The sequence below is a fragment of the Tenacibaculum aquimarinum genome, assembly GCF_022478115.1.
GTDB classification, from domain to species: Bacteria; Bacteroidota; Bacteroidia; order Flavobacteriales; family Flavobacteriaceae; genus Polaribacter; species Polaribacter aquimarinum_A.
In genome coordinates this window covers 173,015-230,685 of record NZ_JAKGSC010000003.1, presented here as the reverse complement: position 1 = coordinate 230,685, position 57,671 = coordinate 173,015, and the positions used below count along the sequence as shown (strand labels likewise).

Sequence of the window (57,671 nt, the reverse complement as noted above, 5' to 3'; positions counted from 1 at the left end):
TGGTTTTACCGTTTTATTAGTCCATTCTGTTTGGTTAATAAATTCTGTTAATGCTGTTTCTAAAGTTGAATAAACTTGTTTATTTGTACTTTGAACTTGATCTGCATTAACCGTTACCAAGGCATTTAACTCTTGAGAGTTTGCAATTGTAATTGATAAAAAACAAGTTAAAACAAGTACTATATTACGCATCTATTCTGTTTATAATTTCATTAATAATATCTTTCGATACTTCTTTTTTAGATTTTAACTCAAACACTTGTTGGCTAAAATCTGCATCAATAATAGTAATTTTATTTGTATCTCCTGCAAAACCTGCTCCTTTATCTTGTAACGAGTTTAAAACAATTAAATCTAAATTTTTACTTTTTATTTTCTTCTTAGCATTTTCTACTTCGTTATTTGTTTCCAAAGCAAAACCTACTAAAAATTGATTCGTTTTAATTTCTCCTAAAGATTTTAAAATATCTTTTGTTGGCGATAACTCTATAGTTAACGAAGCATCTTTCTTTTTTATTTTTTGAGTTGCTATATTTTTTGGTTTATAATCTGCAACTGCGGCAGATAAAATAGCAATATTTACAGTTTTGTATACATTATGACATGCATTATACATTTCTTCTGCAGATTTCACATCTATTCTTTGAATAAAAGAATGACTTACTTTTTGGCTAGATGGACCAGAAACTAAAAATACTTCTGCTCCTAAATTTGCTGCTGTTTTTGCAACTTCAAATCCCATTTTACCTGAAGAATGGTTTCCAATAAAACGAACTGGATCTATAGCTTCATAAGTTGGACCAGCTGTTATTAATACTTTTTTTCCGCGAAGTGGAAGTTTAGCATGTACATCTTTTTCTATAAAAGAGACAATATCTTCTGGTTCTGCCATTCTTCCTTCTCCAACTAAACCACTAGCTAATTCGCCAGAAGTTGCAGGAATCATAACATTTCCAAAACTTTGTAATTTGTCTAAACTTGTTTTTGTTGATGGATGAATATACATATCCAAATCCATTGCAGGAGCAAAATACACTGGGCATTTTGCAGATAAATAGGTTGCTAACAACAAATTATTACACGTTCCATTTGCCATTTTAGATAATGTATTTGCAGTTGCAGGAGCAACTAAAAACACATCTGCCCAAAGGCCTAAATCTACATGATTATTCCATAATTCATTTTCATCTTCTTTATCATAAAAAGTTGAATGAACTGGGTTTTTAGAAAGTGTGGAAAGTGTAAGTGGTGTTATAAAATCTTTAGACGCAGGTGTCATTATAACTTTGACTTCTGCGCCTGATTTTATAAATAAACGGACTAAGCTAGCCGTTTTATAAGCGGCAATACCAGCTGTAATGCCAAGTAATATTTTTTTACCGCTTAATACAGACATATTATTCTGCGTCTGGTGTTCTGTGGTATACTTTATCATTTAACCATTCTTCAACAGCTAATGCAGTTGGTTTTGGTAAACGCTCGTAAAATTTAGAAACTTCAATTTGTTCTTTGTTTTCAAAAACCTCTTCTAAACTATCGTTGTATGTTGCAAACTCTTCTAGTTTCTCTACTAATTCTTTCTTTAAATCAGAATTAATTTGAGTAGCTCTTTTTGCTATAATTGAAATTGCCTCATAGATGTTATCTGTTGGGGCTTCAATTGCACCTTTATCATACGTTATTGTTGTACTAGCTGCATTTGTGTCTTTATAATCCATAATTAAATTTTTGCAAATTGTTTTTGTTCTTCTTGTAATTCTGCTAACATTTCGTTAGAATCTTTCATAAATTTAGATTCTGGGAAATTTCTTTTTAGCTTTTGATAAGCAGTTATTGCTTCTTTAATACGCTCTTCTTTTCTTCTCTTTGTACTTTTTAAAGCAAAATCATTTGCTGCTTTAAAACGGTAATACAATGCTTCTTCTTTAAACTCTGTTCCTAAATAATCTGATAAAAGATTATCGAAAGCTTGTATAGCTGCCTTATAATTTCTTGTATCATAATCTGCAGTTCTATAATATGTTTTAGCTATTTCAAAAGATTTTTTCTCTAATTTATAGCGTATTTCTTTATAATATTTATTTGCCTCAGCCGTTTTAGAAGAGTTTGGGTTTTCATCTATAAACTTTTGAAAAGCATTTAAAGCTTTATTTGTATCTGTTGGATCTAAACTGAAACGTGGTGCAGCTTTATAATAGGATAATGCAGATAAAAATGCAGCTTCTTCCTTTTTAGAACTTTTAGGATAATTCTGAGTAAACCTGTCAAAATAATAACCAGCTAGACTGTAAATTTTCTCATTAAAATTAGAGTTTGCTACCATAAACTGGATACGTTCCATTTGTGGTTTACCTCGATAGCTTGGTGTTATTTTTTCGAACAAACGTATAGCCTTACCGTACTTTTGGGCTTCATACATTTTTACAGCCATCTTGTACTGATCTTCTGTTGTTCCTTTATTTAATACTTTTTGATATTCGCCACACGAAATTAAAAGTAAACTGAACGCCAATAAATATACTACTTTCTTCATTATTATATCCCAAATAGGTCGGGTGCAAAATTAGTGATTAATTATGGATTATTAAAACGATTTTTCACACAGTAAATTGTGCGGTGCAATAAACCACAAAATCTCTAAAAATTTTCCGAATTTTATACTAAAAGTTTGTTAATTGATAACAACCTATATTTACTAAAGCTGGCAAACAAGCTTAGCCCTGATTGAACGGTTTGTTTGAGCTCTTTTTTGTTTTTCTCAAAAAAAGCGAGTAGTGAAAGCAGGAAACAGCTTCTAATTGTTATTGTTGATCGGTGTTTTGTTGCCCAACAATTTGCTTTACATCATTATCAAATAGATACAAACCTCCTTTATCGTCTCCAATTAGGTTAATTTTATCTAAGATATTTCTTGCTAATGCTTCTTCTTCTATTTGTTCAGAAACGTACCATTGTAAGAAATTATGTGTTGCATAATCGCGTTCTTCTAATGTTATATGTACTAAATCGTTGATAGATTTTGATACAAATACTTCATGATCAAAAAGTGTTTGAAACATGTTTTTAAACGAACCAAATTCTGTTGGTGGCGCTGCTAATTCAGATATTTTTGCGTGTCCACCTCTTTCGTTTACAAACTTTACTAGTTTTAACATGTGCATACGTTCTTCGTCTGAATGTGCGTACATAAACTGCGCAACACCCTCAAAACCTTGTGTTTCTGCCCAACATGCCATTGATAAATATACTTGTGAAGATTCTGCTTCTATAGTGATTTGGCTATTTAATGCCTCTTCTATTTTTTTTGATAACATAATTTTATTTTTAATACTTCAAAGATGCTAAAAAAAGACCACAATATTGCTATTGTGGTCTTTTGTTTCTCTAATTTTTGTTTAGACAAATTATAAATTATCTATAAACTGTGCTAGTTTTTTTTGTGATTCTGAGGAAGCTTTTACCAATGGTAATCTTACTTCGTCTGAACAGATATTTAACTTATGTAATACCGATTTTATTCCTGCTGGATTGTTTTCTTCGAAAATACCATTAATTAAATCCATTAATTTGTAATGAATTTTATAGCCTTCTACGTTATTTCCTGCTAATCCAAAATTAATCATTGTTGAAAATTCTTTTGGTAATGCTTGCCCTATAACAGAAATTACTCCAGAACCTCCTGCTAAAGTTGTTCCTAAAGCTAAATCATCGTCTCCAGAGATTATTAAAAAATCTGCAGGCTTGTTTTTTATTAGCTCGTAATATTGTTGTTGATTGTTACCTGCTTCTTTAACTGCTACAACATTTTTAAAGTCTTTTGCTAAACGTAACGTTGTTGCTGGCTCCATGTTTTTTGCAGTTCTTCCAGGAACATTATATAAAATTATGGGCTTATCTGTTGCTTCTGCAATGGCTTTAAAGTGCTGATAAAAACCTTCTTGGGTTGGTTTGCTATAATAAGGTGCTACTGATAAAATTCCATCTATATTAGACAAGTCTCTTGTTTGTAATTCTTTTACAACATTTGCTGTATTATTACCTCCAACTCCTAAAACTAAAGGTAAACGACCTTTATTTTCGGCAACGATTACAGCAATTATTTCTTGCTTTTCTTCTTCGGTAATTGTTCCGCTTTCTCCTGTTGTACCGTTAATTACAAGATAATTTGTTCCGTTATCTATATTATAATTTACTAATTTTTTAAGTGCTCCAAAATCTACACTTAAATCATTATTAAATGGTGTTACTAACGCAACTCCTGTTCCTATAAACTTTTGCATTCTATCGTTTTTTAAAGTACCGTAAAAATACTTCTTTTTTGGAGACTTTGATTAATAAAAGCTTAGCGATGGTTAAATTTTACAGATTGGTTTTAACTGTTTAATTTTAATCATTCTACAGTTTATCTAAAATTTGTAAGTACTTTTTTAATTCTGATAAAAATTCTGAAGTATTATCTGCTTTAGAATGAATTTCCAACTCAAATAAGTCTGCGTTTACATTTGCAAAACCTACTTTGTATGTTGCTTTAGATTTAGCTGTAGCGTATTCTAAGTATAAATGATTTGCATCAAAAAAACCGATTAATAAATCAAATGGTTTATTTAAAAAAGTATTAAAATCTTCATCAACAACCTTTCCACTTTTTGCAAGGTCTTTTTCTGAAAAATGAATTGTTGATATTTCATTTTGTTTATCAAACTTTCTAAAACTATATATTTTAGTGTTTTTAATTGCTAATGATTTTTCAACAAGGCTTTGTAAATTATATTTTTGAGAAATTTCTTCTGTAGTAATAATTGCTACTGTTTTAACTTTATTAGATTTAGAACCTACTAAGGTTTCTAATTGTAATTTCGCTAATCTCTTTGCAAGAACTGTTTCTTTTTTCTTAAAAAAATTGAACACTTATAGGATATTATTATGTTTAATCGTTTATTTTTCTACTATTTCTAACAACAAAAACTGATTAAGTTGTTTTCCGTAAACTTGAAAATTATCATCAGAAATAACTAATAATGATTTGTTTCCGTTTGCCAATGTTGGTCCAAAAGTAATTCCTTCTATATTATCAATTATTCCGTCAGTTAACTTATTTTCTACATCTGCAAAATTAAATAACAATCTCTTTTTAAGAGGAACAAACTCCGTTTCTTCCAAAGAATCTACATCTAAAGTATTTGTAGTTTCATTTTCTACCGTTGCTTCAAAAATTCTTATAATATTTCCGTGAGCGCCGTAACCACTTTGATACGTTCTTTCAATTATAAAGAAATGATTGTCTTTGTACTCTAAAATAGCCGTTAAACCATTTAAATTAATTTTTGCTTTTGCAGGTTTAGTAATGTGTTCTAATTGATATGCAAATTGTTTTGTGGCTTTCTTAGAGGTTTTATCAAAATAAGTAATTCTAATTGGTGATGATGTTTTATTAAAAGTTGGTTCATCTCCATCAGTTAATAAAGGTGATTCCATTGCAACCCAAAAACCTTTATTATTGCTACTTTTAGAAGAACCTTCAAAAGCTCCATTATGCTTTAACTTTGCAATATCATTAGGTATAAAATAATTTGGAATATTATAATTATGCACTAATTTACCTAAAGTGTCTGTTGTAAATACTGAAGGACTTTCTCCTTTTACAATAGAACCTTCACTAACAAAATTTACTTCTTGAGTTTCTTCATCAACAAAAATTGATTCTAAATCTAAGAAATTATTTTTATAAAAAGTTTCCGTTGAATCATTTAAAGAAACTACATCTACAAAATCAATTGATGAAATTGTGTCTTTATCAAATTTAATTTTTGATTTAACAAATCTTGGATCTCTAGAATCGTCTACAACAAAGTAAAAGTATCCGTTTGCATAATCTACTCCAGATAAGCCTCCTATAATTGTGTTTTTATATTTCAAAGAATCTGCAATTACATATTCATCTAAAAAGTTTAACTGGATTTTAGATTCAGTTTTACAAGAAACAAACTGAAAAACTACAAAAAAGGTAAAGATTATTTTTTTCATCTGCTCCAAATATAGCGTTTTAATTATTATTTGATTTGGCAACAACAGCTTTAACTATAAGGTACTGAGAAACAATATACAATACAATTATTAACACATTAAACAAGTGTTTTGGGCTGTAGAAATTGTTAATTGCTATTAAACTATCTGACGCTATAAATAAAATTGCACCTATTAGTAAACTTAAATTAGCTTTAGATCTTTCTTGTCTATAATTTAACAATGCAAATGCTCCAAAAACAGAAATTACCAATCCGTAAACAATTACAGGAATTAACATTTCACCCAAATTGTTTTTTATAAATTGAAGTACTCCTAAAAATATCATAGCAAATGGAGGAAAACAAATCAATAATTCTTTAACGTTGAATTTAGTTAAAAACTGTTTCGTCATTACTATATACAAACAATGTGCTATTAAAAAAGAACCTAAGCCAAATACAAAGTAATTGGTTTTATCTAGCAAAAAAACATCTCCCCAAAACGAAAAGAATAAAGCAGAAACCAACCAAAAGTTAGGCTTTTTTACTGAAACCAAATAGACAATAACCAACGTTGTCATTAACAATGGTTTAAAAATCATTTCTAAAGTTTTGTCTTGAATTATTACTGCATAGACATCAATAATTGTTACTATTAAAAAAAATAATGATGCAATTATTATTTTGGTTTGTTTGGTCATAGTTTATTTAAAATATACAATGTTATAGCAGATAATAACAATAAAGTTATAATTCCAATAATTCTATTTATAGAATTATATTTCTTATCTAAATACTTCTTATTATTTCTTCTATCAGGATCTAAAATGAGTAGAACAAAAGAACCAATCATTTCAATAAAACCAAAATGTTTTTTTCTCATTTGTGTTTTTACTTTATCATTACAATAAAATCTTGTTCAGAAATAATTTCAACACCTAAATCTTGAGCTTTAGTTAATTTACTTGGCCCCATATTATCTCCAGCAACAATAAAACTTGTTTTTTTAGAGATGGAAGAACTTACTTTTCCGCCATTATCTTCTATAGCTTTCTTGAGTTCGTTTCTACTCATTTGATAAAAAACACCTGAAACAACAATTACTTTTCCTTGTAATTTATCGGTTTGATTTGCTAAATTTTCTGCGGAAACCTCTAATTGAACTCCATAACTTTTTAATCTATCAATTAATTGAATGTTTCCTAAATCTTGAGAAAAATCGATAACACTTTGCGCAATTCTTTCTCCAATTTCATCTACCGAAATTAGCGTTTCTAAATCTGCTGCCATTAAGTTATCAATTGACTTAAAGTGTTTTGCTAATTTCTTAGCAACTGTTTCTCCAACAAATCGAATTCCCAAAGCAAATAATACTTTCTCAAACGGAATTTCAGTTGATTTTTTTATTCCATCAACCATATTCTGCGCAGATTTCTCTGCCATTCTTTCTAATGGAATTACTTGTTCTACTCGTAAATCGTATAAATCTGCGTAATTATGAATTAAACCTTCTTTTCTAAGTAAGTCAACTGTTTCTCCGCCTAAACCATCAATATCCATGGCTTTTCTACTGATAAAATGCTGAATTCTTCCTGTTATTTGTGGAGCACAACCAAACTCATTTGGGCAATAATGTTTTGCATCGCCTTCGGTTCTTACCAATAAAGTATTACATTCTGGACAATTTGTTGCGTATATTGTTGGTTGAGAATCTTCAGGACGTTTAGTTAAATCTACTGCAATTATCTTCGGAATAATTTCGCCGCCTTTTTCAACAAAAACAGTGTCATTTATTCTAATATCTAACTTTTCAATTTGATCTGCATTGTGTAACGAAGCTCGTTTTACAACAGTTCCTGCTAACTGAACTGGTTCTAAGTTTGCTACTGGAGTTATTGCTCCAGTTCGTCCAACTTGATACGTAATTTCATTTAAAACAGTAGAAACTTGCTCCGCTTTAAACTTATATGCAATTGCCCAACGTGGTGCTTTTGCGGTATATCCTAACTCTTCTTGCTGTTGTAAATTATTAACTTTTACTACAACTCCGTCGGTTTCGTATGGTAAATCGTGTCTTTTTGAATCCCAAGAGTTTACAAAATCAAAAACGGCATCAATAGATGTTGCTAGCGTTATTGTTTTTGGTACTTTAAAACCTACTTTTCTAGCATTTTCTAAACTTTCAAAATGTGTTTTATATTTTCTTTCTGAAGTTACTACTTGATACAATAAACAATCTAGCGGACGTTTTGCAACCTCTGAACTGTCTTGTAATTTTAGACTTCCGCTTGCGGTGTTTCTTGGGTTTTTATATTCTTCTTCTCCATTTTCCACACGTTCTTCATTCATTTTATTGAAGCCGTCTAATGGTAAAATAATTTCTCCTCGCATTTCGAAATCAGTTACAAAATCGTTTTTTAAATGCAATGGAATCGATTTTATGGTTCTAATGTTTTTTGATACATCATCTCCTTGAAAACCATCGCCACGAGTTACTGCTTTTACAAATTTGCCGTTTTCAAAAGTTAGGTTAATGGAAGCTCCATCGTATTTTAGCTCACAGGTATATTCAATATCATCTGTTCCTAACATTTTTTGAATACGCTTTTCCCAATCTAACAAATCTTCTTTAGAGTATGAATTGTCTAAAGAATACATTCGGTTTTTATGTGTAACCGTTTCAAAGTTTTTTGTAATTCCACCTCCAACTCTTTGCGTTGGTGAATTTGCATCGAAAAACTGGGGGTTTTCTTCCTCCAACTTCTCTAATTCTTTTAATTTTATATCGAAATCGAAATCGGAAATTGTTGCATTATCCAACACATAATAATTGTAGTTATGTGTTCTTAATTCGTCGCGAAGTACTTCTATTTGTTGTTGAATTGTCATTTAAAATTACTTTCTTACAGTTCCTGAAAAGTGATTTATTTTTGAGTTGATTGGATTTCCAGAAGACCTTCTATAAGAAGCTAGTTGTCCTGTATGCCAAATTGCATCTGCAATTGGACCGTTTATTAAATAATAAAAAGGCACTGTAATTTCACCATCTTTCTCTGTATCAAATTCAGATATATCTTTACTTGCTTTTACACGATTGCTAACAGCTTCTAAATTATATAATGTTTGTGCTCTCATTTCTGTAAAAGACATTTCTTCTCTTGATTTACTTTGTTCAAATTTTGTTTTTGTGTACTTTAACAAGGTATTACTTAAACTGTAAACATGTTCTATAGTTTCTTGTGTAGTTCTTGCTTCTTCTGCCGATTGAAAAGCTAAATCTTTTGCTGTTAAACCTTCTGTAGACCAATAATAACGAAACCCTAAACCGTCTATCATTCTTCCTGCTACAGAACCTGCTGTATAGTTTTCCGTTGATTCTGAAATTTCATAATAGGGTAATTCTTGTGCTTGCATAAGGCTAATTGTTAGTAATAAAATAACAGAAAATATGATTTTCATTCGTGTTTTATTTTTTGATAAAAATACAGAAAAAACAAACAAATTCAACTATTGTTAAAACTATAAGTGAAATGTAATTTCACCTTTTTTCTTAAATTAAAAATAGGCCAACAAAAGCTTAACTTTTAGATTCTAAAAACTAGCAAAAAAGTTTAGCCCTGATTGAAGCGGCATCCTTTTTTGAAGCATGAAAAAAAGATATAGCGGAAAGCAGGAAATAGCTTCTTAAAATAAAAAACCGAAACATTTTTTTGTTTCGGTTTTTCGTCATTGTAGAGAATTAAATATAAGTAATCAAAACTTATTTCTAATAATATGTATATCTTCTTACTTTGGCAATATGTTTTGCAAGACGCATAACTTGATGAGAATATCCGTATTCATTATCGTACCAAACATAAATTACAATAGTATCTCCGTCTGTAATTGTTGCTTTACTATCAAAAATTGAGGGCGCAGTTGTACCAACAATGTCTGAAGAAACCAACTCATTGTCTAAAGAAAATTTAATTTGCTCGACTAAATCTCCTTCTAAAGCATACTTTTTCATAATTGAATTTACTGCTTCTGTTGTTACATTTTGGTGTAATTGCAAGTTTAAAATTGCTAAAGATCCGTTTGGAACTGGAACTCTAATTGCATTTGAGGTTAATTTACCTGCTAATGCTGGCAATGCTTTTGCTACTGCTTTTCCGGCACCTGTTTCTGTAATTACCATATTTAAAGCTGCTGCTCTTCCTCTACGGTATTTTTTATGCATATTATCTACCAAATTTTGGTCGTTTGTATATGCATGTATAGTTTCTAAGTGTCCTTTTTTAATTCCGAAGTTATCTTCTAAGACTTTTAAAACTGGCGTAATAGCATTTGTTGTACAAGATGCTGCTGAGAAAATATCGATATTATCTGGATTGTTTTCTAAGTGATTTACTCCGTGTACAATATTTGGAACTCCTGCTCCTGGCGCAGTTAATAAGACTTTACTTGCTCCTTTTGCTACTAAATGACGGCTTAATGCTTCTTTATCTCTAAAAGCACCTGTGTTGTCTATTACTAAAGCATCGTTAATTCCGTAAGCTGTATAATCGATATCTTCTGGTTTTGCAGCAGAAATCATGTGTACAGTTGTTCCGTTAATTACTAATGCATTGTTTTCTACATCTGTTTGTACAGTTCCTAAGAAATCTCCGTGAACAGAATCTATACTTAAAAGAGAAGCTCTTTTTTCTAATACTGTTTGGTTGATTTCTCCACGCGTTACAACGGCACGTAAACGTAGTTGAGATCCGCGTCCCATTTTACTCATTAACTCACGTGCTAATAAACGACCAATTCTACCAAAACCATATAAAACAACATCTCTAGGTTGTAGTTCTGCAACCTCTGCAATGTTTTTTAATTGATTTTTCACAAAGGCAACTTTGTCTTTACATCCATCTTCATTTAAAAAACATTCATAAGCTAGCTTACCAATATCTAATTTAGAAGCCGGTAATTCTAATTGCTGAATTGCTCTTGCAATATCTAATGCATCTTGAATTGTAATTGACTTTGCTACAAACTCACCTGCGTAGTTTATTAAGTTTAAAACTTCACTAGCTCTTTTATCAATTAATGTGTTACGGAATAAAACCAATTCTATTGATTTGTCGTACCATAAATCGTTTACAATATTGATAAACTCTGTAGTTGCTTTTCTTGTTTCAGCTTGTAAAACAACTTCTTTTTCGTAATTTACTATTGTTGACATAGTTATGTTGTTGAAAATTTTTAAAATTTGATGCAAAAGTATTTCTTTTTTTTAGAATACGAAATCGATTTCGTTATAATTTTTAAGTAAAAATTTACGGCATAAAAAATCCGGTTTTGATACCTCAAAACCGGATCTAAAAAACATAACTAACATGTATTTAAAATCTATATCGTTCTAATTCGCCTTTTGGATTTATTGTTTCTAAATAAAAGTGCTGATTACCTGTGTATTTATCTAAAATAGAAACAGCCTCTGAAGCACTATTAACTTTTATATTATTTATTTTTGTTAAAATATAACCTTTACCAACGTTAAAATAAGTAAAGCCTTTACTATTAGATGCATCTACAATTTTGGCTCCGTAAGAAATTCCTTTTTCCTTTTTCTCTTTTTCCGTTAAGTCTTTTAATTGTACACCAAATCCTTGTGAATAATACGTGTCCTTTTTACTTAATTTAACCTGTTTAATAAGCTCAGTTCCATTTCTATCTATAGTAATTTCAACAAAATCTCCAGGTCTTTTTGCTTTTAACTGTCCAGTAAGCTCAGAAAACTTAGAAATTTTTACATTATTTACTTTAACAATTACATCTCCATCTAAAATACCAGCGCTTTTTGCTCCTCCATCATCAGTTACAGATGCAATTTTAACACCTTCTATATCATTTGCAGAAGAAGATCCGTCAACATTTATTCCTAAAATAGCTTCTTGCACATTTCCGAACTCTAATAAATCATCTATGACTTTACGAGCAATATTTGATGGAACCGCAAAAGAATACCCAATAAAAGAACCCGTTTTAGAAGTAATAGCGGTATTAATACCTATTAACTCTCCTCTAATATTTACCAAAGCTCCTCCACTATTTCCTGGATTAACTGCCGCATCTGTTTGTATAAAAGCATCAATATTTCTATTTCCTTCCAAATCTCTTCCTTTAGCACTTACAATTCCTGCTGTTACAGTTGAGTTTAAGTTATAAGGATTACCAACAGCTAAAACCCATTCACCAATTTTAACATTGTCTGAATTTGCAAAAGGGATATAAGGTAAATCGAAACCAGCTTCAATTTTCAACAAAGCAATATCATTCTTTTCATCTGTAGCAATTAATTCTGCCTTATATTTTTTCTTATTATTTAAGGTAATCTCTAAATCGTTGGCGTTTGCAATTACGTGGTTATTAGAAACAATATAACCATCTGGAGAAATAATTACTCCACTTCCAGTACCAACTTGTGCTCTTGGAACTCCTCCGTAAAATAAATCTGACAGCGAGTTTACTGAAGATTTTGTGTTGGTATTTTTAACATGCACAACCGCGTGCACTGTTTTTTCTGCAGCCTCCGTAAAATCAGTTGGCGCAATTGAGGTATTTATAACTTCTGGATTATAATTTGCATTTACCATTTGCATATTAGGTGTTGTAGCTTGTTCAACCACAACTTGAGGTTTTTCAATTAATAATTTGTAACCTCCTAACGTTACTATTCCTCCAAGAATAGCAGCTCCAATAATTCCGAATACTTTTCTCATTTTTCTTTTTGTTTTTATTTATACTCAAATATACACTTTAAACAAATTCAATAAATCTGTTTAACTTCATTTTAACGGACTTTAACGGCTATTTAACAAGTTTTAAATGCTGCTAAATTTGCTATCTTTGTGGCAATGAATTTAACTTTTTATAAATATCAAGGCACAGGAAATGATTTTGTAATGTTCGACAACAGAACAAATACCTTTCCTAAAAACAACGTAGAAATAATCCATAAATTATCTAATAGAAATTTTGGAATTGGTTCGGACGGCGTTATTCTAATTGAGAATGATGAAAATGCTGATTTTAAAATGGTGTATTTTAATGCTGATGGAAGTGAAACTTTTTGCGGAAATGGAGCAAGATGTGCAGTTGCTTTTGCTAAAAAACTAAACATTATTGAAAAAGAAACTACTTTTTTAGCTGTTGATGGAAAACATTTTGCTAAAATTGAAGACGGTATTGTTTCTTTACAAATGATAAATGTTAGCGAAATACAACTAAATGAAAACTCAGTTTTTATGTATACAGGAACTCAGCATCATGTAGAAATTGTTGATGATTTAAAAGAGTATCCTGTTTTTAAAAACGGAAAAGAAATTAGAAACAGTTATCAAGATCCTGGAAGTAACGTAAACTTTGTACAACAAGTTGACGCTTCCACTTTTAGAGTTAGAACTTATGAAAAAGGTGTAGAAGATGAAACTTTAGCTTGTGGAACTGGAGTTACAGCAGTTGCTATTGCAATGCATAAAACAAATAAAACAAACAGCAACTTAATTTCTTTACCTGTTGAAGGAGGAAATTTAGAGGTTTCATTTACTGAAGAAAAAGGTGTTTATAAAAACGTTTTTTTAAAAGGGCCTGCTCAGTTTGTTTTTAAAGGCGAAATAGAAATATAATGCAAACACTTTTAGGTCAAAAAATAAAATTAAGAGCATTAGAACCAGAAGATCTAGAGTTTCTATATAACACAGAAAACAATGAAGCTTTTTGGGAAATTAGCCATACACAAACTCCTTTTTCTAAATTTTTATTGAAACAATATTTAGAAAATGCTCATTTAGATATTTTTGAAGCCAAACAACTTCGTTTAATAATTGAAGAAAATAACTCCAGCAAACAAATTGGAATGATCGATTTATTCGATTTTAACCCACAACACAAACGCGCAGGAATTGGTGTTTTAATTTCTGAAGAACACCAACATAAGGGTTTTGCTTCTGAAGCTTTACAATTATTAATCAATTATTGTTTTAAACACTTAAATTTACATCAACTTTTTGCCAATATTACAGAAGACAACGCTAAAAGCTTAACGTTGTTTAAAAAACATAATTTTGTGCAAATTGGCATAAAAAAAGACTGGATTTTATCCGAAGGAAATTATAAAAACGAAATCTTATTTCAACTTATCAATGAATCCTTCTAAGAGGGATTAAGTTATAAAATCTCAAGAAAAAATATTTAAATTTTATGAATAAAAAACTTTTATACGGAATTATTGGATTCCTTTTATTTGCAGGAATTATTGGATTCAACTACTATCAAAAGATTTTTGGAAACACTATTAAAGAAGATACAGTTCTTTTTGTGCGTACAAACGAAAGTCTTTTAGACATAAAAGAAAAGCTAACACCTTTTTCTAAAAGTCCACAAACATTTCTTTGGGTATCAGCTAAAAAGAATTTCTCTAAACCAAAACCTGGTAGATATTTACTTAAAGAAGGAATGTCTAATAACGACATCGTAAACATGTTACGCATTGGAAACCAAACTCCAATTAAAATAGCATTCAACAACCAAGATACTGTAGAAAAATTAGCAGGTAGAATTGCAGAGCAACTAGAAACTGACTCTCTTTCTTTACTGAACGCTTTTACAGATAAATCTTTTTTATCAAAAAACAACTTATCTAAAAAAGCAGCAATTCAAATTTATATTCCAAATAGTTATGAGGTTTATTGGAATACTTCAGCAGAAAAGTTTAGAGATAAAATGTTGCGAGAATACAATCGTTTTTGGAATTCTAGCAGGTTAGAAAAAGCAAAAAAACTAGACTTAACAAAAGATCAAGTAATAACATTAGCTTCCATAGTTCAGAAGGAAACTGCTCAAAAAAGTGAGCGCCCTATTGTTGCTGGATTGTATTTAAATAGACTAAAAGATGGTTGGCCGCTTCAAGCAGATCCAACAATTATCTATTGCGTTAAAGAAATTAAAGGGCAAGATTTTGTTGTAAAGAGAGTGCTTACTAAAGATTTGGAATTAAAATCGCCTTATAACACTTACAAAAACACGGGGTTACCTCCAACTCTAATTGCAATGCCAGACGTTTCTGCAATAGATGCCGTTTTAAACCCTGCTAAACACAAATACATGTATATGTGTGCTAGTGTTGATAAAATTGGTTTTCATGAGTTTGCAAAAACATTATCTCAACATAATAGAAATGCCGCAAAATACCAGCGTTGGATAAACAAAAGAGGAATTGATAGATAAAATTAACAAAATTTTATTCGCAATAAATTAACTGCTTTATTAAACACAATTCAATAGAAGTTAGATTAAACATATTCATCAATAAAAAAAGCACAGTGAAATTCCTAATTTGACAAAGTGAAAACACTGTAAATTATTGATTGCTAGTTGTTTAATTATTTTACTTGTATCTTTGCATCGCTAAACAGAAACAATTAGTTATTAGAAATTTAATATTGATTTTAGTTTTTATAGGTTTAACCAACTTTACTACTACTAACCCAAAGGAAAGTAAAACTATAAATAAAGCTACCGTTACAAATACAAATTCGGTAGTAATTCCTCTTTTACAAAAAGACTTTATTGGCTTTAAAGAAGCTTTAGCCTTTAAAGAATCTCAAGGAAAATACAATGCTGTTAATTCTCTAGGATATCTTGGTAAATACCAATTTGGTAAAACCACTTTACAACGTTTTAGAATATACAATACAAAAGCATTTTTAAACACTCCAGAATTACAAGAAAAAGCATTTATTGCACTTTGTAAAGTAAATAAATACATTTTAAGAAAGGACATAAAACGTTCTGTAGGAAAAACCATAAACGGTATTAAAATTACAGAATCTGGAATTTTAGCTGCCGCTCATTTAAGTGGTGCAGGAAATGTAAAAAAATACTTACGTAGTAAAGGCGCAACCAAGTTTTCTGACGCTTACGGAGCAACAATCGAATCTTATTTAAAGAAATTTAAAGGATATGATGTTTCTGTTATTAAAGCAAACAAAAAGGCTACAGTTTAATCTTTCTGAATAATAAAAATTGCTGGGCGTTTATGTAAATCTGGCTTTTGACGTTTCCAATCGTTTATAGAATATGTTTTAATATATTCTGAAGGAAGCGTAATATCGCAAGCAATACACAAGTTAGTTACAGGTGATAAAGCTGCTTTTAAATCTGCCAACATTTTCTCGTTTCTATACGGTGTTTCGATAAAAATTTGAGATTGATTTTTATCTTTAGATAATTTTTCTAAATCTTTAATTGCTCGCTTTCTTTCTGATTTGTCAATTGGCAAATAACCATTAAAAGCAAAACTTTGCCCGTTCATACCAGAGGCCATTATTGCCATTAAAATTGAAGAAGGCCCAACCAAAGGCACAACTTGTATATTATTATCGTGTGCTAACTTTACAATAGATGCTCCAGGATCTGCCACTGCAGGAACTCCTGCTTCAGAAAGTAAACCAACATTAACTCCTTTTTTACAAACATCTAAATAACTATCTGTTTCAAAAGCATCTGCATATTTATCCAAAAGCATTAATTCTAAAGATGCTTGTGATTTTTTTGGAGTGATTTTTTTAATAAACCTACGAGCCGATTTTTCATTTTCTACAATAAAATAATCAATTTGTTCGACAACTTTTTTTACCGATAATGGCATTACTTCTAAAGGTTCTGTATCTCCTAAAGTTGTAGGAATTAAATATAATTTACCGTTCATTATTGTAGTTTTTTAACAATTATAGCACAAGCTTCATCAAGCATTTCATAGACATTTTCAAAACCTAAATCTCCTCCATAATATGGGTCAGGAACATTGGCATCCGAATTGGGATGAATTTCATTAAGAATCATTTTTACTTTTCCGCTATCCGATTGATTTTTAGCTAATGATAAAATATCCTGAAAATTACTATCATCCATCGCATAAATAACATCAAAATTATCAAAATCTTCAACAGAAAACTTTCTGCTTCGCTGGTTTGTAATATCTATTCCATATTTCTTAGCAACATCAATAGAACGAGAATCTGGTAAATTACCAACATGATAACCTGCAGTTCCAGCAGAATCTACAAAAACATTATCTGAGACTTTAGATTGTAAGATTCCTTCCGCCAAAGGCGAACGACAAATATTACCTAAACAAACCATTAGTATTTTCATATAAAAAAGATTAAAAAAAACCTCACATAAAGTGAGGTTGTATATTTTAAAAAGTAAGTTTCTTCCTTAAATCCTCAACGTATTTTCTAAATTGCTTATCCGTTTCGGTAAGATTGTCAACCGTTTTACAAGCGTGCAATACAGTTGCGTGATCTCTTTGCCCTATTTGGTTACCAATACTTGCTAAAGACGTTTTAGTTAATCTTTTAGCAAAAAACATTGCTAATTGACGTGCCTGAACAATATGTCGTTTACGTGTTTTAGATTGTAATGTAGCTACATCCATATCAAAATACTTAGAAACTTCTTTCTGAATAAAGTCTATTGAAACTTCTTTCTTAGTATTCTTAACAAACTTATCTACAATTTGTTTCGCTAACTCAAGTGTAAACTCTTTTCTATTGAATGATGCTTGCGCAATCATAGAAATAATTACACCTTCTAGTTCACGAACGTTAGATTTTATATTCTTAGCAATATATTCAACTATTTCTTCTGGCATTTCTACACCATCTCTAAATAATTTATTTTGAAGAATAGAAATTCTTGTTTCGTAATCTGGCGCTTGTAACTCTGCAGACAATCCCCATTTAAAACGAGAAAGTAAACGCTGCTCAATGTCTTGCATATCTACAGGCGCTTTGTCTGATGTTAAAATTACTTGCTTACCATTTTGGTGTAAATGATTAAATATATGGAAAAACACATCTTGAGTTCCAGTTTTGCCTGATAAGAATTGTACATCATCAATTATTAGAACATCTATCATTTGATAGAAGTGAATAAAGTCGTTACGTGTATTAGACTTTACTGAATCTATAAATTGTTGTGTAAATTTTTCCGAAGAAATATATAAAACTGTCTTATCTGGATATTTATCTTTTATCTCAACACCAATTGCGTGTCCTAAATGTGTTTTTCCTAAACCTACACCTCCGTAAATTAATAAAGGATTAAAAGAAGTTCCTCCCGGTTTATTTGCAACTGCCATTCCTGCAGAACGCGCTAAACGGTTTGAGTCTCCTTCAACAAAATTATTAAAATTATAATTTGGATTTAATTGAGATTCAATTTTTACTTTTTGTAACCCAGGAATTATAAATGGATTTTTTAATTCTCTTTTAGATTCTAAAGGAACCGTAACTTTTTGAGTTTTTAATGGATTACGATTAGAACTTGGTATTTTAACCGTCTGTGGATTATTACTACTATACGTATTTTCCATACGTACATCATAAATCAATTTAGCATCTGCTCCTAACTCTCTAACTAGAGCAACTCTTAATAATTTAATATAGTGTTCTTCTAACCATTCGTAAAAAAATTTACTTGGCACTTGTATTGTTAATGCTTCACCTGCTAATTTTACAGGTTTTATTGGTTCAAACCATGTTTTATATGCTTGCGGCTTTATGTTGTCCTTAATAAAAGACAAGCATTCATTCCAAACTGAGTTAGCAGTTTTAGTCATTATTTAAAATAGTAAAATGTGTTTGTTTAATGTTAGATATAAGCCCCCTTAATATCCCTTTTTTTTGGTTACACAAAAGTGTGAATAAAATTCAGTATAAAAAAATGAATTTGCTATTGATTATTAGTTATTTTTTATGTAAATAGAAACGAATTTTTAAATAAAATATTTTGAAGAATTTTGAACACTCATTTAGAGTACGTTATGCCGAAACAGATCAAATGGGCGTTGTTTATCACGGTAATTATGCCCAGTATTTTGAACTTGGAAGAACTGAATGGCTTCGTTCCTTAAATATTACTTATAAAAAAATGGAAGAAAATGGAATAATGCTTCCGGTAATTTCTTTGGCTTGTAATTTTAAAAAATCCGCACTTTATGATGATGTTCTCACAGTAAAAACTTCGCTAAAAAAAACACCTACAGTTAAGATTGAATTTAATTATGAAATTACAAATCAAAAAAACGAGCTTATTTGTACTGGAAATACTGTTTTAGCATTTATAGACATGCAAAAAAATAGACCTACACGTTGCCCAAATTATATTTTAGAACTCTTATAAGTTTAGTTTATTTTTAATTTTCTGAAATACTGTTTTTGGTTTATCGTTTTCATGATAACCATAACCATTTCCGTAACCATAGCCATAACCATAGCCGTAAGAACTACCAACAGAAAAATCATTTAAAACATAACTAATATTCTTTACTTCTTTATTTGTGTATTTCTCATCAATCATCTTCATCATTCCTTTTTCAGAATAGTTTTGACGAATTACATAAATAACAGCATCAGAATATTTAAACAATTCTAAAGCATCAGAAACCAAACCTACTGGCGGCGTATCTAAAACTACATAATCGTATTTTTCTTTTAAAGCAACCATCATTTCATCTGCCTTATTACTCAACAATAATTCCGATGGATTTGGCGGTATTGGTCCAGATAATATAACGTCTAAATTAGGTACTTGTGTTGTATGCGTAACCTCATCTAAACTTTTTTGATTGATTAAATAATTAACTACTCCAAAATCATTAGACAAACCAAAATCGCCAAAGATTTTCGGTTTTCTTAAGTCCAAACCAACTAAAACCGTCTTTTTACCACTTAAAGCAAAAACAGTTGCCATGTTTATTGAAATCATGGTTTTACCTTCTCCACTAATTGACGAAGTTAACACCAACGTTTTAGAAGAAGAATCTGACTCTGTATTATTTCTAAATAAAAACTGAATATTAGAACGCAAAGCTCTAAAAGATTCTGCAACTGTAGATTTTGGTTTTGTAAACACTGCCAAATCGGTGTCTAACATATTTTTACCAACAACGCCCAAAACCGGAATATCATAATTATTCTGAATTTCTTCTACAGTATGAATTTTATTATCCAAAACTTCTTTCAAAATGATAAAAAACAACGGCAACATAGTTCCTAACATTAATGCCAAAACATAATTAAACTGCGTGTTCGGATATACTGGACCTTGTCCTAAATCTTTAGCTGAATCTATTACTTTTACATCTGAAACATTGGCCGCTATTGCTGTTCCAGCCTCATAACTTTTTTGTTTTAAATAGTTATAATTGGCTTCAGAAATTTCATAATTACGTTGAAACTTAATAAGACCTTGCTCCTTTTTTGGCAATTGACGTAACTTACCACTAAAGGTTTGCAATCTATTTCTGTTAGTCCTTAACTTGCTTTGCATAGAACCACGAACCGTAACAATATTTTCTAACAAGACTCTTCTACTTGTAGCTATCTCTTTTTCCAAACCAATTACTTGCGGATGATTAGCTGTTACGGTACTTCTTAAATTTTCTCTTAACGTAGATTTTTGAATTAAATCTGCTATTTCTGAAGTAATCTTAGCATCAGAAACCTCTACAGAGGCTGGAACTGGTATCGCTTCACTATTATAGGTACTATGTGATTTAATATAGCTTTCTAATTCATTTAAATAAGTAACATTATCATTTACACCTCTAATTTCTCTCTCTAAAGTTGTAGTCTCTTCAAAAATCTTAGAACCTTCAGCAGATAAATCATAAATATTATTTTGCTGTTTGTACTTTCCTAACTCTCTTTCAATATCTTTTAAACTTTTAGACTCGGCAATAAACAAGGTATCTATATATTCTTTTGTTTTTACAGCATATGCAATTTTCTGATTCTGTTTATCTTCAGATAAAACATTAACCGAAGTATTTAAATAATCTGCAAGCCTATTTTTATTTGGCCCAGAAAGCGCTAACCTTATTAAAGAAGATCCTTTAGCAACATCTGTTACATTTACATTTCGATAACCTCCAACAACGCCATTAAAACTTCCGAATTGCACAAAATATTCATCTGAACTTCCACCAGACTTAGAAGGAAGGATTGTAAAATTTAAATGCTCTTTTTCAATTTTATCGCCTAAAGTAAACTCTTCAGAATAATTTCTAGCAGTTGGTGTAAAATAAGAAACAGAGTCTTTTTTATAATTAATTAAAGAAACTCTATTAAAGTTTTCTCCATAATCTACAGAGAGTTCAACTTTATTATTTGCCAACATCTTAACCTTAATTAAAGTGTTGTACAATTGCGGTTTTTCTGTATCTACTTTAATTTTAAAAGGAGTTTTACCGTAAGCATCATCCAATCTATATTCTCCTTGCACTAAATATTGTGTATAAAACTGAAGACGAGAAACTACTTTTTCGTTATGTGTTCTAGAGCGTAAAATTACTTTTATGGTTTCTAGCAAATCACTTGCTCCACCCCAATTAAAGGTTAAACTTGTTCCTGTAGAAAACAACGGGTTAGATTCTTCCTTTATAGAGACAACTGTATCTAAACTATAGCCTCTAATTTTTCTATCATTCTTATACTTTGCAATTGCAAAAGCAATTATAGTTGTTAATAAAAACCATTTCCAATAAGATAGAACCTTAAAAAAATAAGATGTCAAATCTATATTAGAACTTGCTGTTTTTTTTTCAATTGAAAAGTTTGATTTGTTTGCCATTTTATAAACCTCTTACCAATAATATAGTTGATGTTACCAATGTAAATACAGAAAGTATTGTTGTTAAAGACGACAAACCTGTTGTTCCTGTTCCCCAAGCTTTTTGCTTTAAAGGCAACACATTAATTATATCGTTTGGTTTTATGTAAAAAATTTCTGAATTAAAAGCGTCTACATTTGTTAAATCAATAGAAAACTTTTCTACATCATTCTTTAAGTAACCTCTATAAATCTCAATCTGTTTTCTATTTCCGGTTACAGAAATATCGCCTGCATTAGAAATTGCATCTATAATACTAACTTGATTTTGATAAATTACTTTTGGTCCAGGACTAGCCACTTCTCCAATAACCGTATATTTTATTCCCGCTAATTTTACAGTAACAAAAACATCGTCTGGATTTTTAAACATTCCTTTTAAACGTTCTTCTAATTTAACTCTAACTTCTTTTGTTGTAAATCCTAAAACATTTATTTCTCCTAAATAAGGCAATCTAATATTACCATGATTATCTACTGTGTATCCAGAAAAATATCCGCCATCTGTAGGTTGTTGAGAAGAGTTTGTACCTTCAGTTTTCTTAAACAAAGCAACTAACTTTTCATCTGGGGCTTTTATATTTATAGAAACCACATCACTTATTTGAAGTTTATAAGGCTCGTTATTAATTTTATGTATTTCAGTTTTTTGTACTGGATCTCCTTGCAAATACACTAAATCTTTACTTGGAACACAAGAAGAAAAAATAATAACAATAAAAAGGAACTTTAAGCTTCTAATCATAATTGTGAGGTAATTTGATTCACAAATATAATTTTTAAAAACTAAAACTGTTATTTTAGCCCCAATGTTTTTTCAACTAAAATCATATCTGCTTTTTTTATTAAAGTCCTTCAACCAAAAGAACAACAAACATTCTTTTATTTTAGGGTTGAAAAACAATTGCTTTAACGCTAAAACTTCTAGCGAAAAATTTAAAATTTTCAAGAAATACAAAACACAATTACTAAACAATAAAACAACAATTAAGATTACCGATTTTGGCGCAGGTTCTACTGTTTTTTCTTCGGATGAAAGGCAGGTTTCTAAGATTGCAAAAGTTGCGGGAATTTCCAACAAAAGAGCAAAATTATTAATTCGTTTAACAACGTATTTTCAACCAAAAGAAATTTTAGAAATAGGCACTTCTTTAGGTTTAGCTACTTCGGCTTTAGCTGCAAATAATAAAAACACAGCTATTACAACTTTAGAAGGTTGCCCAGAAACTGCTAAAATTGCACAACAACAATTTACCAAATTCGGATTTAACAACATTTCTTTAAAAGTTGGTGATTTTGCAAAAACACTTCCAAAAGCAATTGAAAACAAGCAATTCAATTTTATTTATTTCGATGGAAACCATCAAAAGGAAGCCACTTTACATTATTTTGAAGCTTGTTTAAAATCAGCAAATGAAAACACAGTATTTATTTTTGATGATATTTACTGGAGTAAAGAAATGCTAGCAGCTTGGGCTCTAATAAAAAAGCACCCAAAAGTTTCTTGTACAGTAGATACTTTTCAATGGGGATTTGTTTTCTTCAACCAAAAACAAATAAACGAACATTATACAATTAGGATATAATTTTTAAATTCTTCAATTTTTAAATCTTTAAATTAGCAACATGAAAATATACACAAAAACTGGTGATAAAGGCACAACCGCACTTTTTGGAGGAACACGCGTTCCAAAATACAATTTACGTATAGAAAGCTACGGAACAGCAGATGAACTAAACTCTCATATTGGTTTAATTAGGGATCAAGAAATTAGTGAGCATATTAAAAGTTCGTTAAATAAAATTCAGCACGATATTTTTACTTTAGGTGCAATGCTGGCAACTCCGCCAGAAAAAGAAACGCTAAAAAACGGAAAAGAGCGTTTAAATATTCTTAAGGTTGAAAATAATTCTATTGAATTTCTAGAAAAAGAGATTGATAAAATGAATGAAGAACTTCCGCAGATGACACATTTTATTTTACCAGGCGGACACCAAACTGTGTCATTCTGTCATATTGCAAGATGTGTTTGCCGCCGTACAGAGCGCCTAGTTGTTGAGCTAAACGAACAAGAACCTATAAATCCTGACGTATTAATGTACTTAAACCGACTTTCTGACTATCTTTTTGTGTTGGCACGAAAGTTGTCTAAAGACTTATCAGCAAAGGAAATCAAATGGATTCCCGAGAAAAAAAATTAAGTTCTTTTTTTATTGATTTACACATTTTTTAAAAAAAACTTGCATTTCTCGTTAAAAAAATTATTTTTGCAGAAATTAAACATTAAAAAAATGTATTGGACTTTAGAATTAGCATCATATTTAGCAGATGCACCATGGCCAGCAACAAAAGACGAATTAGTAGATTACGCTATTAGAACAGGCGCTCCACTAGAAGTTGTAGAAAACCTACAAGGAATTGAAGATGAAGGTGATTCTTACGACTCAATCGTAGAAATTTGGCCAGACTATCCAACCGAAGAAGATTATCTTTGGAACGAAGACGAATACTAACATACTCGTAAAAAAATATCTAAAAAGTCTCATTTGAGGCTTTTTTTTTGGTTAAATTTAAACCCTCAGTTTACATAATTCACACAAATTATAACAAGCTGCAAATCAAGCACATACTTTTAACTTCAATTATGAAGTTAAAAATAAAACAATTATAAAATGAGCATACTAAACTCAGTTATCAAACTTTTTGTTGGAGACAAACAAGAAAAGGATTTAAAAATATTACAACCTATTGTAAATAAAGTAAACGCTTTTGAAAGCGCTTTAGCCAGTTTATCTCACGATGAATTACGTGCAAAAACAATAGAATTTAAAAGCAAAATTGCAAAAGCAACTGAAGAATTTACAACTAAAATTAGTTCTTTAGAAGCACAAGCAACTGAAGCTGCAATAGACGATCAAGAAGGAATTTACGCAGAAATAGATTCGTTAAAAGATTTAGCTTATGAAGCTTCTGAAAAGGTTTTAGAAGAAATTATGCCAGAAGCATTTGCGGTTGTTAAAGAAACTGCAAAGCGTTTTGTAAATAACGAAGAAATTGAAGTTACTGCAACTCCTTTTGATAGAGAATTATCTGCAACTCACGACCATGTTAACCTAGAAGGCGATAAAGCGTTTTGGGCAAACTCTTGGGATGCAAGCGGTAAACCTGTAACTTGGGACATGGTACATTACGATGTGCAGTTAATTGGTGGTTCTGTTTTACACCAAGGTAAAATTGCTGAGATGATGACAGGTGAAGGTAAAACTTTAGTTTCTACACTTCCTGTTTATTTAAATGCATTAACTGGTAACGGTGTGCATGTTGTAACTGTAAATGAGTATTTAGCAAAGCGTGACCGCGCTTGGATGGCTCCTATTTTTGAGTTTCACGGACTTTCTACAGACTGTGTAGATTTCTATCAACCAAATTCAGAAGAAAGAAGAAAAGCATACAACGCAGATATTACGTACGGAACAAATAACGAATTTGGTTTCGATTATTTACGTGATAACATGGCTTCGTCTAAAAAAGACTTAGTACAACGTTCTCCAAACTATGCAATTATTGATGAGGTAGATTCAGTTTTAATTGATGACGCAAGAACGCCATTAATTATTTCTGGTCCAGTTCCTCAAGGAGACAGACATGAGTTTACAGAATTAAAACCTTTAGTTGCCGACTTAGTTTCGCTTCAAAAAAATTATTTAGTAAGCGTTTTAGCAGAAGCAAAAAAACTAATTGCAGATGGCAACACTAAAGATGGTGGATTCTTATTATTAAGAGTTTACAGAGGTTTACCAAAAAACAAAGCCTTAATTAAATTTTTATCGCAAGAAGGTATTAAACAGTTATTACAAAAAACTGAAAACTTCTACATGGCAGACAACAACAAGTTAATGCCAGAAGTAGACGAAGATTTATGGTTTACAATTGAAGAAAAAAACAATCAGATAGATTTAACTGATAAAGGTATTTCTCACTTATCTGACGTAACCAAAAACGAAACATTCTTTGTATTACCTGATATTGGTGTTCGTGTTGGAGAGATTGAAAGTAGCGAAGCTTCTGCAGAAGATAAAGCCGAAGAAAAAGAAGAATTATACAGAGATTTCAGCATAAAAAGTGAACGTATCCACACAATGAATCAGCTTTTAAAAGCCTACACGGTTTTTGAAAAAGATGTTGAGTATGTTGTAATGGAAAACAAAGTAATGATTGTTGATGAACAAACCGGTCGTATTATGGACGGGCGTCGTTATTCAGACGGATTACACCAAGCAATTGAAGCTAAAGAAAACTGTAAAATTGAAGACGCTACGCAAACTTTTGCAACGGTAACACTTCAAAATTACTTTAGAATGTATCGTAAATTATCTGGAATGACAGGTACAGCGATTACAGAAGCGGGTGAATTCTGGGAAATTTACAAATTAGATGTTGTAGAAATCCCTACAAACAGACCAATTCAAAGAGATGATAAAGACGATTTAGTTTACAAAACTACACGTGAAAAATACAATGCAGTAATTGAAGATGTTGTAAAATTGGTTGGCGAAGGTCGTCCAGTTCTAGTAGGAACAACTTCGGTAGAAATATCTGAATTATTAGGTAGAATGTTACAAATGCGTAAGATTCCACATAATATTTTAAATGCAAAATTACACAAGCGAGAAGCTGATGTAGTTGCACAAGCAGGTAATCCTGGTGTTGTAACAATTGCAACAAATATGGCTGGTCGTGGTACCGATATTAAATTATCAGACGAAGTAAAGGCATCTGGTGGTTTGGCAATTATTGGTACAGAAAGACACGATTCTAGACGTGTAGACAGACAGTTACGTGGACGTGCAGGAAGACAAGGTGATGTTGGTTCTTCTCAGTTTTACGTAGCTTTAGATGACAATTTAATGCGTCTTTTTGGTTCGGACAGAATTGCCAAAATGATGGATAGAATGGGCTTAAAAGATGGTGAAGTAATTCAGCATTCTATGATTTCTAAATCTATTGAAAGAGCGCAGAAAAAAGTAGAAGAAAACAACTTCGGAATCAGAAAACGTTTGTTAGAATATGATGATGTAATGAACGCACAACGTGAGTTTGTGTACAAACGTAGAAGACACGCTTTAGACGGAACACGTTTACAAATTGATGTTGCAAACATGATTTTTGAAACTTGTGAAGCTATTACAATTGCCAACAAACAGAACAAAGATTTCCAGAATTTTGAATTCGAATTAATTCGTTTTTCTTCAATGACTTCTCCTTTTACGGAAGCAGAATTCAATAAAATGTCAGAAAAAGAATTAACTGATAAATTGTACACAATTGTAACAGCACATTACAAAGAAGATAAAATTAGAAATGCGGCACAAGCATATCCAGTTATTAAAAATGTTTTTGAAAACGAAGGCGACAGATACCAACGTATTGTAGTTCCTTTTACAGATGGTGTAAAAACGTTACAAGTAACTACCAATTTAAAAGAAGCGTATGAAACTGAAGGGCAATCTTTAGTTAAAGACTTTGAAAAGAACATTACACTAGCAATTATAGACGAAAACTGGAAAGAGCATTTACGTAAAATGGACGAATTAAAACAGTCTGTACAAAATGCCTCTTACGAGCAAAAAGATCCGTTGTTAATTTATAAGTTCGAAGCTTTTGAGTTGTTTAAATTAACGGTTGCAGACATTAACAAAGAAGTATTATCGTTCTTATTTAAAGGAAAGTTACCAAACCAAGAAGCAAATCAGATTTCGGAAGCACGTGAACAAACTAGAGAAAAACTAGACTTGCGTAAAGACGATGTTCAGAACTCTACACAACAAGCAATTCAGAACTCGCGCCAGCAACAACAAGAACCTGTTGAAACTGTAGTTAGAGATCAACCAAAAATTGGTAGAAATGAAAAAGTTACTATAAAAAATGTAATGAGCGGCGAAGAAAAACAAGTGAAGTACAAACAAGCAATTCCGCTTTTAGAAAAAGGCGAATGGGTTTTGTACAATAACTAAACACTTTTTAACATAAATTAAAAAACTCGAAGCGTTTGCTTCGAGTTTTTTTTGAATATATTAAAACAGTCGATACAATGTTGTAACAACATCACCTTTCCCTTGCTTCAATTTAATAGACAATAATTGAGTTTCTTCTTTTAATTTTAAATAAAAAGGAGGTTCAAGTAAATTTACGCCACTTTGTTTTTTTAATCGAATTCCTTGTCCAGAAATAATATCTACGTTGGGTATAAAATTTCCTTCAGGTAAGTGTTCTGTTAAAATAACATATTTAAAGGCACTTAATTTTGGCACAATACTTTTAATTTCCTCGTTGGACAAATGCTGTAATACTTGTCTTATTATGGCACAATCTCCAACTGGCAAGTTATCTTTTGCTATGTCTAAAGAATGGAATTCTAAATTAGGTTGTTTAAAATGTTCCTTGTTAAACTGAATTAAATCTTCAACAATATCTACCGCAATGTATTTGCTGGTATATTCAACTAATTGTTTGCCTATATTAAAATCGCCACAACCAAAGTCACAAACAGTAATAGGTTCTTTAAAAGAAGTTAGAAACGCAATTAAAACCTTAACATAAGGATTTACTATTTCCGGAAGATGAGAACCTTCACCAGAATAAAAATGGGTATTGTTGGTTCCCCAAAGATTCATTTCATAAACCTGTTCCATTGCCTTTTTGGTTGGCCAAGGCTTTTTTATTTTTTTCGGATTCATAAAAGAAATTAATAAGGAACACTAAACTACCTTTTTAAAAACAAAAAAGCCTCACATTTCTGTGAAGCTTTAAGTGAGCCCTGAAGGATTCGAACCTTCGACCGCCTCCTTAGAAGGGAGGTGCTCTATCCAGCTGAGCTAAGAGCCCGTAATTTTTGAGTTGTTACGACCAACTGTGTCGGGGTGGCAGGATTCGAACCTGCGACCTCCTCGTCCCAAACGAGGCGCGATGACCGGGCTACGCTACACCCCGAGTGCAATTTTTAGCGGAGAGACAGGGACTCGAACCCTGGCGACAGTTTCCCGTCGACAGATTAGCAATCTGCTGCATTACCACTCTGCCACCTCTCCTTTGGACATTTCAAACTTTATAAAAAGCATGAAACAAAAATTGCGAGTGCAAATGTACATTTACAATTACAATATCGCAACTTTTTTTTTAAAAATTTTTATGTTATTCTGGATATTCTACACGCAAGTGGTAAATATTCATCAACTTCTTTTTTACAACTTTTTTAATTGTTTCTATTTCTCTAAAAGTAATATCTGAATTTACAAACTGATTATCAGCTTTTTGCTTTTCAACAATCTTATTAATTAACTCGTCAATTGAGTTTGAAGTTGGATTTTTTAAGCTTTTAGAAGCTGCTTCTGCAGCATCACAAATCATTAAAATTGCAGTCTCTTTTGAGAACGGAATTGGACCTTGATACATAAATTTCTTAATATTTACGTCAATATCTGGATTTGCGTCTTGTTCTTTCTTATAAAAATAATACACCAAACTAGTTCCATGGTGTGTTCTTATAAAATCTATTATTCTATCCGGTAGTTTATTTTTCTTGGCTAATTCAATTCCGTTTATAACATGATTTAAAATTATATGCGCACTATCTTGCGCAGATAAATCGTTGTGTGGGTTTACGCCTGTTGCTTGATTTTCTATAAAATATTGTGGGTTTACCATTTTTCCAATATCATGGTACAAAGCTCCAGTTCTAACCAACATTGAGTTTGCTCCTATTTCATTGGCTGCTGCTTCCGCTAAATTAGCTACCTGCATTGAATGCTGAAAAGTTCCTGGTGCTTTTTCATTCAACTCTCTTAAAAGTTTAGAATTAGTATTAGAAAGCTCTAACAAGGTTACATCCGAAACTAATCCGAAGACTTTCTCATAAAAATAAATAAAGAAAACCGCTAAGAAAGATAATAATCCGTTTGCTGAAAATAGTAAGAAGTAATCCCAATTAATCTGACTTGCATTTCCTTCTTTAAGAATTGAAAAAGCAAAATACGTAATCATATAAATCAATGTAATCTGCCCTATTGAAATAAATAAACTTGCTCTTTTATATAATTCAGAAACCGTTAAAATAGTTACCATACCAGCAATAATATGCAAGTAAATAAACTCGAAACTGTTTGGCACAATAAAACCTAAAAGCAACACAGTTAATACGTGTGTAAATAATCCTAAACGCGCATCAAAAAACGCTTTTAAAACAATTGGTAAAATACTTAAAGGAACAACGTATAAATAATCTGAATTATATTTAATAACCAACGTTTGTACTAAAATCATTAAGAATACATTGAAAAATATAAAGGTTACTTTATTGTTGTTTTCAAATATTTCTGGTCGGTATTTTCGTAAAAAAAGCAATAGCATTAACAAAGCCAAAGACACTAAAATTGCGTAGCCAAAAACAATCCAATTATAATTAGATTCTGTCCAAATTTTAGATTCAGATTCGCTTTTTAAAGAATTTAATATATTTAACTTTTTACCTTCAACAATATCTCCTTTTAAAATTATTAGTTCTCCATTAGAAACTTTCCCCTTTGTGTAAGAAAGATTACTAAGAGATTCATTCAAAGATTTTTGCGTGTAATTCTCATCAAAAGAGACATTCGGTTTTAACACTTCAGAAAGTATGGTCAAAACTTCATTTTCACCAAAAGAAAAAGGCTGACTTCCTATATTTTCAGTAATAATTTTAAAAACATCTTTAGATCCTAATATTTTCTGAAAAGACACCTCTTCTACTTCATTTCCTTTTCTAAGCTCTACAATTTCTGTTGCGTTATTTATTTTATCTTGACTAGAATTTTCTAAAAAACCAGTTTTGTAAACTTTATCAATTATTAAATTTCCTTTTTTGTATAAATCTTTAATTTCATATTCAGATAAAGAATCGCTTTCGGTTAACGCATTTATTTTAATTTCGAAAACTGTTTTTACATCTTTAGGAGTTTGTAAATTGTATTTAAAATATTTTTTTGCAGTATTCCCTATCGAAGCTTTTTCTGCAATAAGCTCTTCATTGGTTTTTTGAATAGCAAAATCAAATGGCGCGTACAAATTATCATACTGCCATAATTTACCATTGTTAAAATTGTATTTAAACTGCCCTCCTTTTGGAAATAGGTAAACAATAGCAACTGCAGTAATTAAAAACAACAACACTTTATATACAATAGTGTTATTTTTATAAATCTTATTAATAAAATTATTCATTTTCCTTATTTGAATATGTAAATATAACCTTTTGGAATTATTTTATTGCCTGCAATAAAATGAGTATTTTCGCAAGACAAAAATAAACACAAACAAATCGATATAGATATGAAAGAAGTTGTAATTGCCGCAGTTGCTCGTACACCAATTGGTAGTTTTATGGGAAGTTTATCTTCAATACCTGCTCCAAAATTAGGTGCAATTGCTATAAAAGGCGCTTTAGATAAAATCAATTTAAAACCAGAAATGGTTGAAGAAGTTTATATGGGAAATGTTGTTTCTGCAGGTTTAGGACAAGCTCCGGCGCGTCAAGCAGCAATCTTTGCTGGAATTCCAGATACAGTTCCTTGTACAACTGTTAATAAAGTTTGTTCTTCTGGAATGAAATCGATTATGTTAGCAGCACAAACAATTGCTTTAGGCGATGCCGAAATTGTTGTTGCTGGTGGTATGGAAAACATGAGTTCTATTCCGCATTATCAACACGCCCGTAAAGGAAGTAAATTTGGTCCAATTAAAATGGAAGACGGAATGCAAAAAGACGGTTTAGTTGATGCATACGAACAAGTTGCTATGGGAGTTTGTGCAGATGAATGTGCTACAGAATATAACTTTTCAAGAGAAGATCAAGATGCTTTTGCTATTGAATCATACAATCGTTCTGCAAAAGCGTGGGCAGATGGTAAATTTGCTGACGAAATTGTACCTGTTGAAATTCCACAAAGACGTGGAGATGCAATTATTTTTGCTGAAGATGAAGAATATAAAGCTGTAAAAATGGAGAAAATTCCTGCTTTACGTGCTGCTTTTACAAAAGAGGGAACCGTAACTGCTGCTAACGCATCTACAATTAATGATGGTGGAGCTGCATTAGTTTTAATGTCTGCTGATAAAGCAAAAGAATTAGGTATAAAACCTCTTGCAAAAATTAAAGGATATGCAGATGCTGCACACGAGCCAAAATGGTTTACTACTGCGCCTGCAAAAGCATTACCAAAAGCATTAGCGAAAGCAAATGTTTCTATAGATGATGTAGATTATTTTGAATTAAACGAAGCATTTTCAGTTGTTGGTTTAGCTAACATGAAAATCTTAGGTTTATCTGCAGATACAGTTAACGTAAATGGTGGAGCTGTTTCTTTAGGACATCCATTAGGAGTTTCTGGAGCAAGAATTATTATTGCTTTAACTTCTATTTTAAAACAAAATGATGCTAAAATTGGTGCTGCCGGAATTTGCAACGGTGGTGGTGGCGCAAGTGCAATGGTAATAGAGCGTATTTAATTTTTTTTAATGTTCGGAATTTGTAATTTAAGTATTGTTCCTCTTCGTTTAGAGCCAAGAGATCCTTCGGAAATGGTGAGTCAAGTTTTATTTGGCGAGCATTTTGAAGTTCTTGAAAAGGATAAAAAATGGAGTAAAATCAAATTACATTTTGATGGTTATGAAGGCTTTATTGACAATAAACAATATCAAGAAATCACTGAAGAATATTACCATTCGATTTCAAACTCACCAAAACATTATTCAGGTGAACTAATTGATTTTATCGTTGATAAAAACAACAGTCTAACCACAATTCCAATTGGCTCAAGCTTGCCTTTTTATGATGGAGGTTCTTTTAAAATTAATAACACTCCTTTTTCTTACGATGGAAAAGTATTTTCTGAAAGATTACCAAAATCTGAAATTGTAAATAAGGCCTATTTATTTTTAAACTCTCCCTATTTATGGGGCGGAAAAACACCTTTTGGTATAGATTGTTCTGGTTTTACGCAAATGGTTTATAAAATCTGTGGATATGAGTTACAAAGAGATGCAAAAGACCAAGCTAAACATGGAGAAGTTTTAAGTTTTATTGAAGAAAGTGAACCTGGAGATTTAGCTTTTTTTGATAATGAGGAAGGCAACATTACGCATGTTGGTATTATTATGAAAGACTATAACATTATCCACGCTCATGGTAAAGTTAGAATAGACACGTTAGATCATAGCGGTATTTATAATGCGGAGTTTCAAAAACACACACATAAACTAAGAGTTATAAAACGAATTATTTAATCCGTTTTTAAACATAAAAAAAAACCGAAACTTACGTTTCGGTTTTTTTTATTAGTATGAAATTATTATTATTTCATTGCTTTGTATAATGCTCTAAATTCACTTGCTTTTGCTTCGTTTTCTAGAGACTCATGTAAGTTCATTAACAATCTAACTGTATCAATTGTTCTTTCTAACTCATCTGCCTTTGTTAAAACTGGTATAATTTCTGTATATAAAACTTTTCTCTCGTTTTCAAGTTTTGTATAGCTTGCCATATCAGAAGGAGGTAAATCATTCATTTTCTTTACGATTATATCATCTTTCTGTAACATAGAAGTTGCTAACATTAAATGAGCCTTTGGATAATCAGTTTTAAGTTCTAAAGCCTTTAAAAAATACTTTTGAGCCTCTTCTCCTCTTTTCTCATTATAGTTAACAATACCAATATTAAAATACAAATCTGGGTTAGTAGGATCTTTTTCTGTAGCTTCTTTCAACAAAGAAGAAAACTTATCCATTTGCTTAAGATCATTGTACATATAAGCTTCTGCTAATAAAAGCTGTATATCATCTGGATCTGAAGCTCTAGCTTCTTTAAAAGCATTAATTGCTTCATCTGTTTTACCTTGTTCTTTTAATATTAATGCTATGTTTTTTATAATATCTACTTTTTTAGATTTAGTTCTCTTATCTTCTGGTTTTATATATTTTCCAGTTTTCACCATTAAATCTCTTTGCTGCTTAGAACCTAAGTTTTCAACTTTTCCAGACTCTTTATTAGTAGCTAAGAATTGAGTTTCTATTCCGGTATATCCTAAATCTTTTAGTTTTGAATAATATTTTAATGCATTATCATAGTCTTTACCTTGTAGCGCTAATTGAGCTGAATTAGATAAAAACATTGTATCTTTTTCTTCAAGTAAATATCTTAAATAAAAAGTATCCGATGCACCTTTATAATCTTTACTTTCGTAGAAACTAAATGCTTTTTGTTGAACTTCATCTTTTAAAACACCTAACATTGGTGCTGCCTCTTTAGTATATCTAGCTTTACCTGTAGCTTTCTCGTGCTTCATTAAATTATTAAAAGCATCTGCTGCGTTTTTATAATCTTTCTTTCCTGCAAAAGCTTTCCCTTTTAAAAAGTAAAATTTAGCTTTAGATTTTGCATCCATATTACTCATTAAAGCTTCTGCTGCAGTTACAGCAGTCACAGCAGTTGAAAAGTCATTCTTTTTAATAGCTTTTTCTGCTGCTTTTAATTCATTTTTTTGAGCCATTGCACCAACAGTCATTAATCCTAATGTAAGTGCTAATATTTGTTTTTTCATTTTAATGTGTATTAAATTTATTCTTGTTCTTCTGTGTTGTTTTCAATTTCCGTGCCATCTTCTGAGTCTTCTAAATTTTCATCTTCATCCTCCTCTTCATGCATAACTTTAGCTACAGCAGCAATACTATCCGAATCTTTAATATTAATTAAACGAACTCCTTGCGTTGCACGTCCCATTACTCTTAAATCTTCAACAGCCATTCTAATTGTAAGTCCCGATTTGTTAATAATCATTAAATCATTTGAATCATCTACATTTTTAATTGCAACTAATTCTCCTGTCTTTTCAGAAATATTTAAAGTCTTAACTCCTTTCCCACCTCTATTTGTAACTCTATAATCTTCTAATTTAGAACGCTTTCCGTATCCTTTTTCTGAAACAACAAGAATATTACTATCCATATCATTTACAGCTACCATACCAATTACCTCATCATTTTCATGTTGTAAAGTTATTCCTCTTACACCAGAAGCAGTTCTTCCCATTGGTCGAGTTTTTGCTTCTTCAAAACGGATTGACTTACCAGACTTTAACGCTAACATTACTTGACTGTCTCCAGTTGTTAATTTAGCTTCTAATAACTCATCTCCTTCTTTAATGGTAATAGCATTAATACCATTTGTTCTTGGTCTAGAATACTGCTCTAATGAAGTCTTTTTTACTTGACCTTTTTTAGTTGCCATAATTACATAATGACTATTTATGTAATCTTCATCTTTTAAATCTTGTGTTACAAGGAAGGCTTTTACAGAATCATCTTGTTCTATATTAATAAGGTTTTGCATTGCTCTACCTTTGGTGTTTTTACCACCTTCTGGAATTTCATAAACTCGCATCCAGAATACTTTACCTTTCTGCGTAAAGAACATCATATATTGGTGATTTGTACCAACAAATAAGTGCTCTAAGAAATCTTCATTTCTAGTTGTTGCTCCTTTTTGACCTCTTCCTCCTCTATTCTGAACTTTATATTCATCTAGATTTGTACGTTTTAAATATCCTGCATTAGAAATAGTTACCACTACTTTTGTATCAGGAATCATATCTTCAATACGCATGTCTCCACCAGCATATTCTATTACAGATCTACGCTCATCACCATATTTTTCTTTGATTTTAAGCAACTCATCGGTAATTATTTGATAACGTCTTGGCTCGTTCGCTAAAATGTCTTTTAAGTCAGTAATTGTAATCATAATAGCGTCAAACTCCGCACGTAACTTGTCTTGTTCTAGACCAGTTAACTGACGTAAACGCATTTCTACAATTGCCTTTGCTTGAATTTCAGTCAACTCAAAACGAGTTATTAAAGCTTCTCTTGCTTCATCTGCATTAGAAGATGCTCTAATAATTTTAATTACTTCATCAATATTATCAGAAGCTATAATTAATCCTTCTAAAATATGTGCTCTTGCTTCAGCTTTCTTTAATTCAAATTCTGTTCTACGAACAACAACTTCATGTCTATGTTCAACAAAATAATGGATTAATTCCTTTAAGTTTAATTGTTCTGGTCTTCCGTTAACCAAAGCAATATTATTTACACTAAAAGAAGTTTGTAATTGTGTGTATTTAAATAATTTATTTAAAACAATATTAGGAATTGCATCACGCTTTAAAACGTACACAATACGCATACCGTTTCTATCAGATTCATCTCTAATATTAGAAATACCTTCTACTTTTTTATCATTTACTAATTCAGCAGTTTTTTTAATCATTTCTGCTTTATTAACTTGATAAGGAATTTCTGTAACAATGATACATTCGCGTCCCTTAACCTCTTCTATTACAGCTTTTGCACGCATAACAATACGTCCACGACCTGTATGAAAAGCATCTTTTACACCATCGTAACCATAAATAATTCCTCCAGTAGGAAAATCTGGTGCTTTAATATGCTGCATTAACTCATCTATCTCAATATCTCTATTTTCGATATAAGCAACAGTACCATTAATAACTTCAGTTAAGTTGTGTGGCGCCATATTTGTTGCCATACCTACAGCAATACCAGAAGCTCCATTTACTAATAAATTAGGAATACGAGTTGGTAATACAGTTGGCTCTTGTAAAGTATCATCAAAATTTAAACGATGATCTACAGTATCTTTTTCAATATCAGCTAACATATCTTCTGATATTTTTTGAAAACGCACCTCTGTATAACGCATTGCTGCTGGTGAATCACCATCTACAGAACCAAAGTTTCCTTGACCATCAACCATCATGTATCTAACACTCCAGTTTTGTGCCATACGCACCATAGAATCATACACAGAAGTATCTCCATGCGGGTGATACTTACCTAAAACCTCACCAACAATTCTTGCTGACTTTTTATACGATCCAGTTGCTTTAATTCCTAACTCATGCATTCCAAATAAAACTCTACGGTGTACAGGTTTTAAACCATCTCGCACATCAGGTAAAGCCCTCGATACAATTACCGACATTGAATAATCAATGTAAGCCGATTTCATTTGCTCTTCAATGTTGATAGGAATCAACTTTTCGCCATCTGCCATATATTATTTTGTTAAATTAATATTGTTATTTTTTCGTTAAAAAAGTGAATTCTATTCAATATAAAACCCACCTTAAAATACGCTTAAAAAAGCTTCATTTTGTAAAACAATGCAAGATAGAACAAATCGCTTTATTTACAAAGGCTTCAGCCACAAAAACCAATCATAGTTATTAACAATTTTATTGAGTTTTTAACAGTTGAAAAAATAATGTTTTACCTATTGATTTTTTAACTACTTTTTCAGTCAGATTGACACAAAAAAATCAGTGGCACATTTTTTGTAATTTCTACTAAAAAATTTCCACTAACTTTACACAAGAAAGAAAACAACAATATGGACGATAATTTTTCACCACAAGTAAGAGATGTAATCACCTTCAGTAAAGAAGAAGCGCTACGTTTAGGGCACGACTTTATTGGAACAGAACATCTACTGCTTGGTTTAATAAGGAAAGGAGATGGTAAAGCAATTGATATTTTAACTGCTTTTGATATAGATTTAAGCTTAGTACGCACTAGATTAGAGAAACTAAATCCTATAAACCCATCAATTACACCAAGTAACGAAAAAAAGAGCTTACACCTTACAAGACAAGCCGAGAAAGCAATAAAAACCACATTTTTAGAAGCTAAACTTTATCAAAGCGTAGCTATTGATACTGCACATTTGTTATTATGTATTTTAAGAAATGAAAATGACCCAACAACTAAATTATTGCAAAAACAAGATATAAATTACGATGATGTAAAAACGCTATACAAACAGCTCCATGTAGATGAAAGTATAGATTTACCAACAAATCCAATTGCCGAAACTCCTTCTGATGATGAGTTTCCTGGAGAAAAGGCAAATCCTTTTAGCGGACAACAACCAAAAGGAAAGACTGCTAAGAAGTCTAAAACTCCTGTTCTAGATAATTTTGGACGTGATTTAACAGCGCTTGCAGAAAATGGGAAGCTTGACCCTGTAGTTGGTCGTTTAAAGGAAATAGAGCGCGTTTCTCAAATTTTAAGCAGACGTAAAAAGAACAATCCAATGTTAATTGGAGAACCTGGTGTTGGTAAATCTGCCATTGCCGAAGGTTTAGCTTTGCGTATTATTGAACGAAAAGTATCTCGAATTTTATTTGACAAACGTATCGTTTCTTTAGATTTAGCAAGCTTAGTTGCAGGTACAAAATATCGTGGTCAGTTTGAAGAGCGCATGAAAGCGTTAATGAACGAACTAGAGAAAAATGAAGACATTATTTTATTTATTGATGAAATTCATACAATTGTTGGCGCTGGTGGCGCAACTGGCTCATTAGACGCTTCTAACATGTTAAAACCTGCATTAGCGCGTGGAGAAATTCAATGTATTGGAGCAACAACTTTAGATGAATACAGAACAAACATCGAAAAAGATGGCGCATTAGAACGTCGTTTTCAGAAGATAATTGTTAACCCAACTTCTGTTGAAGAAACTGTACAGATTTTACATAACATTAAAGAAAAATACGAAGCACATCACCATGTTAATTATACAGATGAAGCACTAGAAGCTTGTGTAAGATTAACAAACAGATACATGACTGACAGACATCTTCCAGACAAAGCTATTGATGCTTTAGATGAAGCAGGTTCTAGAATTCATATTACAAATATTGTTGTACCTCAACAGGTTTTAGAATTAGAAGCAAAGCTTGAAGAAATTCGTGATCAAAAATCGAAAGCGGTTACGGGACAAAAATATGAGGAAGCAGCTAAATTACGTGATGACGAGAAAAACATGGAAGCAGCTTTAGCTTCAGCCCAAAATCAATGGGAAGAAGACACAAAGCTAAACAGAGAAATTGTTACCGAAGATAATGTTGCAGAAGTAGTTTCTATGATGACAGGAATTCCTGTAAACAGAGTTGCGGAAGCAGAAAGCCATCGTTTAGCCGATTTACCAAATATGATTAAAGGTAAAGTTATTGGTCAAAATGAAGCCGTAACCAAAGTTGTAAAAGCTATCCAACGAAATAGAGTTGGATTAAAAGATCCTAACAAACCAATTGGTTCGTTTATTTTCTTAGGTTCTACTGGTGTTGGTAAAACACAATTAGCTAAAGTTTTAGCACGTGAATTATTTGATTCTGAAGATTCTTTAATTAGAATTGACATGAGTGAATACATGGAAAAATTTGCTATTTCTCGTTTAATTGGAGCGCCTCCAGGATATGTTGGTTACGAAGAAGGTGGACAATTAACTGAAAAAGTTCGTAGAAAACCATATTCAGTAGTACTTTTAGATGAAATTGAAAAAGCGCATCCAGATGTCTTTAATATGTTATTACAGATTTTAGATGACGGACACATTACTGATAGTTTAGGACGTAAAATCGATTTTAGAAATACCATAATTATTATGACTTCTAATATTGGTGCACGTAAATTAAAAGATTTTGGTGGCGGAGTTGGTTTTGGAACTTCTTCTAAGAAAGACCAAGAAGATGCACATGCAAAAAGCATTATTGAAGGCGCTTTAAAGAAAGCCTTTGCACCAGAATTTCTAAACAGAATTGATGATATTATTGTGTTTAATTCACTTGAAAGAGAAGATATCCACAAAATTATTGATATCGAATTAGACAAATTATTAAGCCGTATTGGAGATTTAGGATATACACTTAACTTAAGCGAACCTGCCAAAGATTATATAGCAGATAAAGGTTTTGATAAGAAATATGGAGCAAGACCTTTAAAAAGAGCAATTCAGAAATATATTGAAGACGCTTTAGCTGAAGAAATTGTAAACTCTAAACTAGATGAAGGTGATACAATTTTTATGGACTTAGACGAAAATAAAAACGAGCTTACCATAAAAATTAAAAAAGGTGACGCACCTAAAGAAACAAGAACCGAAGTTGAAGACGAATAATCTTTAACCCTTAAAATAAAAAAATCCCAAACTTTATAGTTTGGGATTTTTTGTTTAGAATATAAATTTCACCTACTGAACACTATTTTCAGAGTACGTTCTCCACTTTTCTAAACAAGCAGTAATATCTTCTGGCACTTCAGAGTTAAATTGCATAAACTCTCCAGTTGTTGGATGTGTAAATCCAAGTGTTTTTGCATGCAAAGCTTGTCTTGGTAAAACTTTAAAACAATTTTGCACAAACTGCTTATACTTTGTGAACGTAGTTCCTTTTAAAACAGCATCTCCACCATAACGCTCATCATTAAAAAGTGTGTGTCCAATATGTTTAAAGTGCGCTCTAATTTGGTGTGTTCTTCCTGTTTCTAATTTACATTGCACCAACGTTACATACGTTAAACGCTCTAGTACTTTATAATGCGTAACTGCGTGTTTTCCAAAATCGCCTTCTGGAAAAACATCCATTTGCAATCTGTTTTTAAAACTACGCCCAATATTTCCTTCAATTGTACCTTCATCTTCATCTACATAACCCCAAACAAGTGCGTAATATAAACGCTCGGTTGTACGATCAAAAAATTGCTTTGAAAGATGTGTCATTGCAGATTCTGTCTTAGCAACAACTAATAAACCACTTGTATCTTTATCAATTCTATGCACTAAACCTGGACGTTCATTAGAATTTGTCGGCAAATTTTCTACATGATGCATTAATCCGTTTACTAACGTTCCTGTATAATTTCCGTGTCCTGGATGCACAACCATTCCGGCTGGTTTATTTATCACCATTAAAGCATCATCTTCATAGACAATATCTAACGGAATATCTTCAGCAACTACTTCCGTTTCTACTGGCGGATATTCTAAAACAACACGAACAACATCGTTTGGTTTTACTTTAAAATTCGATTTTACAACAACATCATTCACTAAAATATTACCCGCTTTTGCCGCTTGTTGTATTTTATTTCTAGTTGCACTTTCTATAAAGTTCATTAAAAACTTATCTACTCTTAAAGGCTCTTGACCTTCTGCAGCAGTAAAATTATAGTGTTCAAAAAGATCGTTGTTTTCTATTTCTGAAGAAGTATTTTCTTGCATAAAATTTAGTTTTTTACCGCATAGCAAACCGCTACTGATAACTGATAACTGATAACTGATAACTGATAACTGATAACTGATAACTGATAACTGAAATCTATCTATTACCGTCTTCTAATATTAAATCGATTACAGAATTTTTAGGTAATTTATCTCCTGCTTTTATACGTTTTCCTTTGTATTTTAAACCACGAACTACGTTTTTACCAATTCCGCCAACCCAAGTATAGTTTTCTCCAACTTTAAATCCGATAGAACTTAAATGTGAAGTTGCTTGTCTTTTTGTTCTTCCATTTAAATCTGGAATAGTAACATCTCTATATTTAGACGGATTTAACGTTAAGTATATTTTACGTTGTTCTTTTACAAAACCACCTGCTTCTGGCGTTTGCTCAATAACTGATTTCTTTGGATAATCTGGATTAAAACTAGCAGAGTCTATTACTATAAAATCTAAATCTAGTTCTTCTAATTTTTGCTGAACATCTGCTAAAGACATTTTATGCAAATTAGGAACTTGTATTTTTTGATTATGATTTGTAGTTACACCTAACCAAAATTTTAACACAAACACAAATAACAATAAACCAACTACGGCAATAGCTATTTGCTTAAAAAATGTTTTACTTTTTATAAAATTTACGATACTCATTTCTTGTTTTTTGTAGCGGTACAAATGTACATTATTTAACTTTAAAACAGCTTAGCAAAATTGTGAACGTAATTTTTGCTAAGTTTGTACTTTATCAACTGAAAATGAAAAGAAATATTGCCATTATAATGGGAGGATTTTCCTCTGAAGTAAAAATATCTTTAAAAAGCGGAAACGTTGTTTACAATCATCTTGAAAAAGAAAAGTACAACGCATACAGAGTTCACATTTTAAAAGACAAATGGGTTGTTTTAGATGAAAACAGCAATGAATTTCCAATAAACAAAGATGATTTCAGCACAGTAATCAACAATAAACACATAACTTTTGATTGTGTTTTTAACGCAATTCACGGTGCTCCTGGAGAAAACGGAACTATTTTAGCGTATTTCGATTTACTTGGAATGAAGCACACTTCTGCCCCATTTTATCAAATGGCTTTGACTTTTAATAAACGAGATACGTTAAGTGTTGTAAAAAACTACGGAATTCCATGCGCAACTTCAGTATATCTTAATAAAGGTGATGCTTTTTCTGTTGAACAAATTATAGACAAAGTTGGCTTACCTTGTTTTGTAAAACCTAACAATGCAGGCTCTAGCTTTGGAATTTCAAAAGTTTTTACTGCGGAAGAAATCTTACCAGCTTTAGAAAAAGCATATGCAGAAGACAGTGAAATTTTAATTGAAAGTTTCTTAGACGGAACTGAAGTTTCGGTTGGTGTTATTCAATATGAAGGAAAAACAAAAGTGTTACCAATTACAGAAATTGTAACAGAAAACGACTTCTTTGATTACGAAGCTAAATACGAAGGAAAATCGCAAGAAATTACACCCGCAAGAATTGCTCCTTCAAAAGAAAAGAATGTACAAGAAATTGCAAAAAAAGTATATGAAATTTTAAATATGAGCGGATTTTCTCGTTCAGAATATATATTGGTAAAAGGAATTCCTCATTTTTTAGAGATGAATACCGTTCCAGGTTTAACCGAAGAAAGTATTTTACCGCAACAAGCTAAAGAGGCTGGAATTTCTTTAGCACAATTATTTGATAATGCTATAAAAATGGCAATAAACTAACAATTATGAAACGAGCAATTTTCCCAGGTTCTTTTGACCCAATTACTTTAGGTCACGTTGACATTATAGAAAGAGGTATAACTCTTTTTGATGAATTAATTATTGCTATCGGAATAAATGCTGATAAGAAATACATGTTCTCTTTAGAAGAACGCAAAAAATTTATTGAAGAAACTTTTAAAGATCAACCAAAAGTAAAAGTAGTTACTTACAGTGGACTTACCGTTAACTTTTGTGCAGAACAAAACGCACAATTTATTTTAAGAGGCTTACGAAATCCTGGTGATTTTGAATTTGAAAAAGCTATTGCGCACACCAACAGAAAACTTTCTGAAATTGAAACCGTTTTCTTACTAACTTCTTCTGGTAAAAGTTACATATCTTCTTCAATTGTTAGAGATGTAATTAGAAACCATGGAGATTACACAAGCTTAGTTCCAACCGCTGTTAGAGTTTAAATTATGAAAAAACTACTTCTTTTTACCATTTTAGTTTCACTTTTATCTTGTTCTAAGGATAAAAAAATAACACATGATTTTACAACATTATTTGAAAAATCTAACGGAACGGAAACTCCTAAATACAAGGAAGTAATTTCATACTATGAAGCATTATCTGAAAGCTATACTGATATTTCTTTGTTTGAAATGGGCAAAACAGATTCTGGAAACCCGCTACATTTAGTGGTTTTTAATGCTGATGGAAAAACAAATTTAGAGGACATTAAAAATTCATCTAAAAACAGAATTTTAATCAATAACGGAATTCATCCTGGAGAATCAGACGGAATTGACGCTTCCATGTTATTACTTAGAGACATTGTTAAAAATGACTCACTGAAAAAAGCATATAAAAACTCACTTGTCTGTGTAATTCCGGTCTATAACATTGGCGGTTCTTTAAATAGAAATTCACATACAAGAGCCAACCAAAATGGACCAAAAGAATACGGTTTTAGAGGAAACGCAAGAAATTTTGATTTAAACAGAGATTTTATAAAACAAGACACAGAAAATGCTAAAGCATTTGCAGAAATTTTTCATACAGTAAATCCTGATGTTTTCATTGACAATCATGTTAGCAATGGCGCAGATTATCAATATGCAATTACACATTTATTTACACAACACAACAAATTAGGTGGAAAATTAGGCTCATTTTTAGAGCAAGAAATGCGTCCTGCTTTAGAGCAGTCTTTAGCAACAAAAAATATTGATATTACGCCTTATGTTAATGTTTGGGGTTCAACTCCAGATAAAGGTTGGTCACAATTTTTCGATTCGCCAAGATATTCAACAGGCTACACAACTTTGTTTAATACTTTTGGTTTAATGGTGGAAACACACATGTTAAAACCGTATAAAATTCGCGTTGAGCAAACCTATGAATTAATGCTATCTGCGCTTGACTTTTCCGAAGAAAAATCTACCGAAATTAAAGAATTACGCGCAAATGCAACTTCCGAAATTCTGAAAAACAAAACGTATCCTATTACATATAAAATTGATGGAGAAAACCCAACACAATTCAACTTTAAAGGATACGAAGGAACTTATATTGAAAGTAAAGTTACTACAGGGAAAAGATTGTTTTACGACAAATCTAAACCGTTTGAAAAGGAGGTAAACTATTACAACAACTTTGTAGCAACTAAAGAAGTTACAATTCCTGAAGCCTACATTTTACAACAAGGTTGGAAAAACATCATTGATCGATTAACTACCAATAAAATTGAGTTTACGCGTTTTAAAAACGATACAACTTTATTGGTTGAAGTAAACCATATTGACAACTACGAAACCAGAAAACAAGCCTACGAAGGCCATTATTTACATTATAATACAACCGTAAAAGCTTCCGAAGAAAAAATTACTTTTAAGAAAGGAGATTTATATATTCCTACAAATCAAAATGGTATTCGTTATGTTTTAGAAACATTAGAAGCAGAAGCTACAGATTCATTTTTTAACTGGAATTTTTTCGATACAATTTTACAACAAAAAGAAGGTTTTTCTTCTTATGTCTTTGAAGATGTTGCTGAAGAATTTTTAACTAAAAATCCTTCAATAAAAAAACAGTTTGAAGAAAAATTAACTTCAGATGTAGGTTTTGCAAAAAATGCTGGCGCTCAATTACGCTGGATTTACAAACAAACGGAACATTACGAAAAAGCGCATTTACGTTTGCCAATCTTTAAAGTAAAATAATTTGTATTTTTATTCAATCGGAATAAAAGCAAAATGAGAAAACTTTTAATTTTTATCGCACTTTTAAGTTGGATAAAAATTAACGCGCAAGATGTTCAATTATTTAGTCAATTTGGTGGTCGTTTAGATTTTACAATGTTCGGCAACACCATGAATTTGCAAGAAAACGGACTCTCTTCTATTTGCCAAATAAACACTTCATCAAGCGCAGAACTTACTTTACTTCCAGAAGACGAAATTAAATCTGCTTATTTATATTGGGCAGGTTCAGGAGATGGCGATTTTCAAGTAAAATTAAACGACAGTATTATAAACGTTACTCGTATTTTTAGAGACACCTTAGAAACCCGAAATCTTAACTTTTTTAGTGCTTTTGCTGATGTAACAGAACACGTTTTAGAAACAGGAAACGGTAATTACACCTTATCGGAATTAGATGTTAGCGATGTTATAGCAGATTATTGCCCAAATGCAACCAATTTTGCTGGTTGGTCTATTTTAGTTGTCTATAAAAACGATGATTTAGAACTGAATCAAATTAATATTTATGACGGTTTACAGCATGTTCCAAACGAGTTAAACATCACGTTAAACAACTTAAATGTAATTGATAATATTGATGCAAAAATTGGCTTTCTCGCTTGGGAAGGCGATCGAGGTTTAAGTGTAAACGAATCGCTTTTTGTGAATGGAAATTTAATTTCCAATCCGCCATTAAATCCAGCAAACAACGCTTTCAACGGAACAAATAGTTTTACAGGCGAAACCGATTTGTACAATATGGACATGGATTTTTATGATATTCAAAACAACATTTCCGCAGGTGATACAAGCGCAACAGTTCAACTAACTTCTGGGCAAGATTTTGTAATGATAAATACCGTTGTCACAAAACTAAACAGTCAATTACCTGATGCAACAGTAACTATTGATAACGTAACTCCGTTAGACTGTTCAGCCAAAACTGCACAACTAAATTTTACTGTTAAAAATGAAAATAGCACCGAATTATTACCTGCAAATACTCCTATAAACATCTACGCTAATGCAACTCTTTTAGAAACACTTTTTACTTCTGAAGATATTTTAATTGATGAATTTGAATACTTTGAAATAATTGTTATAATTCCTACAGATTTACTGCCCGATTTTACCCTAACAATTATTGTAGATGAAGAAAACGAAGTCTTAGAAATTAATGATGATAATAATTCAGATTCCATAGAAATCTCTTATCCAGAACCTCCAAATACAATTGAATTACAAAACTTAGAAACCTGTAATCTCGGTTTCGAAAAAGGAAATTTTAATTTTTCTGAAACACTACAGTATTTGGAAGAAAATTATCCACCAGAAATAGCGTTTACTTTTTATCCTTCGGAAGAAGATTTATTGGCTGAAACCAATTCCATAAACCCAATTATTGATTACACAAACAACAGCAATCCGCAAACAATTTTTGTAAAAACTCAGAACATAAACACCAACTGTTATGTTATCAATTCCTTTGAAATAAGAACATATAATTGTCCGCCTACTATTTACAATATATTCTCAGCAAATGAAGATGGTGTAAACGATCAGTTTGAAATTACAGGTTTGCAAAACATTTATACCGATTATCAAATATTTATTTACAACCGTTACGGAAAATTAGTTTTTGAAGGAAATAACAACAAACCACTTTGGCGTGGAAAACTATTAAACTCAACAGAAAACGTGCCTTCTGCGACCTATTTCTACACCTTAGTTTTTAACGACGGAAAAACAGAAACCATAACAGGTTGGGTTTATGTTGTGAGGTGATTTTGCTTGTGTTTAAAATTGTTTTGGGTTAACTTCGCAACTATTATATATCGAGTTAAATCTCGGAATATGATCAAAGAAGGCAACAATTCAAGTATTACTAAAATAATGATATATACCATTAAACTAAAAATCATGAAAAGAAAAATAATCTCAATATTACTATTACATTTTTCACTATTATTTTATGGACAACATCAAATTGGAAATACTATATTTGGAGAAGCTCCGATGGATCGTTCAGGTTATTCTGTAAAACTTTCTTCAGATGGTTCAATCGTTGCTATCAGTTCTCCTTTTAATAGTGAAAATGGCTCTTCTTCAGGTAATGTTAGAGTATTTAGAAATTTAAATGGAGTTTGGATTCAAATAGGTAATAATATTATCGGAGAAAATGCAAACGATAATTTTGGAAAATCAATAAGCTTATCATCAGATGGTACTATTATTGCTATTGGAGCGCCTTACTCAAATGCAAACAGTAATAACCCTGGTTACGTTAAAATTTTCAAAAATGTCAATGATAATTGGACCCAAATAGGAAGTAATATTGAAGGAGAAGAATCTGGGGATACTTCAGGACTAGCTATCAGTCTGTCATCAAATGGCTCAATAATAGCTATAGGTGCACCTAATAATGATGTAAATGGAAATCAAACAGGTCATGTAAGAGTGTTTGAAAATAACGGTGATGTTTGGGAGCAAATTGGAGACGATATAGATGGAGAAAATCAATTTGACTATTTTGGCGCCTCGGTCAGTTTATCCTCTAATGGTAACATATTGTCTACTGGAGCTATCAATGGAAATGGTGCGGGTGATAATACTGGACATGTTAAAGTTTATAGTTTTAACGGAAATTCTTGGGAACAGGTAGGTTCAAACATTATTGGAGATATTTTAGGAGGTGATTTCGGCGGCTCATTGAGTTTATCATCTGATGGAACGATTATAGCTATTTCGGATACACATAACAGAGAAGATAATTCAAGCTCTTCTAACTATAATGGAACCGTCAGAGTTTATAAAAACATTTCGAATAATTGGGTACAATTAGGAATTGATATTGATGGAGAGGGTGAAAATGATTATTCTGGTAATTCAGTCAGTATATCTTCCGATGGAAATATAGTTGCTATTGGAGCTTCAAGTAATAGTAATAATGGTGATGGTTCTGGTCATGTCCGTGTTTATAAGTACAACGAAGAGGAATGGTCCAAAATAGGAGAAAATATTGATGGTGAAGGTTCATATAATGGTTTTGGAAGTTCTGTAAGTTTATCATCAAATGGTGAGGAAATAGCTATTGGAGGGTCCGGTAATACTAATGTAAATGGTTTTATGTCCGGTCATGTAAAAATATATAGTTTACAACAAGCTTTAAGTTTAGAGAATTTGAATCAAAAACAATCCGTTTCTGTATACCCAAATCCTACCTCCAATATTTTACACATTAATGCATTCAATAAGATTAAGATTTTGAAATTATATTCCCTTCAAGGGCGTTTATTACTTACTAAGAATCCAAATAAAAACAACATTAGATTAAATATATCATCTTTAAAACAAGGAATATATCTTGTTAAATACCAAATTAATAATATTTTTTTAACTCAGACAGTTTTTAAAAAATAATTGTTATTAATTCAAAGTTTACATCTCTAGAAGATTTAACCCTGGCTTTAATTCTGACCATAAATAATACAAAATAAATAACCATTGCTAACAAAGTACTGTGTTAAAAAACAAGTAAAAACTCATTAATTAATCACTAAAACACTTCTATACTTATTATCATATGATAATCCTTATTTAACAGTTGCAAAGCTTATTTTTAAAGAAAATAACAACAAAGACCTTTGGCGTGGAAAACTATTAAATTCAAAAGAAAACATGCCTTCTGCAACCTATTTCAACACCTTAGTTTTTAACGACGGAAAAACAGAAACCATAACAGGTTGGGTTTATGTTGACAGATAATTGAATTTGTTTCTAAACTTATTTTTGGTAAATTCGCTAAGGTTAAATTAAGTCATTAAAACGACGTATATTCAGACTAACATTGGGCAACATGCTAGACAAATTGAATAATTAAATTAATAAATTGAAATGAAAAAAAATCTACTTATCCTATTTTGTATTATTATATGCATAAATAAAATTCACTCTCAAACAAATTGGGAATTGCTAAACCCAAAACCAACTGCTAATACAGGAAAAGATGTTCATTTTGTCACAAATAATATTGGATACATTATTACGTCTAATGAATTATTAGAAACTCTAGACACTGGTAACACATGGGTAAAAAAACAAAATATCTCTAGTGGAAATGATATGAGTTTCTACAATGCAACTGGCTATATTGTTGGAAACTACGGATACGTCTTAAAATCTATTGACCGCGGAACATCATGGAATCAAATATCTACAGGATTTAATAGCAGTTTTAATACTGTAAATATTATTGATGATAACAATATTATATTGTCAACTTCTAATAGTATCGTAAAGACTAATGATGGTGGAACTACATGGGAAATTTTGAGTATTCCAAATTCTGCAGTAAACAAAACATCTTTTACCAGTTCTTTAGTTGGACATGCTGTTTCCAATGGTGGAACAATATTAAAAACTATTGATGGTGGACAAAATTGGTATACGACGCAAAGCACTAATATATTTCCTTCAGATTTTTTTACTGTCTATTTTGTAAATGAAACCATAGGCTTTGCAACAAGAGAGCATGACGACATGTATAAAACCACTGATGCTGGTGAAACTTGGGTAGAAATTTCAGGACCGGGAGAAGCTATTTACGATTTTCATTTTTTAGACGAGAATAATGGCTTTGCAACTGGTGACCATGGAGCAACATATAAAACAAATGATAGTGGTACTTCATGGGTTCAAATCTTTTTTCAAAATGGATTTGTTTACAATACCTCTATGTATGGCATTTATTTTCAAGACAATAATATTGGTTATGCTACTGGTGCTCGTGGTCGTATTATTAAAACTATAGATGGTGGTAATACTTGGACACCGCATTCAGAAAATTATAATGATTTTCGTCAATTACAATTTATAAATAGTAATATAGGCTATGCGCAATCGGGAAGTTATTTTTATAAAACAACTGATAGTGGAGATAATTGGAATTTAGTCGGGGCATTAAGTCTTGGAACTTCTGTTCTTGCTGGTGATTTCACTTTTGTAAACGAAAGCATAGGTTATGCAACAACAGCTAGCACATACGGTGGACATGTTTTTAAGACTACAGACGGTGGAGTAACGTGGATAGCTTTAAATAATGGTTACGATATTATTGATGAAGGTATAACTTCCATCTTTTTTCTTGATGAAAACATTGGTTTTATTTCTGGTGGTTTTAACTCGAAAAAAGTAATGAAAACTGTTGATGGAGGTGCTAACTGGACTCAAGTTTCTAATCAGAAATTTGGCCATATACAATTTGTAAATGACTTGGTTGGTTATGGTAATCGCATAGGAAATTATTACGGTGCTATGTACAAAACTATTGATGGTGGAGACACATGGAATATAAACTTTGAGCTGGAAGGTGAAGACATTAATACTTTTCATTTTGTAGATGAAAATAACGGGTATTTTGTTGGAGACCAAGGTTTAATTTATAAAACAAATGATGGAGGAACTAACTGGGAAGAGTTAGAAATCCCATACGAATGGTACACGCAAGTTAATTTTTATTCAAAAAATGTTGGTTACATAGCAGATGAAGATGGTAAGCTTTACAAAACAGAAAATGGAGGAATAAGTTGGGAATATCTTACCCAACAATATACTATAAACTCAATTGAACTTATTAATGACAAAATCTATACAGCAGGAACAAATGGCAAAATATACAGAAGTGATGTAGAATTTGAACCCATAATTTTACACATTAATCCTGCTGAAAATATATCTAATTCTAATGCTAACTTAACTGGTAACGCTACTTCTAATGGAGAATCTATTTCAAATATTCAGTTTGAATATAGTATTGATTACTCTTTTAGCAATATTATTTCTACAACACCAAGCACAGTTGACGCAAATGAATCTTTAAATACTTCTATTGATTTAATAAACTTAGAACCAAACACAACATATTACTATAGATTGACAGGAACACAGAATTCAAATAATAATTCTAGTCAAATTTTAAGCTTCACAACACTTCCTGATTATGAAATAACAACAAATTTCACTTATAACTATTCATCAACTACTGCGGATATTTCAGGTATTATAATTTCTAATGGATATGACATTACAAATGTAGAATTTCAATACGGAACTAGTTCTGATATTCTTAATAGTACTTTAAACGGAACACCTACATCTGTATTAGGAAATACAACAGAAAATGTTACGGCAAGTTTAATTAATTTAGAACCTGAAACACAATACTTCTATAGAATAAAGGCAACACATCAAGGAGACGAAATTTATGGTGATATTCTATCTTTTACAACTTATCCAGAGTTCAATATAAATCTTTATAGTCCAAATATTAACGGAACAGATGTTACATTATCAGCATATTTAACTTCTTATAGTCAAGACATTACTAATATCGTGTTTGAATACGGAACTATTGATTACGTAAACAATATTTCAACCAATCCTTCACAAGTTAACGCTAACAGTTCAAACTATGTTAGTGCTACAATAACTAACTTAGATACAAATTCAAATTACTATTATAGATTAAAGGCAATGCATAATGGAGAAGTCATTTATAGTGAAGAAAGAGTTTTTAATTTTTCAGGAGATATTATAATAGTTAGTGGAACAATAGAAGAAACTCAAGCAAATTCTTTAGAGTTAAAAGGCTTAATTAATAGTTATGGTGCTTATTTAACAAATATCTATTTCGAATATGGACTTACAGACAGTTTTGGTTCGTCAGTTGCAGGAATGCCAAATTATGCTTTCGGTTATAATACTAATTTGATAACTGGCTTAATCAATAACCCATTACCTAATGAGACTTATTATTATAGATTAGTTGCTACTAATAATGGAAATATAATCTATTCAGATACTTATCAATTTAAGATAGGTACATTGAGCCTTACAGATTTTGATTTCGAACAAGAAATATCAATATATCCAAACCCAGCAACTGTTTTTGTAAATATTAAATCTAATATCTCTGAAAAAGTTAAGTCTATTGAATTTTATAATGCTTTAGGTCAACGGATTTACTATAAGAATGTTTTTAATACCTCTGATATAAAAATTAATGTATCTGATTTTAGAAAAGGGTTATACTTCATAAAAGTAAATTTTGAAAGCACCAAAGTAGTATCATCGAAATTAATATTGAATTAAAAACACGATTGTCCAATAATGGCTATAAGTGATTGCTTGTTCTCACCTACTTCTGAAAATCCTCACAGATTGTCAGTTTGTTGTGTACTTGTAAAGTTAAGTGCTAATCCACGCAACTACTCATAGCCAAGACCGTTAGCGAGCCTTCAAAATAAACTATAAAAAAACCCACCATCTCCAAACACACTTTATTTACTCCAAATTTAATTCAACATTAAAGTTGTAAACTATTATGATAATTGAGAATCAAATTAAAAACGTTTCTAATTTTAAAGACCTTATTGCTACACCTTTTCAAGGAGAAACTAATGCAATTTGTTGGTCTCGTAAATTAGTTGGAGATTTTTCTGAAATTGTTGAAAAAGTAACTTTAAATGAAAACATAACAGAAGTAAATCTAGAAGAACTCAGAGAGATTCAATTAAGCGAACAAGGAGCATTAGCTCGTAAAATTCTTTTAAATGATATGGAAGTTTTAAAAGATCATGGCGCTTCTCCAGTGCTGAATCTAATAAAATGTTATGAGAGAGATGATACACCTTCATTTTTTTCAACCGATGTGTATTCTTTTCATGTAGATCGTTCTCCAATACCAACTGATACTTTTTTATGCACGTATCATGGAGAATCGAGTGATATTTTATCCAACTCACAAGCAACACAAAAAATACTCATTCCTGAAATACGCAATAAGCTTAAAGAATTGTACGATGGAAACGAAGACGGATTTGAATCCTTTTTAACGGAGTATTTCTTTGACCTACATTACCAAGCAAAACCAGATGCAGTTCCTATTAATTTAGGACTTGGTAATCTTTGGAAATTGGCAGTTGATCATCCAGAAAGTAAAGTACTTCCTTGTCTTCATCGAGCGCCAAAAGAAAAAAATGGGCAAACTCGTTTATTAATGATTTGTTAAAACAACGCATAAAAAAAGCAAACTTTTCAGTTTGCTTTTTTTATTTCAATATCTTTTATTTCTAAATCTAAAAATTATATTCACCTAAAGGCTTCGGAAAATCTTCTGGATTTGCCGCTAAATGATAACGAGGATCGTCTACATCTTCCACAATTACATCGTGAAATTTATCGCTTGCTTTGTATAATAATACTTTACAATCTTCGCTTAAGTGTTTTAATTTAATCGTTTTTCCTTCTCCTTGGTATTTTTCAACCAAATTAAAAATTGCTTCTATTGCAGAATGATCAGAAACACGAGCTTCAACAAAATCAATTTCTATGCTTTCTGGATCATTTTTAGCATCAAACTTATCATTAAACGCTTGGATACTTCCAAAGAATAAAGGTCCCCAAATTTCGTACACTTTAGTTCCGTCTTCTTTAACACGTTTTCTAGCTCTAATTTTCTTAGCGCTTTCCCAAGCAAAAACCAAAGCAGAAATAATAACACCCACAAAAACAGCAACTGCTAAATCTACAAATACGGTAACTAAAGAAACTGTAACAAGTACTATAGCGTCAGACATTGGTATTTTCTTAAAGATTCTAAAACTAGACCAAGCAAAAGTTTCAATAACCATCATAAACATTACACCAACTAAAGCAGCAATTGGCACCATTTCAATTAATTTATCAGCAAATAAAATGAAAGACAATAAAGTAACTGCCATCATAATTCCAGATAAACGTCCACGTCCGCCAGCATTTACATTAATAACAGTTTGTCCAATCATTCCACAACCACCAGTTCCACCAAACAAACCAGAAACAATATTTCCAGCTCCTTGTGCAACACATTCTCGGTTTCCGTTTCCTCTTGTATCTGTTAATTCATCAACAAGATTCATGGTCATTAAAGATTCAATTAAACCAACCGATGCCGCTAAAAATGCAGGTAAAGCAATAAATTTTAAAGTATCTAAATTAAATGGTAAGTTTTTCCATAAATCCATATTTGGCGTAGGGAATTCACCTTTTAAACCAGTTCCACCACCTTCAATAATATAAGAACCAACGGTAGAAACGTCCATTCCAGAAAAAACAACAATTAAAGTTGTAACTAGAATAGCTGTTAATGCTGCAGGTAACTTTTTTGTGATTTTTGGCAATCCCCAAATTATACCCATTGTAAGTAAAACCAAACCAATCATAATATACAACTCAGCACCTTGCATGTATGTACTTACATACTCTTTTACGCCTTCAGGTGAAACTTGTAACGATTTATGAGAGAACATTTTTACTTGCGCAAGGAAAATAACGATAGACAATCCGTTCACAAATCCCATCATTACTGGATGCGGAATTAAACGTACAAAACGTCCTAATTTAAAAACTCCTGCAAAAATTTGAATAATTCCCATTAACACCACACAAGCCATTAAATAGAAAAACCCCATATTTTCTATAGGCGCATCAAACAACATTCCTTTGGTGTGTCCATCAGCAATCATACTAACAAAAATAACCGCTACAGCTCCTGCAGCTCCAGAAATTAAACCTGGTCTTCCTCCAAAAACAGCAGTAATTAAACCAATAATAAAAGCTCCTGAAAGTGCCATTAATGGATCAATTTGCGCAACAAACGCAAATGCCACAACTTCTGGAATCATAGCTAACGAAACCGTAATTCCTGCTAAAACATCATCTTTTGCATTCGGAACTATTTTTCTAATAAATTCGGTCATAATTTCTCGTGTTTTCTAAAAGTCTGCAAAGATACATCATTCTTAAGATAAAGCAACCTTATTAGGTTTTTAGTAGCTATTTCCCGCTTTCCGCTGTATCTTTTTACTGCTGTCATTGCGAAGTTTACTTTTTTGTAAACTATGGCAATCTCATAATTAGTAATAGATTGCTTCGTTCCTCGCAATGACGCTAATTTATTTTTACAGTAAAAAGGATGCCGCTTCAATCGCGGCTAAACTTATTTACGAACTTCTTGTCTCCCTTCCAACTTCCTGCTTCTCACTTCCAACTATTTCAACTTTCCAACATAACCCTTTGCGCTTTAAACTTTAAATCTTAACTTTGTTATTTAGAACTATTAGCCTAAACTGATAGCTTATATGAGCAGAAAAACACTACTTACTTCTAAAGAAATTGATATCATTCTGCATCGATTAGCGTGTCAGTTAATCGAAAATCACAATAATTTTTCGGATACTGTATTAATTGGGTTACAACCTCGTGGCGGATTTTTAGCAAAAAGATTGGCTAAATTACTGAAAGAAGAATACCAAATAAAAGACTTACAATTAGGTTTATTAGACATTACATTTTACAGAGACGATTTTCGCCGAAGAGACGAACCTTTAGAAGCAGAAAGCACACAAATAGACTTTTTAATTGAAAATAAAAAAGTAGTTATTATTGATGATGTGTTGTATTCTGGAAGAAGCGTACGATCTGCATTAACAGCAATACAATCTTACGGAAGACCAGAAAACATAGAACTTTTAGTTTTAATTGACAGGCGTTTTAGTCGTCATTTACCAATTCAACCAAACTACAGAGGTAGACAAGTTGATGCCATAAACGAAGAAAAAGTAGTTGTAAATTGGCAAGAAGAGCACAAAAAAGACGCTGTTTATTTAGTGAAAAAACAATAAAATGAGTTTAAGCACAGAACATTTACTCGGAATAAAATATCTTAACAAACAAGATATTGATCTCATTTTTAAAACTGCCGATCATTTTAAAGCAGTTATCAATAGACCAATTAAAAAAGTTCCTTCACTTAGAGACATTACTATTGCCAACTTATTTTTTGAAAATTCAACAAGAACAAAATTATCTTTTGAATTGGCAGAAAAACGTTTATCGGCAGATGTAATTAACTTTTCGGCAAGTCAATCTTCCGTAAAAAAAGGAGAAACTTTAATTGATACCGTTAACAACATACTTGCTATGAAAGTAGATATTGTTGTTATGCGTCATCCAAATGTTGGTGCTGGTGTTTTCTTATCTAAACACGTAGATGCAAAAATTATAAATGCCGGAGACGGAACACACGAACACCCAACACAAGCTTTATTAGATTCCTATTCAATAAGAGAAAAATTAGGTTCTGTTAAAGGAAAGAAAATAGTAATTGTTGGTGATGTTTTACATTCTCGTGTAGCCTTATCAAATATTTTTGCATTACAATTACAAGGCGCAAAAGTTAAAGTTTGCGGACCAACAACGTTAATTCCTAAGTATATTACAAGTTTAGGCGTAGAAGTAGAAACCAACCTTAAAAAAGCCCTAGAATGGTGTGATGTTGCCAATGTTTTACGTGTACAAAACGAAAGAATGGCAATTAACTACTTCCCTTCCACTAGAGAATACACACAACTATTTGGAATTAACCAAGAAATATTAGACAACCTTGGCAAGAAAATTGTAATAATGCATCCAGGACCAATAAACCGTGGTGTAGAAATTACAAGTGACGTTGCAGATTCTGACCAATCAATCATATTAAATCAGGTTGAAAACGGAGTTGCCGTAAGAATGGCAGTTATTTATTTATTGGCGCAACAGATTAAAAGATAATAAATGCACATTGAGGAAAAAGAAAATTACACACTTATATCTTCAGAAAAGTTAAAATTTACTGATTTTTTAGCCATTTTTGAAGAGAAACACACCGATTTAAAAGAAAAACACCTAATTATTCAACTTTCTGAAAGTCTTAACACTACAGAAGATGAACTTTTTGTATTTTTGAAATACGCTGAACAACATCAACAAAATGGCACAAGTTTTGTAGTTATTAAAGAAAATATTGATGTTGATAAATTTCCAGAATGGTTTAACATTGTACCAACCTTAGTTGAAGCAATAGATGTTTTTGAAATGGAAGAAATTCAACGTGATTTAGGCTTTTAATTAAATGCCTTTTTTAACAAATAATGCATGGTGAAAAAATTACTCTTAATAGTATTCTTACTGATTTCTGTCATTGCTTTTTCCCAAGAAAAAACTATTGACAAGTTAGTTACTTCGCCTAATCCATTTGTAAACTCTACAACAATTTCTTTTGAATCAAACCAGCCTCAAGAAGCCTTTTTTATTGTAAAAAACGTTTTAGGAAAAACGGTTTATAATAAAGTAATTAAGGTTAAAGAAGGTAGAAATACAATTCCATTTCATAAAAACGATTTAAAATCGGGCATGTATATTTATGCTATTCAAACTGTAAACAAAACACACTCTAAACGCTTTGTTATAAAATGAGTTTAAAACTCACTATTTTAGGTTGCCACTCTGCAACTCCTCGTATAAATGCACATCCAACGTCGCAACATTTAGAAATTAACAACAGTCATTTTATTATTGATTGTGGCGAAGGCACACAACGCCAAATGCGAAAGTATAAGGTTGGTTTCTCTAAAATTAATCATATTTTTATTTCCCATTTACACGGAGATCATTTCTTTGGACTAATTGGTTTAATTAGTACTTTTGGAATTCTAGGAAGAGAAAAAGATTTACATGTTTATGGCCCAAAAGGCATTAAAGAAGTAACGGTTTTACAATTAAAACTATCAAAATCTTGGACCAGTTATCAATTAATTTTTCATGAATTAACTTCAACAGAAAGTGAACTTATTTTTGAAGATGATAAAGTTAGCGTAACAACAATACCTCTAACGCACAGAGTTTATACAAACGGATTTCTTTTTAAAGAAAAACCAAAACCTAGAGGTTTAAATATTGATGTAGTTAAAACCTAC

The 57,671-nt window shown here is 31.3% G+C and carries 51 protein-coding genes and 3 tRNA genes (2 of these 54 running past the window's edge); 25 read left to right on the top strand and 29 right to left on the bottom strand.

What is annotated here, in order from left to right; genetic code table 11:
* From porD to L1S33_RS09125, 14 genes are all read right to left on the bottom strand, one after another.
* On the bottom strand, nucleotides 1-192 hold the 5' end (the start) of the coding sequence (porD, locus tag L1S33_RS09190) for a type IX secretion system protein PorD (protein ID WP_240552738.1). It extends 699 nt beyond the left edge of the window; 192 of the gene's 891 nt are visible here — the first part of the coding sequence; its start codon is at nucleotides 190-192; its stop codon lies beyond the left edge, outside the window.
* The gene (gene coaBC, locus L1S33_RS09185) at nucleotides 185-1,396 is read right to left on the bottom strand and encodes a bifunctional phosphopantothenoylcysteine decarboxylase/phosphopantothenate--cysteine ligase CoaBC (RefSeq protein WP_240562171.1); all 1,212 of its coding nucleotides are present in this window, start codon (nucleotides 1,394-1,396) and stop codon (nucleotides 185-187) included. Before coaBC ends, porD begins: the two co-directional genes overlap by 8 nt.
* Before the next feature lies 1 nt (nucleotide 1,397).
* The gene (locus L1S33_RS09180; protein WP_240552739.1) at nucleotides 1,398-1,718 is read right to left on the bottom strand and encodes a DNA-directed RNA polymerase subunit omega; all 321 of its coding nucleotides are present in this window, start codon (nucleotides 1,716-1,718) and stop codon (nucleotides 1,398-1,400) included.
* A gap of 2 nt (nucleotides 1,719-1,720) precedes the next feature.
* Nucleotides 1,721-2,533: an outer membrane protein assembly factor BamD gene (locus L1S33_RS09175; RefSeq protein ID WP_240552740.1), complete on the bottom strand. Its 813-nt coding sequence runs from the start codon at nucleotides 2,531-2,533 to the stop codon at nucleotides 1,721-1,723.
* A 268-nt stretch (nucleotides 2,534-2,801) separates the two neighbouring features.
* Nucleotides 2,802-3,314: a ferritin gene (locus L1S33_RS09170; protein WP_240562098.1), complete on the bottom strand. Its 513-nt coding sequence runs from the start codon at nucleotides 3,312-3,314 to the stop codon at nucleotides 2,802-2,804.
* Between the two features lie 90 nt (nucleotides 3,315-3,404).
* Nucleotides 3,405-4,280, bottom strand: a complete 876-nt coding sequence (dapA, locus tag L1S33_RS09165; protein ID WP_240552742.1) for a 4-hydroxy-tetrahydrodipicolinate synthase — start codon at nucleotides 4,278-4,280, stop codon at nucleotides 3,405-3,407.
* A 115-nt stretch (nucleotides 4,281-4,395) separates the two neighbouring features.
* A complete protein-coding gene (locus L1S33_RS09160) occupies nucleotides 4,396-4,908 on the bottom strand; it encodes a DUF6913 domain-containing protein (protein ID WP_240562097.1) in 513 nt (170 codons plus the stop codon).
* Between the two features lie 27 nt (nucleotides 4,909-4,935).
* Entirely contained in the window at nucleotides 4,936-6,024 is a 1,089-nt protein-coding gene (locus L1S33_RS09155; protein WP_240552744.1) for an esterase-like activity of phytase family protein, read from the bottom strand.
* 19 nt (nucleotides 6,025-6,043) lie between these two features.
* Nucleotides 6,044-6,706, bottom strand: a complete 663-nt coding sequence (locus tag L1S33_RS09150) for a lysoplasmalogenase (protein ID WP_240562096.1) — start codon at nucleotides 6,704-6,706, stop codon at nucleotides 6,044-6,046.
* Nucleotides 6,703-6,888 (bottom strand): hypothetical protein, encoded by a 186-nt coding sequence (locus L1S33_RS09145; protein ID WP_240552746.1) that lies wholly within the window; start codon nucleotides 6,886-6,888, stop codon nucleotides 6,703-6,705. Before L1S33_RS09145 ends, L1S33_RS09150 begins: the two co-directional genes overlap by 4 nt.
* An 8-nt stretch (nucleotides 6,889-6,896) precedes the next feature.
* Nucleotides 6,897-8,894, bottom strand: coding sequence for an NAD-dependent DNA ligase LigA (gene ligA / locus L1S33_RS09140; protein WP_240562095.1), 1,998 nt, complete (start codon nucleotides 8,892-8,894; stop codon nucleotides 6,897-6,899).
* Nucleotides 8,895-8,900: 6 nt separating this feature from the next.
* Nucleotides 8,901-9,464 (bottom strand): hypothetical protein, encoded by a 564-nt coding sequence (locus L1S33_RS09135; protein WP_240562094.1) that lies wholly within the window; start codon nucleotides 9,462-9,464, stop codon nucleotides 8,901-8,903.
* Between the two features lie 307 nt (nucleotides 9,465-9,771).
* Nucleotides 9,772-11,214 (bottom strand): glyceraldehyde-3-phosphate dehydrogenase, encoded by a 1,443-nt coding sequence (locus tag L1S33_RS09130; protein ID WP_240562093.1) that lies wholly within the window; start codon nucleotides 11,212-11,214, stop codon nucleotides 9,772-9,774.
* A 160-nt stretch (nucleotides 11,215-11,374) separates the two neighbouring features.
* Nucleotides 11,375-12,754, bottom strand: coding sequence for a S1C family serine protease (locus L1S33_RS09125; protein ID WP_240562092.1), 1,380 nt, complete (start codon nucleotides 12,752-12,754; stop codon nucleotides 11,375-11,377).
* 135 nt (nucleotides 12,755-12,889) lie between these two features.
* Here L1S33_RS09125 and dapF point away from each other — a divergent pair, with 135 nt between their 5' ends.
* From dapF to L1S33_RS09105, 4 genes are all read left to right on the top strand, one after another.
* Complete coding sequence (gene dapF, locus L1S33_RS09120; RefSeq protein WP_240562091.1) at nucleotides 12,890-13,660, top strand: diaminopimelate epimerase; 771 nt, start codon at nucleotides 12,890-12,892, stop codon at nucleotides 13,658-13,660.
* Nucleotides 13,660-14,190 (top strand): GNAT family N-acetyltransferase, encoded by a 531-nt coding sequence (locus tag L1S33_RS09115; protein ID WP_240562090.1) that lies wholly within the window; start codon nucleotides 13,660-13,662, stop codon nucleotides 14,188-14,190. The genes dapF and L1S33_RS09115 overlap by 1 nt, the downstream gene beginning before the upstream one ends.
* Nucleotides 14,191-14,234: 44 nt before the next feature.
* Entirely contained in the window at nucleotides 14,235-15,260 is a 1,026-nt protein-coding gene (gene mltG, locus L1S33_RS09110) for an endolytic transglycosylase MltG (RefSeq protein ID WP_240562089.1), read from the top strand.
* 215 nt (nucleotides 15,261-15,475) lie between these two features.
* Nucleotides 15,476-16,039: a peptidoglycan-binding protein LysM gene (locus L1S33_RS09105; protein ID WP_240552754.1), complete on the top strand. Its 564-nt coding sequence runs from the start codon at nucleotides 15,476-15,478 to the stop codon at nucleotides 16,037-16,039.
* Here L1S33_RS09105 and L1S33_RS09100 read toward each other — a convergent pair.
* From L1S33_RS09100 to dnaA, 3 genes are read right to left on the bottom strand one after another with little or no spacing between them, the layout of a single operon-like run.
* Nucleotides 16,036-16,743: an SAM-dependent methyltransferase gene (locus L1S33_RS09100; RefSeq protein ID WP_240552755.1), complete on the bottom strand. Its 708-nt coding sequence runs from the start codon at nucleotides 16,741-16,743 to the stop codon at nucleotides 16,036-16,038. The genes L1S33_RS09105 and L1S33_RS09100 overlap by 4 nt on opposite strands.
* Nucleotides 16,743-17,189 carry a low molecular weight protein-tyrosine-phosphatase gene (locus tag L1S33_RS09095; RefSeq protein ID WP_240562088.1) on the bottom strand — a complete coding sequence of 149 codons (447 nt, stop codon included), beginning with the start codon at nucleotides 17,187-17,189 and terminating at the stop codon, nucleotides 16,743-16,745. The genes L1S33_RS09100 and L1S33_RS09095 overlap by 1 nt, the downstream gene beginning before the upstream one ends.
* Nucleotides 17,190-17,235: 46 nt before the next feature.
* A complete protein-coding gene (dnaA, locus tag L1S33_RS09090) occupies nucleotides 17,236-18,660 on the bottom strand; it encodes a chromosomal replication initiator protein DnaA (protein ID WP_240562087.1) in 1,425 nt (474 codons plus the stop codon).
* Nucleotides 18,661-18,830: 170 nt separating this feature from the next.
* Between dnaA and L1S33_RS09085 the strand changes: the two genes are divergently transcribed.
* Entirely contained in the window at nucleotides 18,831-19,223 is a 393-nt protein-coding gene (locus L1S33_RS09085; RefSeq protein WP_240552757.1) for an acyl-CoA thioesterase, read from the top strand.
* Here L1S33_RS09085 and L1S33_RS09080 read toward each other — a convergent pair.
* Nucleotides 19,218-21,674, bottom strand: a complete 2,457-nt coding sequence (locus tag L1S33_RS09080) for a GumC family protein (protein WP_240562086.1) — start codon at nucleotides 21,672-21,674, stop codon at nucleotides 19,218-19,220. The genes L1S33_RS09085 and L1S33_RS09080 overlap by 6 nt on opposite strands.
* Before the next feature lies 1 nt (nucleotide 21,675).
* Nucleotides 21,676-22,458: a polysaccharide biosynthesis/export family protein gene (locus L1S33_RS09075; RefSeq protein WP_240562085.1), complete on the bottom strand. Its 783-nt coding sequence runs from the start codon at nucleotides 22,456-22,458 to the stop codon at nucleotides 21,676-21,678.
* Between the two features lie 64 nt (nucleotides 22,459-22,522).
* Here L1S33_RS09075 and L1S33_RS09070 point away from each other — a divergent pair, with 64 nt between their 5' ends.
* The 4 genes from L1S33_RS09070 to secA all read left to right on the top strand — a co-directional run bounded on the left by L1S33_RS09070 (nucleotide 22,523) and on the right by secA (nucleotide 27,728).
* Nucleotides 22,523-23,299: an O-methyltransferase gene (locus L1S33_RS09070; protein ID WP_240562084.1), complete on the top strand. Its 777-nt coding sequence runs from the start codon at nucleotides 22,523-22,525 to the stop codon at nucleotides 23,297-23,299.
* A 40-nt stretch (nucleotides 23,300-23,339) separates the two neighbouring features.
* Nucleotides 23,340-23,915 carry a cob(I)yrinic acid a,c-diamide adenosyltransferase gene (locus L1S33_RS09065; RefSeq protein ID WP_240552761.1) on the top strand — a complete coding sequence of 192 codons (576 nt, stop codon included), beginning with the start codon at nucleotides 23,340-23,342 and terminating at the stop codon, nucleotides 23,913-23,915.
* A gap of 90 nt (nucleotides 23,916-24,005) precedes the next feature.
* Nucleotides 24,006-24,227 carry a DUF2795 domain-containing protein gene (locus L1S33_RS09060; protein WP_072554430.1) on the top strand — a complete coding sequence of 74 codons (222 nt, stop codon included), beginning with the start codon at nucleotides 24,006-24,008 and terminating at the stop codon, nucleotides 24,225-24,227.
* Between the two features lie 159 nt (nucleotides 24,228-24,386).
* Nucleotides 24,387-27,728, top strand: a complete 3,342-nt coding sequence (gene secA, locus L1S33_RS09055) for a preprotein translocase subunit SecA (RefSeq protein WP_240562083.1) — start codon at nucleotides 24,387-24,389, stop codon at nucleotides 27,726-27,728.
* Nucleotides 27,729-27,788: 60 nt separating this feature from the next.
* On the opposite strand, the gene L1S33_RS09050 is transcribed toward secA, so the two are convergent.
* The 5 genes from L1S33_RS09050 to L1S33_RS09030 all read right to left on the bottom strand — a co-directional run bounded on the left by L1S33_RS09050 (nucleotide 27,789) and on the right by L1S33_RS09030 (nucleotide 30,969).
* The gene (locus L1S33_RS09050) at nucleotides 27,789-28,451 is read right to left on the bottom strand and encodes a class I SAM-dependent methyltransferase (RefSeq protein ID WP_240562082.1); all 663 of its coding nucleotides are present in this window, start codon (nucleotides 28,449-28,451) and stop codon (nucleotides 27,789-27,791) included.
* A gap of 74 nt (nucleotides 28,452-28,525) precedes the next feature.
* A tRNA-Arg gene (locus L1S33_RS09045) sits at nucleotides 28,526-28,599 on the bottom strand.
* Nucleotides 28,600-28,629: 30 nt separating this feature from the next.
* Nucleotides 28,630-28,704 (bottom strand) — tRNA-Pro (locus tag L1S33_RS09040).
* 14 nt (nucleotides 28,705-28,718) lie between these two features.
* A tRNA-Ser gene (locus tag L1S33_RS09035) sits at nucleotides 28,719-28,802 on the bottom strand.
* Nucleotides 28,803-28,905: 103 nt separating this feature from the next.
* A complete protein-coding gene (locus L1S33_RS09030; protein ID WP_240562081.1) occupies nucleotides 28,906-30,969 on the bottom strand; it encodes an HD family phosphohydrolase in 2,064 nt (687 codons plus the stop codon).
* Nucleotides 30,970-31,077: 108 nt separating this feature from the next.
* On the opposite strand from L1S33_RS09030, the gene L1S33_RS09025 reads away from it, so the two are divergent.
* The gene (locus tag L1S33_RS09025) at nucleotides 31,078-32,253 is read left to right on the top strand and encodes an acetyl-CoA C-acyltransferase (protein WP_240552789.1); all 1,176 of its coding nucleotides are present in this window, start codon (nucleotides 31,078-31,080) and stop codon (nucleotides 32,251-32,253) included.
* Between the two features lie 9 nt (nucleotides 32,254-32,262).
* Complete coding sequence (locus L1S33_RS09020) at nucleotides 32,263-33,030, top strand: C40 family peptidase (protein WP_240552790.1); 768 nt, start codon at nucleotides 32,263-32,265, stop codon at nucleotides 33,028-33,030.
* A 68-nt stretch (nucleotides 33,031-33,098) separates the two neighbouring features.
* Here the strand turns inward: L1S33_RS09020 and L1S33_RS09015 are convergent, their stop codons facing one another.
* Both L1S33_RS09015 and gyrA read right to left on the bottom strand, forming a co-directional pair.
* Entirely contained in the window at nucleotides 33,099-34,343 is a 1,245-nt protein-coding gene (locus tag L1S33_RS09015) for a tetratricopeptide repeat protein (RefSeq protein ID WP_240552791.1), read from the bottom strand.
* Nucleotides 34,344-34,360: 17 nt separating this feature from the next.
* Nucleotides 34,361-36,874, bottom strand: coding sequence for a DNA gyrase subunit A (gyrA, locus tag L1S33_RS09010; RefSeq protein ID WP_240562080.1), 2,514 nt, complete (start codon nucleotides 36,872-36,874; stop codon nucleotides 34,361-34,363).
* A gap of 336 nt (nucleotides 36,875-37,210) precedes the next feature.
* Between gyrA and L1S33_RS09005 the strand changes: the two genes are divergently transcribed.
* Entirely contained in the window at nucleotides 37,211-39,778 is a 2,568-nt protein-coding gene (locus tag L1S33_RS09005) for an ATP-dependent Clp protease ATP-binding subunit (protein ID WP_240562079.1), read from the top strand.
* 72 nt (nucleotides 39,779-39,850) lie between these two features.
* Here L1S33_RS09005 and L1S33_RS09000 read toward each other — a convergent pair whose 3' ends face one another.
* Together L1S33_RS09000 and L1S33_RS08995 are read right to left on the bottom strand one after the other, a co-directional pair.
* Nucleotides 39,851-40,879 carry an RluA family pseudouridine synthase gene (locus tag L1S33_RS09000; RefSeq protein ID WP_240552794.1) on the bottom strand — a complete coding sequence of 343 codons (1,029 nt, stop codon included), beginning with the start codon at nucleotides 40,877-40,879 and terminating at the stop codon, nucleotides 39,851-39,853.
* Between the two features lie 97 nt (nucleotides 40,880-40,976).
* Entirely contained in the window at nucleotides 40,977-41,531 is a 555-nt protein-coding gene (locus tag L1S33_RS08995) for a PASTA domain-containing protein (protein ID WP_240562078.1), read from the bottom strand.
* 104 nt (nucleotides 41,532-41,635) lie between these two features.
* Between L1S33_RS08995 and L1S33_RS08990 the strand changes: the two genes are divergently transcribed.
* The 8 genes from L1S33_RS08990 to L1S33_RS08960 all read left to right on the top strand — a co-directional run bounded on the left by L1S33_RS08990 (nucleotide 41,636) and on the right by L1S33_RS08960 (nucleotide 52,906).
* Nucleotides 41,636-42,610, top strand: coding sequence for a D-alanine--D-alanine ligase (locus L1S33_RS08990; protein WP_240562077.1), 975 nt, complete (start codon nucleotides 41,636-41,638; stop codon nucleotides 42,608-42,610).
* A 5-nt stretch (nucleotides 42,611-42,615) separates the two neighbouring features.
* Nucleotides 42,616-43,068, top strand: coding sequence for a pantetheine-phosphate adenylyltransferase (coaD, locus tag L1S33_RS08985; protein ID WP_240562076.1), 453 nt, complete (start codon nucleotides 42,616-42,618; stop codon nucleotides 43,066-43,068).
* A 3-nt stretch (nucleotides 43,069-43,071) separates the two neighbouring features.
* Nucleotides 43,072-44,817 carry a M14 family metallopeptidase gene (locus L1S33_RS08980; protein ID WP_240562075.1) on the top strand — a complete coding sequence of 582 codons (1,746 nt, stop codon included), beginning with the start codon at nucleotides 43,072-43,074 and terminating at the stop codon, nucleotides 44,815-44,817.
* A gap of 33 nt (nucleotides 44,818-44,850) precedes the next feature.
* On the top strand, nucleotides 44,851-46,623 hold the full coding sequence (locus L1S33_RS08975; RefSeq protein ID WP_240562074.1) for a T9SS type B sorting domain-containing protein: 1,773 nt from the start codon (nucleotides 44,851-44,853) through the stop codon (nucleotides 46,621-46,623).
* A 135-nt stretch (nucleotides 46,624-46,758) separates the two neighbouring features.
* Nucleotides 46,759-48,258 (top strand): T9SS type A sorting domain-containing protein, encoded by a 1,500-nt coding sequence (locus L1S33_RS08970; protein ID WP_240562073.1) that lies wholly within the window; start codon nucleotides 46,759-46,761, stop codon nucleotides 48,256-48,258.
* A gap of 132 nt (nucleotides 48,259-48,390) precedes the next feature.
* Complete coding sequence (locus L1S33_RS13235; protein WP_394801769.1) at nucleotides 48,391-48,603, top strand: T9SS type B sorting domain-containing protein; 213 nt, start codon at nucleotides 48,391-48,393, stop codon at nucleotides 48,601-48,603.
* A 129-nt stretch (nucleotides 48,604-48,732) separates the two neighbouring features.
* The gene (locus tag L1S33_RS08965; RefSeq protein ID WP_240562072.1) at nucleotides 48,733-51,987 is read left to right on the top strand and encodes a T9SS type A sorting domain-containing protein; all 3,255 of its coding nucleotides are present in this window, start codon (nucleotides 48,733-48,735) and stop codon (nucleotides 51,985-51,987) included.
* 232 nt (nucleotides 51,988-52,219) lie between these two features.
* Nucleotides 52,220-52,906: a hypothetical protein gene (locus L1S33_RS08960; RefSeq protein ID WP_240562071.1), complete on the top strand. Its 687-nt coding sequence runs from the start codon at nucleotides 52,220-52,222 to the stop codon at nucleotides 52,904-52,906.
* Between the two features lie 67 nt (nucleotides 52,907-52,973).
* On the opposite strand, the gene L1S33_RS08955 is transcribed toward L1S33_RS08960, so the two are convergent.
* On the bottom strand, nucleotides 52,974-54,635 hold the full coding sequence (locus L1S33_RS08955; protein WP_240562070.1) for a SulP family inorganic anion transporter: 1,662 nt from the start codon (nucleotides 54,633-54,635) through the stop codon (nucleotides 52,974-52,976).
* Between the two features lie 381 nt (nucleotides 54,636-55,016).
* Between L1S33_RS08955 and pyrR the strand changes: the two genes are divergently transcribed.
* The 5 genes in view from pyrR to L1S33_RS08930 are tightly spaced (at most 27 nt apart) and all read left to right on the top strand, a layout consistent with a single transcriptional unit that may run on beyond the window.
* Entirely contained in the window at nucleotides 55,017-55,559 is a 543-nt protein-coding gene (gene pyrR / locus L1S33_RS08950) for a bifunctional pyr operon transcriptional regulator/uracil phosphoribosyltransferase PyrR (RefSeq protein ID WP_240562069.1), read from the top strand.
* 1 nt (nucleotide 55,560) lies between these two features.
* A complete protein-coding gene (locus tag L1S33_RS08945) occupies nucleotides 55,561-56,487 on the top strand; it encodes an aspartate carbamoyltransferase catalytic subunit (protein ID WP_240562068.1) in 927 nt (308 codons plus the stop codon).
* 3 nt (nucleotides 56,488-56,490) lie between these two features.
* On the top strand, nucleotides 56,491-56,823 hold the full coding sequence (locus L1S33_RS08940) for a hypothetical protein (RefSeq protein ID WP_240562067.1): 333 nt from the start codon (nucleotides 56,491-56,493) through the stop codon (nucleotides 56,821-56,823).
* 27 nt (nucleotides 56,824-56,850) lie between these two features.
* Nucleotides 56,851-57,171 carry a T9SS type A sorting domain-containing protein gene (locus L1S33_RS08935; RefSeq protein WP_240562066.1) on the top strand — a complete coding sequence of 107 codons (321 nt, stop codon included), beginning with the start codon at nucleotides 56,851-56,853 and terminating at the stop codon, nucleotides 57,169-57,171.
* A protein-coding gene (locus L1S33_RS08930; protein ID WP_240562065.1) for a ribonuclease Z crosses the window boundary here: on the top strand, nucleotides 57,168-57,671 show its 5' portion. The gene runs 411 nt beyond the window's last position; 504 of the gene's 915 nt are visible here — the first part of the coding sequence; the start codon lies at nucleotides 57,168-57,170; its stop codon lies beyond the right edge, outside the window. The genes L1S33_RS08935 and L1S33_RS08930 overlap by 4 nt, the downstream gene beginning before the upstream one ends.

Excerpts from the sequence above, each read along its gene's own strand:
- dapA (WP_240552742.1), bottom strand. The coding sequence starts at position 4,280 with ATGCAAAAGTTTATAGGAACAGGAGTTGCGTTAGTAACACCATTTAAT.
- mltG (WP_240562089.1), top strand. The coding sequence starts at position 14,235 with ATGAATAAAAAACTTTTATACGGAATTATTGGATTCCTTTTATTTGCA.
- L1S33_RS09005 (WP_240562079.1), top strand. The coding sequence starts at position 37,211 with ATGGACGATAATTTTTCACCACAAGTAAGAGATGTAATCACCTTCAGT.
- L1S33_RS09065 (WP_240552761.1), top strand. The coding sequence starts at position 23,340 with ATGAAAATATACACAAAAACTGGTGATAAAGGCACAACCGCACTTTTT.
- L1S33_RS09175 (WP_240552740.1), bottom strand. The coding sequence starts at position 2,533 with ATGAAGAAAGTAGTATATTTATTGGCGTTCAGTTTACTTTTAATTTCG.
- L1S33_RS09080 (WP_240562086.1), bottom strand. The coding sequence starts at position 21,674 with ATGGCAAACAAATCAAACTTTTCAATTGAAAAAAAAACAGCAAGTTCT.
- L1S33_RS08975 (WP_240562074.1), top strand. The coding sequence starts at position 44,851 with ATGAGAAAACTTTTAATTTTTATCGCACTTTTAAGTTGGATAAAAATT.
- L1S33_RS09155 (WP_240552744.1), bottom strand. The coding sequence starts at position 6,024 with ATGAAAAAAATAATCTTTACCTTTTTTGTAGTTTTTCAGTTTGTTTCT.
- coaBC (WP_240562171.1), bottom strand. The coding sequence starts at position 1,396 with ATGTCTGTATTAAGCGGTAAAAAAATATTACTTGGCATTACAGCTGGT.
- L1S33_RS08965 (WP_240562072.1), top strand. The coding sequence starts at position 48,733 with ATGAAAAAAAATCTACTTATCCTATTTTGTATTATTATATGCATAAAT.
- L1S33_RS09180 (WP_240552739.1), bottom strand. The coding sequence starts at position 1,718 with ATGGATTATAAAGACACAAATGCAGCTAGTACAACAATAACGTATGAT.
- L1S33_RS08945 (WP_240562068.1), top strand. The coding sequence starts at position 55,561 with ATGAGTTTAAGCACAGAACATTTACTCGGAATAAAATATCTTAACAAA.
- L1S33_RS09170 (WP_240562098.1), bottom strand. The coding sequence starts at position 3,314 with ATGTTATCAAAAAAAATAGAAGAGGCATTAAATAGCCAAATCACTATA.
- L1S33_RS09125 (WP_240562092.1), bottom strand. The coding sequence starts at position 12,754 with ATGAGAAAAGTATTCGGAATTATTGGAGCTGCTATTCTTGGAGGAATA.
- L1S33_RS09015 (WP_240552791.1), bottom strand. The coding sequence starts at position 34,343 with ATGAAAAAACAAATATTAGCACTTACATTAGGATTAATGACTGTTGGT.
- L1S33_RS08970 (WP_240562073.1), top strand. The coding sequence starts at position 46,759 with ATGAAAAGAAAAATAATCTCAATATTACTATTACATTTTTCACTATTA.
- L1S33_RS09100 (WP_240552755.1), bottom strand. The coding sequence starts at position 16,743 with ATGAACGGTAAATTATATTTAATTCCTACAACTTTAGGAGATACAGAA.
- L1S33_RS09135 (WP_240562094.1), bottom strand. The coding sequence starts at position 9,464 with ATGAAAATCATATTTTCTGTTATTTTATTACTAACAATTAGCCTTATG.
- coaD (WP_240562076.1), top strand. The coding sequence starts at position 42,616 with ATGAAACGAGCAATTTTCCCAGGTTCTTTTGACCCAATTACTTTAGGT.
- L1S33_RS09000 (WP_240552794.1), bottom strand. The coding sequence starts at position 40,879 with ATGCAAGAAAATACTTCTTCAGAAATAGAAAACAACGATCTTTTTGAA.
- L1S33_RS09025 (WP_240552789.1), top strand. The coding sequence starts at position 31,078 with ATGAAAGAAGTTGTAATTGCCGCAGTTGCTCGTACACCAATTGGTAGT.
- L1S33_RS09095 (WP_240562088.1), bottom strand. The coding sequence starts at position 17,189 with ATGAAAATACTAATGGTTTGTTTAGGTAATATTTGTCGTTCGCCTTTG.
- L1S33_RS08990 (WP_240562077.1), top strand. The coding sequence starts at position 41,636 with ATGAAAAGAAATATTGCCATTATAATGGGAGGATTTTCCTCTGAAGTA.
- L1S33_RS09150 (WP_240562096.1), bottom strand. The coding sequence starts at position 6,706 with ATGACCAAACAAACCAAAATAATAATTGCATCATTATTTTTTTTAATA.
- L1S33_RS08935 (WP_240562066.1), top strand. The coding sequence starts at position 56,851 with ATGGTGAAAAAATTACTCTTAATAGTATTCTTACTGATTTCTGTCATT.
- dapF (WP_240562091.1), top strand. The coding sequence starts at position 12,890 with ATGAATTTAACTTTTTATAAATATCAAGGCACAGGAAATGATTTTGTA.
- L1S33_RS09075 (WP_240562085.1), bottom strand. The coding sequence starts at position 22,458 with ATGATTAGAAGCTTAAAGTTCCTTTTTATTGTTATTATTTTTTCTTCT.
- L1S33_RS09130 (WP_240562093.1), bottom strand. The coding sequence starts at position 11,214 with ATGTCAACAATAGTAAATTACGAAAAAGAAGTTGTTTTACAAGCTGAA.
- L1S33_RS09115 (WP_240562090.1), top strand. The coding sequence starts at position 13,660 with ATGCAAACACTTTTAGGTCAAAAAATAAAATTAAGAGCATTAGAACCA.
- L1S33_RS09060 (WP_072554430.1), top strand. The coding sequence starts at position 24,006 with ATGTATTGGACTTTAGAATTAGCATCATATTTAGCAGATGCACCATGG.
- secA (WP_240562083.1), top strand. The coding sequence starts at position 24,387 with ATGAGCATACTAAACTCAGTTATCAAACTTTTTGTTGGAGACAAACAA.
- L1S33_RS08995 (WP_240562078.1), bottom strand. The coding sequence starts at position 41,531 with ATGAGTATCGTAAATTTTATAAAAAGTAAAACATTTTTTAAGCAAATA.
- L1S33_RS08960 (WP_240562071.1), top strand. The coding sequence starts at position 52,220 with ATGATAATTGAGAATCAAATTAAAAACGTTTCTAATTTTAAAGACCTT.
- L1S33_RS08980 (WP_240562075.1), top strand. The coding sequence starts at position 43,072 with ATGAAAAAACTACTTCTTTTTACCATTTTAGTTTCACTTTTATCTTGT.
- ligA (WP_240562095.1), bottom strand. The coding sequence starts at position 8,894 with ATGACAATTCAACAACAAATAGAAGTACTTCGCGACGAATTAAGAACA.
- pyrR (WP_240562069.1), top strand. The coding sequence starts at position 55,017 with ATGAGCAGAAAAACACTACTTACTTCTAAAGAAATTGATATCATTCTG.
- L1S33_RS09050 (WP_240562082.1), bottom strand. The coding sequence starts at position 28,451 with ATGAATCCGAAAAAAATAAAAAAGCCTTGGCCAACCAAAAAGGCAATG.
- dnaA (WP_240562087.1), bottom strand. The coding sequence starts at position 18,660 with ATGACTAAAACTGCTAACTCAGTTTGGAATGAATGCTTGTCTTTTATT.
- L1S33_RS09020 (WP_240552790.1), top strand. The coding sequence starts at position 32,263 with ATGTTCGGAATTTGTAATTTAAGTATTGTTCCTCTTCGTTTAGAGCCA.
- gyrA (WP_240562080.1), bottom strand. The coding sequence starts at position 36,874 with ATGGCAGATGGCGAAAAGTTGATTCCTATCAACATTGAAGAGCAAATG.
- L1S33_RS08940 (WP_240562067.1), top strand. The coding sequence starts at position 56,491 with ATGCACATTGAGGAAAAAGAAAATTACACACTTATATCTTCAGAAAAG.
- L1S33_RS08955 (WP_240562070.1), bottom strand. The coding sequence starts at position 54,635 with ATGACCGAATTTATTAGAAAAATAGTTCCGAATGCAAAAGATGATGTT.
- L1S33_RS09030 (WP_240562081.1), bottom strand. The coding sequence starts at position 30,969 with ATGAATAATTTTATTAATAAGATTTATAAAAATAACACTATTGTATAT.
- L1S33_RS09145 (WP_240552746.1), bottom strand. The coding sequence starts at position 6,888 with ATGAGAAAAAAACATTTTGGTTTTATTGAAATGATTGGTTCTTTTGTT.
- L1S33_RS09070 (WP_240562084.1), top strand. The coding sequence starts at position 22,523 with ATGTTTTTTCAACTAAAATCATATCTGCTTTTTTTATTAAAGTCCTTC.